Genomic DNA, 51,924 nt, shown 5'->3' with positions numbered 1-51,924 from the left:
TGCAGGTGCCTGCAGCAGGGTAGCCGTTGCCGCCCATCACGTTGCCGTACCAGATGTAGGTCCCCGGCCGGACTTTCTCCAGATAGGCGAAGCTGGCGCCTTTGGCATAGGCGAACTGCGGGCCGAATGTCGCGACATCCTGCAGCGCGATCGGCGCGTGCTCGAACGTCTCCAGGCTCGGCTCCTTGGGTTGCGGGGGCGGGTTTGTCTTGGTCTGCTGCGCGGTGCTGACCGCGGTCTTCCAGGCCGCGAGGTCGCTCTCGTAGCGCCGGTGCTCCTTGGCGAACGCCTTCTGCCGGTCCTTCTCCCATTCGGCGCGCGTTGCGTCGTCGGGCGCGCGCAGGAACATCCCGAACTGCCGGGTGGCCCCCGTCACCAGGATATAGCCGGCGGTCGGGTCGAGCTTCTCCTTCCCCGACAGCACGTTGCGTTCTTCGATGGCCGAAGCGGGACCGACGAACGCGGCTGCGTCCGCGGCGCGGACGGCAAGCGGCGCGACCAGCGCGGCGCTTGCCGCTGCGGTCATGACAATGGTGCGCATCTTCACAGGCCGAGTTCCTTCGTCTTGGGAGCGGGGCCGGACGCAACCAGCGCCTGAAGCGCCAGCGCATCGTTGCGCACGCCTTCCTTCTTGCGTCCGTTGCCTTCCTCGAAGTTGAACTCCGACCACAGTTCGTGGCTCAGGCCATAGCGCTGGTAATCCTTGAAATGCATGCAGTTGCGCAGGTTCTGGCGCCGCTGCTCGCGGCGCGCGGACGAACCGAAGATGGCATCCATCATCGCCCCGGCAATCGCCCCGCCGACGCCGGCGGCGAGCACGCTCGAGTTGGCCATGGCAGCGGCCGTCGCCGAGGACGAATCGTAGTAGATGCTGCTCCCGCTCGACAGGGCATCGCATTCCTTGATGTCGGCATAGGCCTGCGCGAAGGTCGTGTCGGCGCGGTGGAAGTAGAAATACTTGTCGTAGTCCAGCTCGTCCTGCGCGGTCGCGGTGAACGCGAGCGTCGGCATGGTCAGCCCCTCGGGCGAGGGGATCGCGAACGGCGCTGCCGCACCCTTGGTCGCGGCAGCGGCCCCGGCGCCTCCCCCAACCCCGGCGGCGCCGACGACGGCGGGCGCCGTCGATGCCGTGGCTGCGCCCGGCTCGGCCTGCGCCGATGCTACCGATGTAAAGGCGCAGGCCAGCCACAACAGGCCGCGCGCCGCTCTTGAACAATGCATGAAATGCCCCCCTTTGGATCGAGGGACAAGAGCATGGCCGCGCACAATGCGCAACCGCATTGGTTCAAGGATTTCTGCTCGCGGCGCGCCAACGACGGTGATTGTGCAATTGCATATGCAAATTGCACCTGCATCGTGGCGGGCAGCGGCGAGCGCCCCGATAACGCTTTCCTACAGCGGGGCGCAGGCGTATGAAGCCGCCCCGACGCTCTTTGGAAATCGTTGTCGGACAGGGTCTTGGCCGCTCGCGCCGGGCGCGCGGCGGTCCGCCGTCGGCTTCGACGCCGCCCTCGCGATTTTTTCGCCAGGACAGTGTAAACCCCGTAAACCCCCCGGCCACCAAACGGCCCCTATACGGCCCCTTTCGGGGCCAGCCGGCGGACGGGCGGGGGTCAGCCGAGCTTGGCCTTGAGCACCTGGTTGACCGCCTGCGGGTTGCCCTTGCCCTGCATCGCCTTCATCGTCTGGCCGACGAAGAAGCCGAACAGCGCTTCCTTGCCGGCCTTGTACTGCTCGACCTTGTCGACATTGGCGGCCAGCACCGCATCGACCGCCGCCTCGATCGCGCCGGTGTCGGTGGTCTGCTTGTTGCTGTCGATCTCGGCGGCGAGGTCGATGTCGCCGGTCAGGTGGCGCTCGAAGATTTCCTTGGCCTTGCTGCCGGAAATCGTGCCCGCCTCGGTCGCCACCACGATCGCGGTGTTCGCCTCGAGCGAATTCTTCGGGCTGTCGGCCGGGATCGCCTTGGCATTGAGGATCCCCGGGCGTTCGGACAGCAGCCAGTTGGCGACGCGCTTGGCGACGTCGGCCTCGGCCTTGCCGGCCTCGGTCGCGACCGAGGCCAGCAGCGCCTCGAACTGGCGCGCGGTCTCGACGTCGGCGGTCAGCGCGGCGGCGTTGTAGGCCGACAGGCCCAGCGCGGTCTCGTAGCGACGGCGCTTGGCGTCGGGCAGTTCGGGCAGGCTCGCGCGGCACTCGGCAAGGAACGCCTCGTCGAGCACCAGCGGCAGCAGGTCGGGATCGGGGAAGTAGCGGTAGTCGTGCGCGTCTTCCTTGCTGCGCATCGAACGCGTCTCGTTGCGGTCGGGATCGTAGAGACGGGTTTCCTGCACCACCGTGCCGCCGTCCTCGATCAGCGCGACCTGGCGCCGCGCTTCCTGCTCGACCACCGCCATCACGAAGCGGACCGAGTTGACGTTCTTGGTCTCGGTGCGGGTGCCGAACGGCTCGCCGGGGCGGCGCACCGAGACGTTGACGTCGGCGCGCATCGAGCCCTGGTCCATGTTGCCGTCGCACGATCCGACGTAGCGCAGGATCTGGCGCAGCTTGGCGAGGTAGGCGCCGGCTTCGGCGGGGCTGCGCATGTCGGGGCGGCTGACGATCTCCATCAGCGCCACGCCCGAGCGGTTGAGATCGACGTAGGACATCGTCGGGTGCTGGTCGTGCATCAGCTTGCCCGCGTCCTGTTCGACGTGGATGCGCTCGATGCCGATGGTCTTGGTCGAGGTCGGATCCTTGTCGTCGAGCTGGATTTCCAGCGCGCCTTCGCCGACCAGCGGGTGGTAGAGCTGACTGATCTGGTAGCCCTGCGGCAGGTCGGCGTAGAAGTAGTTCTTGCGGTCGAAGCGCGACCAGGTGTTGATCTGCGCCTCGATCGCCATGCCGGTGCGCACCGCCTGGCGGATGCACTCGCGGTTGGGGACGGGCAGCATGCCCGGCATCGCCGCGTCGACCAGGCTCACCTGCGCGTTGGGCTCGGCCCCGAACGCGGTGGCCGCGCCCGAGAAGAGCTTGGCGTTGGAAGTGACCTGCGCATGGACTTCGAGGCCGATCACGACCTCCCATTCGCCGGTGGCGCCCTGGATACGATACTCGCTCATTTCACCACCACTTTGCCGGGCGCGCCGAGAAGGCCGCGCGCTGTTCGAGCGCGAGGCCGGCATCGAGCACGCCCTGTTCGTCGAAGGCCCGGCCGATCACCTGCAGCCCGAGCGGCAGGCCGTTGCGGTCGAGCCCGGCGGGCACCGACATCGCGGGCAGCCCTGCAAGGCTCGCCGGGACCGAGAACACGTCGTTGAGGTACATCGCCAGCGGATCGTCGCTGTTTTCGCCGAGCGCGAAGGCAGCGGTCGGCGCGGTCGGCGCGAGGATCACGTCGACCTGTTCGAACGCCTGCGAGAAATCGCGCGCGATCAGCGTCCGCACCTTCTGCGCCTGGGTGTAGTAGGCATCGTAGAAGCCGGCCGAGAGCACGTAGGTGCCGATCAGGATGCGGCGCTTGACCTCGTCGCCGAAGCCGGCGGCGCGGGTGGCGGCGTACATGTCCTGAAGGCCGGCGCCCTGCGGCAGATCGCGCAGGCCATAGCGCACGCCATCGTAGCGGGCGAGGTTGGACGAGGCTTCGGCAGGCGCGATGATGTAGTACGTCGGCAACGCGTACTTGGTGTGCGGCAGCGAGATGTCGATGACCTCGGCGCCGGCATCCTTGAGCCAGGCGATGCCTTCGTCCCACACGCGGGCGACGTCGGCGTCCATGCCATCGAGGCGGTATTCGCGCGGGATGCCGACCTTCTTGCCGCGCAGATCGGACGACAGCGCCGCGCTCCACTCGGGCACGGGCAGGTCGAGGCTGGTCGAATCCTTGGGATCGAACCCGGCCATGGCTTCGAGCATGATCGCGCAGTCGGTCACGTCGCGGGCCATCGGCCCTGCCTGGTCGAGCGAGGAGGCGAAGGCGACCACGCCCCAGCGCGAGCAGCGGCCATAGGTGGGCTTGATTCCCGAAATGCCGGTGAAGGCGGCGGGCTGGCGGATCGAGCCGCCGGTGTCGGTGCCGGTGGCGGCAGGCGCGATGCGCGCGGCGACCGCGGCCGAGGACCCGCCCGACGAGCCGCCGGGCGCGAGCGGCGCGGTGTCGCCCGGGCGGCGCCAGGGCGAGATGACATTGCCGAAGGCGCTGGTCTCGTTCGACGAGCCCATCGCGAACTGGTCGAGGTTGAGCTTGCCGAGCATGCCCGCGCCCGCGTCCCACAGCTTGGCGCTGACGGTCGACTCGTATTCGGGGGTGAAGCCTTCGAGGATCTTCGAGGCGGCGGTGGTCTGCACGCCCTGCGTCGCGAAGAGATCCTTCATGCCGATCGGCACGCCCGCCATCTTGCCGAGCGGCTCGCCGGCGGCGCGCATCGCATCGACCCTGGCAGCAGCGGCGAGCGCGGCGTCCGGGGTGGTTACGATGAACGCGTTCAGCGCGTCGTTCGCTTCCGCAACAGCGGTGTTGAACGCGGTGGCGACTTCGGTGGCGGTGAAGGCGCCGGTGGCGACGCCGTCGCGGATGGCGGCAACGCCGAGATCGGTCAGGTCGGTCATGGTTATTCGATCACCTTGGGCACGCCGAAGAAGCCGTGTTCGGCGGCGGGGGCATTGGCGAGCACCTTGTCGCGGATGTCGCCGCCGGTCAGCGGGTCGGCGTTCACCACGTCGTCGCGCAGGCGCAGCGTGTTGGGAATGACCGCCGTCATCGGCTCGACGCCGGTCACGTCGACTTCGCCGAGCTGTTCCACCCAGGCGAGGATGCCGTTCAATTCGGGCACCATCGCCTCGATCTCGGCGTCGCTGACCCGGATGCGGGCCAGCGAGGCGATCTTCGCCACGGTCGCGGTGTCTACGGACATGAAGAGAGCTTTCGAAGCCTGAAAAACGAACGCCGCGCGCTAGCACAGGCGCGCGGCGATCTTCAAGGCGTGGCCGGTCCCGGGGCGGGGCCGGTTGAGGGCGGGCGGTTGAGGGCGGGCGGCTTCAGGGCGTAAGGGCCCGTCCGCCCGGCGAGAAGGTCAGGGTTGCGGAGCGCCCGGCGCCTGCGCGCCCATCTGCTGCTGCATCTGCTGGATCATCTGGCGCTGGCGCTCGATTTCCGCCGCGCTCTTGAAGTCGAGCAGTTCGACATCGAACACGAGGTCGCTGTTGGCCGGAATCACCACCTCGCCGGTGGCCTGGCTCTTCTGCTCGTTGGCGCCGTAGGCCATCGCCGCTGGGATCTCGAGGCGGTACTTGCCGCCGCGCTGCATCTGCTGGAGCCCCTGGGCAAAGCCGGGGATCACGCCTTCGACCGGCATGACCGCCTTTTCGCCGCGATCGAACTCCTTGCCGCTGGCGAGGCGCCCGACGTAGTTCACCAGCACGACGTCAGCCTTGGTCGGCGAAGCGCCGGTGCCGGCCTTGAGCGTGTCCACCACCAGGCCGTGATAACGCGCGGCAAAGGCCAGCGCGGCCCCGACCACGACGGCGAGAATGACGCCGAGCCAGATCCTGGTGAGCGAGCCCTTGGCCACGGGCTGCAGCGGAACGCGCGTGATTTCCGACATTGTTTCCCCTCTGGGTGTCCCCGAAACAGGTGCGGCGGACCGCTCCGATTCGCCGGCCCGCTCGGGCCGGACACGCGAAGGGCGCCGCTTTCGACGGCGCCCTCTTGGCCCAGCAAGGGCCGCTCGGCAAGAGGCGAGAAGGGAGAGGTCGGCCTCTCCCCGCGATCGCCCCGTTCCGCCTTACTTCGCGCCGTCGCGTTCGGCGCGCTTGCGCTCGAGCTTGCGGGCGCGGCGGACGGCGGCAGCCTTCTCGCGAGCGCGCTTTTCCGAGGGCTTCTCGTAGTGGCGGCGCAGCTTCATTTCGCGATAAACGCCTTCGCGCTGCAGCTTCTTCTTGAGCGCGCGGAGGGCCTGGTCGACGTTGTTATCGCGAACGAGAATTTGCATAAACCGCTATACCTCAATCAGTTTCGAGCGAGAGCCCGCCATGCGTCAAGCGCGGGGTTCACCCATGATTCCGGGAAACACAAAACGGGCCGAATCCGAACGGATGCGGCTCGAACCGGCGGCCCGATAGCGATTCCGCACGGCGAAGGCAAGCAATGTCGTGCATTTGCGGCCCCGAGCGGCTAAGGGCGGGCCAATGATATCGACTTCTTCCTGGCAGGCCAGCGGACTTGTCGCCTTGGGTGGCGGCGCCGGTGCTCTCCTGCGTCTCCATCTCGGCCGCATCGTCACCGCCATCGCCGGACCCGCGGCGCTCTTTCCCTGGGGCACGTTCCTGATCAACGTCGGCGGGTCGCTGGCGATGGGGCTGCTGGCCGGCTGGCTGGCGCGCGCGAACGGCGCAGAGGCCTGGCGGCTGCTGCTCGGCGTCGGCGTGCTCGGCGGCTTCACCACGTTCTCCTCGTTCGCGCTCGAGACCGCCCTGCTGATCGAGCGCGGGCAGGGCGGCCTTGCCGCGGCCTATGCCGCAGGGTCGGTGGCGGCGGGCCTTGCCGGGCTGTTCCTCGGCCTGGCGATCATGCGGGGAGCGGCGGCATGAACAAGCCTTACGAACCGAAGTCCCACAACCAGAACGACGAAGCCGAAGTCCGCCAGTTCACCATCCAGAAGGACGACGCCGGGGCCCGGCTCGACCGCTGGTTCAAGCGCCACCTGCCCCAGGTCGGCTTCGCCACCGTATCGCGCTGGGCGCGCACCGGGCAGATCCGGCTCGACGGCAAGCGTGCCGAGGTCGACACCCGGCTCGAGGCGGGGCAGGTGCTGCGCGTGCCGCCGGGCGGCACCACGCCTGCCAGCAAGGGGCCGCGCAAGCGCAAGCCCCTGACCGACGAGCAGATCGCGCTGGCCGAATCGATGGTGCTCGAAAAGGATCGCGCCGCAATCGTGCTCAACAAGCCGCCGGGCCTTGCCACGCAAGGCGGCAGCGGCACCTACGAGCACGTCGACGGCCTGCTCGACGCCTATGTCGGCGAAGACGAGCCGCGGCCGCGGCTGGTCCACCGGCTCGACAAGGACACCTCGGGCGTGCTGCTGATCGCGCGCACCCCGGGCAGCGCGGCGTTCTTCTCCAAGCGCTTTTCGGGACGCTCGGCGCGCAAGATCTACTGGGCGCTGGTGATGGGCGTGCCCGAGGTGAAGGACGGGCTGATCGAACTGCCGCTCGCCAAGCAGCCGGGCACCGGCGGCGAGAAGATGATGGTCGACGAAAGCGGCGAGGGCCAGCCGGCGCGCAGCCGCTATCGCGTGATCAGCCGGGCCGGGAACCGCGCCGCCTGGGTCGAGCTGCAGCCGCTGACCGGCCGCACCCACCAGCTGCGCGTGCACATGGCGGCGATCGGGCATCCGATCGTCGGCGATGGCAAGTACGGCGGGCAGGGCGCGTTCCTGACCGGCACGATCAGCCGCAAGATGCACCTCCATGCCCGGCGCCTGCGGATCGAGCATCCCGAAGGCGACCTGATCGACGTGACCGCGCCGTTGCCCGATCACTTCGCGGCGAGCATGGCGAGCCTGGGCTTCCACGAGGAAGAGGGCGACCTCGCGCTCGAACCGGTCAAGCTGGTCAGCGAAAAGGACGTCGCCAAGCGCGCGGCCAAGGCGCACGCCAAGGAATACCGCAAGGAACGCCGCGGCGAGCGGCGCAAGCGCGCCGACGGCGGCGGCGGGATCGCCCGCAAGCCGACCGGCAAGCGCGCGGGCGGCGTCGCGGCGGGCAAGAAGCCGGGACCGGGCAAGGCGCCTGCGCGCAAGCCGGCCACGGGCAAGCCGGCCACGGGCAAGCCGCCCGCGCCGCGCAAGCCGGCAGGTCCCGGGCGCTGATGCATCCCAACCCCGCGTTCCGCAACGACGAGCGCGCGCTGCACGAGGCGCTGCTGGAGGAGATCGGCTTCGGCATGATCTTCGCCGCGACGCCCGCCGGCCCCCGCGTGGCCCACGCCCCGCTGCTTTCGACCGGAGACGGGGCGGTGCAGTTCCACCTCGCGCGCGGCAACGCGCTGGCGCGGGTCCTTGCGGGCGAAACCGCGCTGGTCGTGGTCAATGGTCCTGACGGCTATGTCAGCCCGCGCTGGTACGCCGACCCGGCGCAGGTGCCGACATGGAACTATGTCGCGCTCGAGCTCGAAGGGCGCGTGCGGCAGATGGAGCGCGAGGGCCTGCGCGCGCTGCTGGAGGCGCTTTCGGCGCGCCACGAGTCGCGGCTGGCGCAGGGCGCGCCGTGGACCATGGACAAGATGCCTGAGGCGGCGCTGTCGCGGCTGATGGATGCGATCACCGGATTCGAGATGGAAGTGCTGGCCTGGCGACCGACCTTCAAGCTGTCGCAGAACAAGGCGCCCGACGAGCGCGAGCGGGTCGCCGCCGGGCTCGAGGCCGAAGGCTCGCCCGCGATCGCGCAGCTGATGCGGCGGCTGGTGCCATGAGCCTGCGCCTCGCCATCTTCGACTGCGACGGCACGCTGGTCGACAGCCAGGCCGACATCTGCGCGGCGATGGACACCGCCTTTGCCGCCCGCGGCCTCGCGCCGCCCGACCGGCAGGCGACGCGCCGCGTGGTCGGGCTGTCGCTGCACGAGGCAATGCGCCGGCTGCATCCGGAGGGCGCGCACGACGACCACGCCGCGCTGACGCAGGCCTACAAGGACGCCTTTCGCGCCCGCCGCGAAGCCGGCGCGGTGGCCGAGCCGCTCTACGAGGGGATCGTCGGCCTGATCGAGGAGCTTGCCCGCGACGGCTGGCTGCTCGGCGTCGCCACCGGCAAGAGCGACCGTGGGCTTGCCCATTGCCTCGCCACCCACGGCCTGACCGGCCACTTCCTGACGCTGCACACCGCCGACCGCCATCCGTCGAAGCCGCACCCGAGCATGATCGAGGCGTGCCTCGCCGACACCGGCGCCGAGCGGGCCGCGACCGCGATGATCGGCGACACCGCCTACGACATGGAAATGGCGGTCAATGCCGGCGTCCGCGCGTTCGGCGTCGACTGGGGCTATCACGAGCCTGCCGAGCTGATCGACGCCGGGGCCGAAGCGGTGGCGACGTCGATGGCCGAGCTGCGCGCGCTGTTGCGGGGCATGGAATGAGCACGCGCGATCCCGCCTTCGCGCGCTTCGCCGCGCTGCAGGCGGTCCGCCTGGCGGGCGCGCTGATCGCGCTGGCGGGCGTGCTGGTGTCCTCGGGCAATGTCGCCTGGCTGAAGGCCGTGCCGCCCGAAGCGGGCTTCCCGCTGCTGCTGGTGGGGATGGCCGCGTTCTTCTTCGTGCCGCCGCTGCTGGCGCGCCGCTGGAAAAGCAGGGACTGATGAAGCGTTTCTACAAGCAAGTCGCCGTCGCCCAGGAAGGCGAGGGCTACCGGGTCACGCTCGACGGGCGGGGCATCCGCACCGTGGCCGGCCAGCCGCAGATCGTGCCGAGCGCGGCGCTGGCCGAGGCGATGGCCGCCGAATGGGACGGGCAGGGCGAGGAGATCGAGCCTGCGCGCTTCGTGCTGCGCGACATGGCCGACTACGCGCTCGACGTCGTCGCGCCCGATCGCGCGCGGGCGATCGTCGAACTGCTGCCCTACGCCGAGACCGACACATTGTGCTACCGCACCGAGCCCGACGAGCCGCTCGCCGCGCGCCAGCGCGAGGTGTGGGAGCCGCTGCTGGCCGCGGCCGAGGCCCGGCACGGCGTGCGCTTTCAGCGCGTCGCGGGGATCATGCACAAGCCGCAGGCCCCCGACACGCTGGCGGCGCTGCGCACGGTGCTCGAAGGTCTCGACGCCTTCGCGCTGGCCGCCTTGCGCAACACGACCGGCCTTGCCGCCTCGCTGGTGCTGGGGATCGAGGCGATCCTGCCCGATGCCGATCTCGACACGCTGTGGAACGCGGCCAATCTCGAAGAGGACTGGCAGGCCGAACTGTGGGGCAAGGATGCCGAAGCCATGGCGCGGCGCGAGCAGCGGCGCGCGGCCTTCCTTGCCGCGGCGCGCTTCGCCGCCCTCGCCCGCGGTTGAGGCGGGAACCGTCCCGTCGTCCGGATCGCTTTTTCGGCAGCACAGCTGAAGGAGCAGCGCCATGCCGCGCGGAGACAAGGACGCCTATACCGACAAGCAGAAGCGACAGGCCGAACACATCGAGGAAGGCTACGAAGACCGGGGCGTGAGCAAGGACGAGGCCGAGCGCCGCGCCTGGGCCACGGTCAACAAGCAGGACGGTGGCGGCAAGAAGTCCGGCGCGGGCCGGGGGCGCACGAGCGACCACAGCCCGTCGAAGCGCGGCGGGGAAAAGGCCGGTTCCTCGCAAAGCCATGCCAAGCGATCGACTGCGGCGAAGAAGGGCTGGGAAACCCGCCGGCGCAAGGCCGCGCGTTAGTTGTCCTCGGCGTGCCGGTCGCGCCAGCGGGCGCGGATCGAATCCGAGCTTTCGCGGCTGCCGTCGTGGCTCCAGCCGGGTTCGCGCACGAGGTAGGACAGCTTGTGCCGGAACGGCGCGGCGAGAAAATCGCGCAGCATCGCCGCCCATTCGTGGAACGCGGCGTGGAGCAGGTGGAAGCTGCCGAGCTGGCGGACGATGCCGTAGCGGATGCGGCCGAGCCCCGGCGCTTCGCCTTCGCCGAGCTCGCGCTGGAAGGTGCCGAACAGGCGATCCCACACGATCAGCACGCCGGCATAGTTGCGGTCGAGGTAGAGCGGGTTGGTGGCGTGGTGCACGCGGTGGTGCGACGGCGTGTTGAACACCGCCTCGAACCAGCGCGGCATGCGCCCGACCGCTTCGGTGTGGATCCAGAACTGGTAGACGAGGTTCGCGCCGCCGACGGTGACGATCATCGCCGGGGGAAAGCCCACCAGCGCCGGCCAGATGCGGAAGGCGAACGACAGCGCAACGAACCCGGTCCAGGTCTGCCGCAGCGCGGTCGACAGGTTGTAGTGCTGGCTCGAATGGTGGTTGACGTGACTCGCCCAGAACCAGCGGACGCGGTGGCCGGTGCGATGCGCCCAGTAGTAGTTGAAGTCGTCGAGCAGGAAGCAGGCGATCCACGACCACCAGGCCCACGGCACGGTGGCGATGCGGTGGGCGTAGAGCCAGGTGGCCGCCGCATAGACGAGCCCGGCGGTCAGCGCCCCGGCGATCGTGCTGCCGAGGCCGAGCGCGAGGCTGGTCAGCGTATCGGCCGGCTCGTAGGCCTCGGGACGGCGGCGCTGCGCCCAGATCATCTCGAGCACGATGGCGAGGATGAAGACCGGGATCGCGAAGACGACGACCTCGATCGGGTGGTCGAGCGGCTTCATCGCGCGGCTCCGAGACGGCGCAGGCTGGCGGCCCAGGCCTGCGCCTGTGCCCCGAGGTCGAGCGTGACCGCGCCAAACCGCCGCTCGTGCGTGGCGATGGTGAGGAACTGGCGGTCGAGCCGGATGCCTTGGTAGTCGACGATCAGCCTCGCGGCGAAGTGGCTGCCGTGGCGGCGCAGCAGCAGGACGCGCCCGTCCGCACCGCGCACCAGCGCGCCGATCCGCGCGCGATCGAGCGCGACCTCGACCGGATCGATCCCGCAGATCGCCTCTTCGGCAAGCGCGCGGGCATGGTCCTCGTCACGAATGCGCACGTCGCCGCCGAGCTTCATCGCGCGCGCGACCCACCAGATGGCGAAGATCGCGACGAGCGACAGCAGGCCCTGCGCGGCAAGTCCCGCCAATGGATTGATGCCCCCCGACATCGTCCTTGCGGCTCCGAAGCTCAGCCGTGGGCGGCGAGCATGTCGACCTGCGCGCGGATCGGGCCGATGTCGTAGCCCGCCCCGGCCGCGCAGGCGGCGATCTGGTCGGGCGCCATGCCGCGCTTGGCCTGGGTCAGCGCCCACAGCAGCGTGGAGCGCGTGCCCGAGCGGCAATAGGCGAGCACGGGCGCATCGCCCGCGCTGGCGAGCGCGGCGTCGAGCGCTTCGACCTGCGGCAGCGAAAAGCCCGCGTGGCTGACCGGGATCGCGACATAGGCGATGCCCGCGGCCCTCGCTGCGGCTTCGATCTCGGCGCCCGGGGTCTGGTCGTCGGATTCGCCCTCGGGGCGGTTGTTGACGATCAGGCCGATGCCGAGCGCTTGGGCTTCGGCGACGTCCTCCACGGTAATCTGCGGGCTGGCGTAAGTCTTGTCGTCGATCTTGCGGAACATGCGCATCATCCCCTTGCGGCCGCGTCGGCTGCCCGGCGCTTTTCGCGACGGTTGCGACCGACGATGTTGAGCAACTCGACGAATACCGAGAAGCCCATCGCGGCGTAGATGTATCCCTTGGGAATGTGGAGTCCGAAGCCGTCGGCCAGCAGCACGAGACCGATCATCACCAGGAACGAGAGCGCCAGCATGACGAGGCTGGGGTTCTTCTCGATGAATTTGGCGAGCGGGTCGGCCGCGACCATCATCAGCGACACGGTGGTGACCACGGCCGCGATCATGATCGGGATTTCGTCGGTCATGCCGACCGCGGTGAGGATCGAATCGATCGAGAAGACGAGATCGAGCGCGATGATCTGCGCGATCGTCGCGCCGAAGTTGGCGACGACCGCCTGTCCGGCGCTGCCCCCGTGTCCCGCTTCGCCGTGTCCCGCTTCCCCATGACCCTTGTGGTCGAGCAGCTCGCCGCTCGGCTCGGGGTCGATGTTGTGGTGGATCTCCTTGGTCGCCTTCCACAAGAGGAACAGGCCGCCCGCGATCAGGATCAGGTCGCGGCCCGAGAAGGCGGTTTCGAACGTCGGCTCGCCGTGCGGGCCGGGCTTGCCGGCGATGCCGAGGTCGATCAGCGGGGCCTGGAGGGTGACGATCCAGCCGATCAGGGTGAGCAGCCCCAGGCGCAGGCCGAGCGCGAGCAGCAGGCCGATGCGCCGGGCCTTCTGCTGCTGTTCGCGCGGCAGCTTGTTCGACAGGATGGCGATGAACACCAGGTTGTCGATGCCGAGCACGATCTCGAGCAGGACGAGCGTGACGAAGGCCGCCCAGGCGGCAGGATCGGTAAGAAGCGCAAGGATGTCCATGGGGTGGCTTGTGCCGAATGCGGCGCGCGTCGGCAAGGCGAGAGCGTCCTTGCGGCAAATGTCAAAGTATTTCGCGCCAATTTCACCGAAAACGGTGGATTCCGTTCGCGCTCGACGTTTTTGTCGGCTATAGTCCAAGGTGCAATGGAGAGGGCCGGCTGAAATCCGGCGTGATTCCCTTGTCGCGCCGCCGGCATTCGAGTCCGGCCAGCGGTGCCGGGAAAGCAGGGCGAAGCGAAGGTTTACTGGTTTTTATGGGTTTTGACAGAGGGCGGCGGGGTCGCGGACGCGACAAGCGCGACGGTTTCGGCGACGAAGGTGGTTTCGATCCCTACGGTGGCGGCGGCTTCGGCGGCGGTGGTTACGACCGCGGCGGCTTCGGTGGCGGCGGCGGTCGTGGCGGCTTCGGCGGCGGTGACCGTGGCGGCTTCGGCGGCGGCGATCGCGGCGGCTTCGGCGGCGGCGGTGGTGGCGGCTTCGGCGGCCCGCGCGGCGGCGGTGGCGGCGGCTTCGGCGGCCCGCGCGGCGGCGGCATGCCCGCCCAGGTGGTCGGCACCGGCAAGGGCGTCGTCAAGTTCTTCAACGGCCAGAAGGGCTTCGGCTTCATCCAGCGCGAAGACGGCGGCGAAGACGTGTTCGTCCACATCAGCGCGGTCGAGCGTGCCGGCCTCGAAGGCCTGGCCGAGGGCCAGCAGCTCGAGTTCAACCTCGTCGACCGTGGCGGCAAGATTTCGGCGGCCGACCTCCAGGTCGTCGGCGACGTAATCCCGGTCGCGGCCAAGCCGGCTGCGCCGCAGCGCCAGCTGACCGGCGAGAAGGCGACCGGCACGGTCAAGTTCTTCAACGCGATGAAGGGCTTCGGCTTCATCACCCGCGATGACGGCCAGCCGGACGCCTTCGTGCACATCAGCGCGGTGGAGCGTTCGGGCCTGCGCGAGCTGAACGAGGGCGACAAGCTCGAGTTCGATCTCGAGGTCGATCGACGAGGCAAGCACTCGGCGGTCAACCTGGTGCCGCGTCAGGACTGACCCCGACCGCATTGCCCGTCGGCGCGTTTGACCGCGGGCCTGCAACATACTAGACGCGCGCAGATGGCGGCCTTCCGGGGCCGCCATTTGTCGTTTGCGATTCCCAACTTCAGACCGCACCCGCGGCCCTGCGCCGCATCGTACCCGCGATTGAACAGGAGATGTCGATGTCGATCACCCCGCTGATGCCCGTCTACCCCCGGTGCGGCGTGCGTCCGGTGCGAGGCGAGCATTGCCACCTGATCTCCGAGGACGGCACGCGCTACCTCGATTTCGCCAGCGGCATTGCGGTGAACCTGCTCGGCCACTCGAACGAGCACCTGATCGGGGCGATCCAGCGCCAGGCGGCGACGCTGATGCACGTCTCGAACCTCTATGGCAGCCCGCAGGGCGAGCGCCTCGCGCAGCGGCTGGTCGACCTCACCTTCGCCGATACGGTGTTCTTCACCAATTCGGGCGCCGAAGCGGTGGAGTGCGCGATCAAGACCGCGCGCGCCTATCACCAGCACGTCGGCAACACCGACAAGTACGAGCTGATCACGTTCCGGAACGCCTTCCACGGCCGCACCATGGCCACGATCAGCGCCTCGAATCAGGAGAAGATGCACCACGGCTTCCTGCCGCTGCTGCAGGGCTTCAAGTATGTCGACTTCGACGATCTCGAAGGCGCCCGCGCCGTGATCGGGCCGAACACCGCGGGCTTCCTGGTCGAGCCGATCCAGGGCGAAGGCGGCATCCGCGACGCCTCGGAAGCGTTCCTCAAGGGGCTGCGCGCGCTGTGCGACGAGCACGACCTCGTGCTAATCTTCGACGAAGTGCAGTGCGGCGTCGCCCGCACCGGCACGCTCTATGCCTACGAACAGTACGGCGTGACGCCCGACGTCATGGCTACCGCCAAGGGCATCGGCGGCGGCTTCCCGATGGGCGCCTGCCTCGCCACCGAAAAGGCCGCGCGCGGCATGGTGATCGGCACGCACGGCAGCACCTATGGCGGCAATCCGCTGGCGATGGCGGCGGGCGAAGCCGTGCTCGACGTAGTGGCGAACCCCGAATTCCTCGCGCAGGTCACCGCCACCGGTGAACGGCTGCGCGGCCGGCTCGAGCAGTTCATCGGCAACTATCCCGACCTGTTCGAACTGGTGCGCGGGCGCGGGCTGATGCTCGGCGTGAAGATGAAGGTCGAGCCGCGTCCGTTCGTCGCGCACATGCGCGACAACCACCAGCTGCTGGCGGTCGCGGCCGGCGACATGACCTTCCGCGTCCTGCCGCCGCTGGTCATCGGCGATGCCGAGATCGACGAGTTCATGGACAAGCTTTCGGCCGCGGCGGCGAGCTATAGCGTCGAAAGCCCTGCGACATGAGCAAGCGCGACTTCCTCAACCTCGCCGATGCGGGGGGGGACAGCATCGCGGCGATGCTCGCCGATGCGATCGACGCCAAGCGCGCGCGGTCGGGCCAGCCGAAGGGGCGGGTCGATCCCGGCGCGCCGCTCGCCGATCACGTGCTGGCGATGGTGTTCGAAAAGAACTCGACCCGCACCCGGGTGTCGTTCGACATCGCCATCCGCCAGCTCGGCGGCAGTGCCGTCATCCTCGACTCGAACACGACCCAGCTCGGCCGTGGCGAAACGATCGCCGACACCGCGCGGGTTCTGAGCCGCATGGCCGACGCGATCATGCTGCGCACCGACGACCATGCCAAGGTCGAGGAACTGGCCCATTACGCCAGCGTGCCGGTGATCAACGGCCTGACCGACCTGTCGCATCCCTGCCAGATCATGGCCGACCTGCTGACCGTGATCGAACACGGCAAGGCGCTGCCAGGGCTCGAGGTGGCATGGCTCGGCGACGGCAACAACGTGCTCAATTCGATCGTCGAGGCAGCGGGACTGATGAAGTTCCATGTGCGCATCGGCGTGCCCGAAGGCTACGAGCCCGACCGCGGCTTCATGGCGCGGGCCGAGCAGGGCGGGGCGCGGATCAGCCTCCATCGCAACCCGGTCGAGGCGATCGCGGGCGCGGATGTCGTCGTTACCGACACATGGATCTCGATGGGCCAGGCCCATGCCGAGGCGAAGCTCGCGGCAATGGCGCCGTTCCAGGTCGACGAACGCCTGATGGCCCACGCGCGGCCGGACGCGCTGTTCCTGCACTGCCTGCCGGCGCACCGGAACGAAGAAGTGACCGACGCGGTTATCGATGGACCCCGCTCGGTCGTCTGGGACGAGGCGGAGAACCGGATTCACGCACAGAAGTCGGTCCTGCGCTGGGTGTTTGGACAGATCTGACGATGGCGCAGCAGGAAACGGATGCCGACCGGACCGGGTTCGATCGCATCCTGCAATTCACCATTCCCGATCGTGACACGCGCGGCCGGATGGTGCGGCTCGGCCCCGTGCTCGACGAGATCCTCTCGGCGCACGCCTATCCCGGGCCGATCCGCAACCTGCTGGCCGAGGCGCTGGTGCTCACCGCCCTGCTCGGCTCGCTGCTCAAGGACGGCAAGGGCCAGCTGACGATGCAGGCGCAGACCGAGGACGGCGTGGTCGACCTGCTCGCGTGCGATTTCCGCAATGGCGAGCTGCGCGGCTATGTCCGCCACGATCGCGCCCGGCTCGACGAGCTGGGCCCTAATCCGACGCTGCATGCCCTGTTCGGCGACGGCTATCTTGCGATCACCTTCGACCTTGCCGCCACCGGCCAGCGCTACCAGGGCATCGTGCCGCTCGAAGGCGCGAGCCTGAGCGATGCGTGCGAGCGCTATTTCTGGCAGTCCGAACAGGTCCCCACCCTGATCCGGGTCGGGCTTTCGACCGTGCCCGGGCAGTGCGCCGCAGGTGGCCTGCTGCTGCAGCATCTGCCCGAAGGCGAGGAAGGGCGCGAGCGTCTGCACGTGCGGCTCGATCACCCGGAATGGGAGCACGTCTCGATCATGGGCGGCGCGGTCAGCCCGGCCGAGCTGGCCGATCCGACGCTCGATCTCGAGAGCGTGCTGTGGCGGCTGTTCCATGAAGAGCGCGAGGTGCGGATCGCGCCGGGCGCCGGCATCGTGCGCGGCTGCCGCTGCACGCTCGAGCACTACCGCGAGCTGATCGCGCGTTTCCCGGCGGACGAGCAGGCCGAGATGGCGGACGAGGCGGGCGAGATCGTCGTCGACTGCGCCTTCTGCTCGAAGGAGTTCCGCATCCGCCCGGCGTGATGCGCGCCTTGCCGGCGACCATTGCCTCGCCCGGCGCCGGCCGCTAGCCATCGGGCATGGTCGCAATGTCTTCCGGCGCCGAAGCGCCTCTCGCCGTGGTCCTGCTTTCGGGCGGGCTCGATTCGATGGTCTGCGCTGGCCTTGCCAGGGAGCAGGGCTTTCGCGTGCTCGCGCTGACCATCGACTACAACCAGCGCCACCGCATCGAGCTCGATGCCGCTCGCCGGATCGCCAGCCGGGTCGGGGTGGAGCGCCACGTCATCCTGCCGCTCGACTTGCGGCAGTTCGGTGGGTCGGCGCTGACGGCCGACATCGACGTGCCCAAGGAGGGCCTCGGAGCGGACATCCCGGTCACCTACGTGCCCGCGCGCAACCTCGTGTTCCTCTCGCTCGCGCTGGCATGGGCAGAAGCGGCCGGGTCCGCGGACCTGTTCATCGGGGTCAATGCGCTCGACTATTCGGGCTATCCCGACTGCCGGCCGGAGTTCGTTGCCGGGTTCGAAAGCCTCGCCCGCGTCGCCACCAGCTATGGCGCCAAGGGGGGCAAGGTCACCGTCCATGCGCCGCTGCAGCATCTGCGCAAGTCGGATATCGCCCGCGAAGCGGCCCGATTGAAGCTTGATGCAGGGGAGAGCTGGTCGTGCTACGATCCCCTCCCCGATGGCCGCGCCTGCGGTCAATGCGACAGCTGCCGCTTGCGTCGTGCCGGGTTCCAAGAAGCGGGCCTGGATGACGGGACGATATATGGGTGAGGTTGCAAGGGACCCGGGCGAACAGAGCGCCCGGGTCGAAGGGTACAGTTGGTACGCCCTGGGCGTGCTGGTTCTGGTGTGTTTGCTCAATTTCGTCGATCGGCAACTGCTGACGATCCTTGCCGCCGACATCAAGCGGGATCTCGCGATCGACGATGGCCAGTTCGGGTTCCTCTACGGGACCGCGTTCGGGGTCTTCTATGCGCTGTTCGGCATCCCGCTCGGCAAGTTGGCGGATCGTTATGCGCGCACGCGGCTGCTTTCGATCGGCCTTGCGCTCTGGTCGGGGATGACCGCCTTGTCCGGCCTCTCACGGTCGTTCGTGCAACTCGGCGCCGCGCGGATCGGCGTCGGCGTCGGTGAAGCCACCGCGGGCCCTTGCGCCTATTCGCTGCTTGCCGACTATTTCCCGCCCCGCCGTCGCGCGACCGCGATCGCGATCTATTCGGCAGGCATCTATCTCGGGGGAGGGGTGTCGCTCTATCTCGGCACGTCGATAGCCAGCGCGTGGAACCACGCCTTCCCGGTCGGGGCGCGTCCGCTCGGGCTCGCGGGATGGCAGGCGGCGTTCCTTGCCGTCGGGCTCCCCGGGCTGCTGCTCGCCGCATGGGTCCGCAGCCTGCGCGAGCCGTTGCGCGGCCGATACGAAGGGGCGGTCCATGCCGACATGCCCGGCAAGGACGCCTTGCGCGCCTTCGTCGCCGATCTCGGCACGATCGTCCCGCCGTTCACGCTCGTTGCTGCCGCGCGGCGGGGCGGGAGCGCGCTCGTCGCGAACCTGGTGGTGCTGGCGATCATTTCCGCCTGTGCCGCCGCGGCGACGGTCACGCTTGGCGATCCGTTGCAATGGATCGCGCTCGGCACCGGGATCTATGCGATCGCATCCTGGGCGAGTGCGCTGCGCGCCGCCGATCCAGCCGCTTATGCGGTCATCTGGAAATCGGCCCCGATCGTCGGGCTCAACATCGGGTATGGCCTGCTGAGCGCGGTGTCCTATGCCAGTGCGGCGTTCGGTCCGCTGTTCGCGATGCAGTATCACGCGATTTCGCCCACTGCGGTCGCGCTGGTGGTGGGCGGATCGGCGGCGGCGGGCGGCGCGCTCGGCGTCATCGCGGGCGGCGCGCTCGGCGACCGCGTCGGGGCGAACGGCGCGAACTCCCGGCGCATTCTCGTGGTGATCTTCGCATCGGCGCTTTCGCTGGTGCCGAACGTGATCTCCTTGCTGACCCCTTCGCCGACGGTTTTCCTGCTTTCGGTATTCCCGATGTGGTTCCTCACCAGTGCGGCGCTCGGGGGATCGTCGGGGGCGATGGTCAATCTGGTCCCGCCGGGTTTGCGCGCCACCGCGACGGCGGCGTTCTTCCTTGGCGCGACCATTCTCGGTCTCGCTCTCGGGCCCTACAGCGCCGGGCGCGTGTCAGCCGAATTCGGCAGCCTGCGGCTCGGCCTCGGCGCGATGCTGCTGTTGTTCATTCCAGCGTTCGTCGCCCTCGCCGTCGCCTGGCGCAGCTGCCGTCGGCTCGAGCGATAGGCCCGCGCGCGCTGCGCGTCAGGCGGGCTTGAACACGCCGCAGGCGATCCTGCTGCCGCTGTTGCCCGATGGGTCGGTCATGTAGTCGTCGGCGCTTTGGTGGATGACGATGGCCGTGCCGTCCTGGTCGAACAGGGCGGACCGGATGTCCGCGATCGAGCCGGGCAGCGTTGCAGTGGTCCGTCCGCTGCCATCGGCCCCGACATCGAGGTTGGGCAGGTCGCCCAGGTGTGGTCCGGCAGGATTGTGCATGCCGTGGGCACGCGCAGACGGGTTGAGATGCGGCCCTGCCGACGTGAAGGCGGGAGCCTCGCATCGGCCCGTGGCATGAAGATGGAGCCCGTGTTGCCCCGGCTTGAGCGCGCGGGCATCGACCGACAGCACGGCGCTCGCAGCCTGGTCGGTCACGGTGGCGGTGCCGATCGGTGCGCCCGTCGCGTCGAGGATCTCGGCCGTCGCGATTGTCGTTGCTGCAGGCGCGACCGTCGCGCAGCCGCTCGTTGCGAGTGCAAGGCCGCCTGCTGCTGCTGCCAGTACCAACCTGTTCATCACGCCCTCCCCAAACCCGGTTGCTACACCCAAACGAAGAAGGGGCCGGATTGCTCCGGCCCCTTCCAAAAACAACCTGTCGGTTCGCTTACATGCCCGAGCCCGGACCGTAAGTGATTTCGACGCGGCGGTTCTGCAGTTCGCGCACGCCATCCGCGGTCGGAACGCGCGGGTTGGCTTCACCGAACGCCTGGCTGGTGATCGCCGACGCCGGGACGCCGTGCGAGGTCAGGTACGACTGGACCGAAGCGTTACGACGCGCCGAGAGGCCGAGGTTGTACTTCGGCGAACCCGAGCGGTCGGTGTAACCGGCCAGCATGATCGGCACGTTGGCGCAGTTGCCATAGGCCGTGACGGCGTTGTCGAGGATCGTCGCAGCTTCCGGCGTGATGTCCGACTTATCCCAGTCGAAGAACACGATGTACGGACCCTTGTTGCACACCGGAGCCGGGGGCGGCGGGGGCGGCGGGGGCGGCGGCGGGGGCGGCGGCGGCGGCGGCGGAGCCGGCTCCGGCATCGGCTCGGCGCCACCGAAGTTGTAGCCCAGCGTCGCGAGCAGCGAGTGCGAGCGGAAGCGCGTCTCGATCGGAACGCCGGCGAGCGCGAAGTTGCCGGTGAGCTTCACGTTGTCGGCGTTGAAGAAGCGGTACTTAAGGCCCACGTCCCAGTGGCTGCTGATCGGAGCGCGAACGCCCGCGATGGCCTGCCAGGCGAACACGGTGTCCGAATCGTCGACGCCGCCGAACGACTTGATCACGTGATACTTGACGTTGGCTGCGCCGACGCCGCCACCGATGAAGCCCTGCAGGCCGTCGTCGTCGCCGAAGTCGAGCAGGCCGTTGACCATGTAGCTGAGCGCACGAGCATGACCGCGCAGGTCACCATCGTCGCGGGTCAGCGTGGTGCCGCCGATTTCCAGCGTGTCGTTCAGCGCATGGCGGTAGCTGACTTCGGTTTCGAGGCGGAAGCCGCCGAAATCGTAGCCGACGATGCCGCCGAAGTCATAGCCCGTCTTGGTGTCGAGGGTGGCCGCATTGGCAACGCCGCCGACATCAAGTTCCGAGTTCTCGACGATCATCGCGCCGCCATCGGCCTCGACGTACCACGAGTCATTCCGGGCCAGAGCCGGCGTCGCCATCGCTGTCGACGCCAAGGCAAAGCCAAGGACCAGTTTCCGCATAATCGTTTCCCCTTTTAGCGAAATCACGCCACGTCGTGGCAGATGTCTACCGGTTCTATTGTATTCATGCAAGCGGGCAGGCATCCAATCTGTTGCCCAAAAACAACTGGTACGGGTCGTTCTTGCAGCAAAGCGTCGTGAAACGCGCCCTCATGTGCCGTCCAAATGCCACCCGGAATGATTGGTTCCGCTAAGCTGCCGAAAAAATCCCCGCCGAAACCAGCAGGCTGACCACCGCCGAAATCGCGCTGCGGGCCTGCGCATCGACCACGCCGCCACCCGTCGGCGCCGCCGGCGCGACCGCGTATTGCCACGTGGAATCGAACCGGGCGCGGGCGTTGCGCTGCCGATCTTCGACCGCCATGCCGGCAACCGGGGCGATGAAACGCCAGCCGCCTTCGGTCCAGATTGCAAGCTGCCCGGCCCGTCCCGCGAAGTCTCCGCTCGGCGCGGTTGCGATGATCCAGGCCTTGCCGGGCGCCGGCGAAGCGGGCGGCGAGCCGAGGGTTCCCTCGACAACCGGCGACAGCAGAAAGTCGGCGAGCAGGATCGCCTCGTTCACCGTCGTTTCCTTCTGGCTCTGGCCTGCGAACAGCAGCGGCAGAGCAAGCCGCGGTGTGCTGGATGCGTAAGTAATCGTATCGGTCATGTGCAACTCCGCGCTGGTTTTGAAGTCATCCCGCGACGATGATCAGAGGCTTCGACATCGAATTCTTTCCGACCTGCCGGACCGCGATGCGATAGGGGGCCGTTCCGAACGGGGCGAGCCGGGCCGCTGCGATCGTCAGGCTGGACGTTGCCGTGACGAAGCGTGCGGCCAGGGCTGCCGGATCGCCGAGCGTGACCTCCCAGGCCTCGCTTTCTTCGTTGAGCGGAACTTCGACTTCGTCGCTCCACCGCCAGGCGCCGCGGGCGCGTCGCACCCAGCTCACCGCGAGCGAGCCGTCGGGCAGCATTGCCGCGCGGCCATGCACCGGACTCAACGGACGAAGCGCCGAACCTCTACCGCGAACGGGCGCGCGGACCGGGACCGGGTCGCCGATGCCGATCGCGACGACTTCGCCGGCATCCGTGGCTGAGCCTTCGGCGATGCGCACGACGCGGCTGTCGACGAGCACGAACGGTTCACCGGCCGCATTGTGCGATCCCACCGCCCATTCGGTGCCGCCGCGGCCGCGCAGCAAGGTCGAGAGCCGCCAGCGCGCGCCGCCCAGCGGAACCGCCTTGCCGAACTGAAGCAGTTCGTCCCCGACCAGCGCGAGGTTCGCCCCTGCGGCGAGCTGGGCCATGTCGGCATCGCGCAACGAGAAGTCGGGCGAGGCCAGTGCGACATCGAGCGTGTTGCGCAGATCGACGATCAGCGGAGATCCGGCGCCCGGGCCCGACAGCGTCTCGCCCAGCGTCGCGCGCCGCGCCGGAACGGCGCCGATCGCGGCGAGGCCCGTGGCGGCATCGTCCGGGCCGGCGAACAGCGCCGCGCCCTTCCAACCCGCTCCCGCACTCGATGCGGCCACCTGGAGCGGCGCTTCGCCCTCGGCCCCGGTCCCGTCCCAGGGCAGCTCGAATGCAGCGAGGACGGTCGCGGTCGCGCTCAGGTCGGCCGGCGCATTGTACCGGCCGGGATCGGTGCCGCCTGCCGCCGGGACGTCGGTTATCGCACCCGGCGCAATCGAGGCGAGGTTCAGCGAAACGCCGTCCTTTTGCCATTCCCAGTCCTCGACGCGCCACAGCCCCTTGGCAACCGGCACGCGGACGATCGGCGCCGCGAGCAGCGCGGGGTCGATTTCGGTAGTGCGGTAGCTGATCCGTTCGACCGCGTGCGAAAGGCGCAAGGTTGCCGCGTCGGCGATGGCGCGCGCGCGCTCCGCCGGCAGGGCTGCCGGCAGGTCGATCGTCCGCATCTCGCCCTGCTCGCTGCGCCCTTTGCCGCGCTGGAAGCCCGGTTGGTAATCGCGGGTGGTGTCGTAGTAGCGAACGGCGCAGTTCGCGATTGCGGGCATCGGCTCGCGGCGCTTTGCCCAGCCGCTGCTCCTGCTCCGCCCGCGGTCGTCCTCGTTCGCCGCGGGCTCGGCCAGCAAGGGGATGGTCGCGGTGGCCCGGTCGGCCCGCACCACCGACAGGACCTCGTCGCTGACCCAGGTCGCAAGCGGGATCGCGGCGGAAATGGCCGAGATCGTGTCGGCGGCGCTGCCCTGGTCGATGGTGAAGCCGTCGAAGCTGTCGCCGGTCACTGCGCAGCGGGCTTCGGGCGCGATCTCCGCGAGGATCGTCGCCAGATCGCAATGGTCGTCGGCGATCACTTCGAACGTCAGCGAGGGAATGCGATTGCCGAACGACGACAGCTGCAGGTCCTCGAACACTACGAACGCGATGCCGCGGTGCGCCGGACACCGCCCGGCGGCTTCGGCCTGCGCCATCAGCGGGTCGGGCGCCTGGTCGCCGTGGCCGGTGTGGACGCGGACCGTCCCCCCGGCCTTGAGGTCGCCGGCCGCGCCGCGCAGGAGGTTGCCGTCCGCCCAGATCCTGCCGATGCCCTTGATCGGGCGGCTGGAGACGGCGACGGCGAACGAGGCCGTGTACTCGTAGGTCTTGACCTTGGGCTGGCCCTTGCCGCTCGAACCGGTCTCCTCGTGCTCGACCAGTTCGGTCGACCAGATCACGCTTCCAGCCGTGCGGATCGTTCCGAAATGCAGCGGCAAGGCATCGCCGTAGCTCGAGGTCTGGATCTTGAGATCCTGCAGCCGGGGGCCCGACCTGGCGCCGCCGGCGAAGATCGCCTTGTCGATCTGGCGTCCGGCCAGCGCGCCGATCGCGCCTCCGATCGGGCCGCCGAGGACCGTGCCGACTGCGGTGAGGACCAGCGTTGCCATTTCGATTGTTCCTATCTTGCGTCGAGGCGCCATTCGCCTGCCACGGGCCATGGCAGGTCGCCGGCGAGGAGGGTCACGCGCCGCAGCCCGGCGTGCGCGTGGACGAAGCCCTGATCGGTGCGGACCAGCAGGTGCGGCTGGACCGGGTTGGGCAGCGCCAGCACCAGATCGCCGTTGCCGGGCACCTCGATGAAGCCGTGTTGCCGCGCGATCCTGGCGAGTGCGTCGGTATCGGCGTGGCGCAGGCGGTAGCCGGTAGGGGGCGCCGCCCGGTATCCGGCCTCCCGCATGGCCAGCGCGACCAGCCCGACGCAGTCGACGCCCGCGTCCCGGTCCCGACCGTGCAACCGATAGCGCACGCCGACAAGGTCGAGCGCCGCGCGCGCCAGCTGCGCGTTCATGCGCCGGGCAGGGCGTAGCGCGCCAACAGGTCGTTCCCGGGAAGGTAGGGCTCGCCCTGGAAGTTGACGGCATTGCCGTACCGCGCGGCACAGGTCGCGATCGTGTGGTCGCACCCCTGACGTGCCAGGATCGGCGTGCCAGCCAGGACCGCATCGTCGAGCCGGCGATCCAGCAGCAGCCAGCCCTCGCTTACCGTTTCGATCCTTCGCCACAGGCCACAGGCGGGGCCATCGAGAATGCGCAGCCGGCCGAAGGCCAGCGCGTCGATGTCCGAACCGATCGCCACGCGCACCGCCGCGCCGTCCGGCGAGACCTCGGTGATCGTCCCCTGCGAGGTATAGGCGGCCGCCGACAGCGAGCAGCCCCGTCCGCAGAACTCGGCGCGGCAGGTCGGCGATGTCCGCACCACCAGCTCGCGGTCGAGCAGGACCTTGAGCGATTGCAGTTCGGCCGAGAAGCCGTCGCCCTCGATCCCCACCGCGCCGATGGTGCCGCGATAGAGCTCCTGCTGCTCGAGCGTTTCCCAGTCGACCAGGCCGAGAACGATCGCCGCGCCGTCGAAGCGACCCGCGGCAAGGTCTTCCTCCCGGATCGCGTCGTGGCTCAATGCGCCGACGATTTCCGCACTGTCGGGCTCGAGCGAGCCGCTTTTGCGAATGGCCGAGGGAGTCATCCCCGGCGCCGTGCGGTGGAGCAGCGAGCCGAACCACAGGTTGCGGTCGTGGCTGGTGAAGCCCAGCGTTACCCCGTCCAGCCGTTCGATCCGCCACCACACCGCCACGGTTTCGAGCGGCTCGCGAAACCACACGCGCCCAGGATCGCTCATGTCAGGCATCCTCGCGCAGTTCGACGAGCGGCACGGTCGGCGCCTCGCCCGCGGCGAACGCAGCGCCGCTGATTTCGAGCTGGTCCTCGGCAAAGCGCACCGGCACGTCGAAGAGGAAGCCGGCTGTGATCACCGCATCGGTGGACGGCGCGCTGTCGAACACGATCGTGCCGCCGTCGGCCAGCGTCCAGTTGGACGCGGCAACGCCGTTCACGCCGACCAGAACGCTGCCGGCGCGCGGCCGGGTGATCCGCCGCGTCTGGCTCTCCTCGCCGCTCCCATAGGACTTGGCGAGATCGAAGCGCGCGGTCGCGCCATCCCCTCGGCCGATCACCTGGTCGAGCAGAGTCGGCACGCCGGTCATGCCGTTCGAGCTGTAGTCCGACGGATCGCGCAGCCGGAAGCCGCGCGCCTGGCCGCGACGGGCGCGGAAGAAGGCGATCAGCTCGCCCAGTTCGGCCTCCGAGCGGACGCCGGGTCCGACGTCGAAGCGCAGCCGCGCATTGGTCCACAGGCTGTTGCGGCGCTCGAACCCCGACGCGGTGATCGTCACGTTGGTGGAAAACTCGGGCGTGACCGTCGCCGCCCGGCCGAGCGCGATGGGAAAGAGCACGTCGTCGAAGGCCTGCATGGGCGCCTCCCTGTCTGTCTCGGGCAACCTGGTGAAACCGTCGCGCGCGACCTGCGGCAGCGCCCAGACGAACGTCTCGGCGACTCCCAGGGCGATCGCCGCGTCGGCCGCGGCGTCGATCCGCCGCCAGGGCTCGTCGTCGCCCGCATCCAGCACGAAGCCCGACAGGAAGTGCTGGCGCGCGCGCGGATAGCCGAGCTTCGCTTCCGCCGCGGCACGGGCCGTGCTGCGCAGCGCGTCCTTGCCCTCGACCAGCCAGTCGTAGTCCTCGAGCTGGAGTGTATCGAACGCAGGCGAGGCCCAGCCTGCGGGAAGGTTCGCGCGATGCGCCTCGGGCGTTGCGGGATCGAGCACGGTCGGCAGGAAGGCGAGCAGCAGCACTTCGGCGCCCGCGCTCCCCGCCGCCGTGCGCACCGCCGTCGCGAGCGACGCAGTGGCGGCGGCAAGCACCGCGCCTGCTGCATCGAGCAGCGCGCGTTGCGCCGCGGAAAGCGGTGCCGCGAGCGAGGGGATCGCGACCGGACTGCCGCCGAGCGCCGCCTTCGCCGCATCGTCGTAGAGGCAGATCTGCTTGTCGGCGGTGACCCACCACCAGGGCTCGCCAATCTGGTAGCGCACCGGCAATCCCGCCGCCTGCTGTAGCGCGACCAGCGCCAGCGCGACCTTGCGCAGCCACGCCAGCGCGCTCGCGCTGGCGGGCGAAAGCAGGGTCGATGGCGGGCTCCATCCGGTCAACGCCGGCGCGCCGGCCAGGGTCCGTTGCTGCCACGCCGGCGGACAATGCTGCGCGAGCAGTTCGAACGACTGCGAAAGGATGACGGTATAGCCCGCGCCGGCCGCTGCCGCCAGGAACGCGCGGTGCCAACTCTCCGCAGCCGGGTTCAGCGCGGCGGCGCCGGGGTCCGCCACGAACCCGCCTGCGCCGTCGGGCTTGAGCGAGAAGAAATGGCTCATGCCGATGTAATGGTTGATGCTGCCGCGGTAGCCGAGCCCGCGCGCCGAGCGGATCAGCCGCGCGGGGGTCTGGTTGTAGCTGTCGTCGTAGCCGGTCGCGATGCCCAGCCGATGCGGCGGGACCATGACGTCGCCGATCGTCAGCATCGGGCGGTGTCCCTCGCAACGGATCTCCGACAGCTCGACCCAGCCCGCCTGCGGCGTGGCGAAGGCGGTGCCATCGCCGCTCGCATAGCCGGGCGCGACCAGCGAGACGAACATCCGGTCGATGTCGTCCGGGTGCAGCGGGTCGGCTTCGCCCGGCAGCGTGAACCCACCGGCCAAGCGCGAGAACGGCAGCGTGATCCGCGCATCGGTCGGCGTGCCGCTGGCGTAGTTCCACAGCCGCACGTACCAGGTGCGCGGCGCGCCTGTCGCATCGCGCCCCTCGATCGTCAGCGTCGGGCCGTTGACGGCATCGAGCGCCAGCACCCCGTCCGAGCGCCAGCGGAAGGAAAGCGTGGTGCGGCCGTAGTCGCGGTCCGTATCGTAGGCGAGCAGGGGATGATCCCAGCGGTCCTCGCTTTCCCAGATCAGCCCGACGAGATCGCCGCGCTGCTGGAACACCGCGTCGACACGCAGCGAATCGGCGCCGGTCGTGGTCACCGCCGCCATCGCCGGGCGCGGGAAGTCGACCGTCCAGAAGCGCGGATCGAAGCGCTGGATGATGTCGGTCTGCTGGACCGTTCGCTGCTTTGCCAGCCAGAAAGCCATGGCGCGCCGCTCCCCTCAGTAGTCGCTGAGCGCGCGGCGCACCGCCTGCGCGACCTGCCGGCTCGATCGCTGCAGGCTGTCCGGGGCGGACGCGCCGGCGGGGGCGACGACGCGGATCGAGACGTTGACATTGCGCGCGCCGAGCGCGCCTGGCGCGCTCTCGATGCGCCCGGCCGACGTCGGCACGAACATTTCGGGGCCGCGCTCGCCCACCACGTAGGGGCGGCCGGGAGCCACCGGCCCGCCGGTCGCGCGGCCGGGCAGGCCGAACAGCGACCCGACCAGGCTCGCAAGACCGCCGGCCACCCCGCCCGCGGCGCCGCCGTCGCCGCCCGAGCCCGCGCCCAGCGAGGCGATCCCGGCGCGCAGCGACTGGCTGGCGATCGAATCGAGCACCCGGCCGGCCACCTTGCCAAGGTCCTCGAACCCCAGGCTGCCCTTGCGGATCGCACTCGCCAGGCTCCGTTCGAGCGTAGCGCCGCCCTTGGCGAAGCCCTCCACGAGAATGCCGTCGAAGCTGTCGCGCATCTTGGCGACGTCGCTGGCGAAGCCGTCGGTGCTCGCCCGCACGTCGACGACCAGTGTGTCGAGATTATCCATTTCGCTCGCGCTCCATCATCGCGTCGATCGTGCGCCGGTCGATCGCGCCGGTCGTCTCGCTTGCACCGCCGGCAGCCTCCAGCACGGCGCGCAGTTCCTCGGGCGTCGCGTGCCAGAAGCGTCCCGGCGACCAGTCGAGCAGGAGGCAGACCCGTCCCGCCAGCCGGCCTGCGCCGGCGGCGAACGGGCGCTGTCCGGCCTCGCTCACGCTGCGCCCTTCAGCACCTGCAGCAGCAACGCCCGCAGCACCGGCGCGCTGGCGGACAGGCCGGCCTCGACCAGCGCGTCGCAGAACGCCGCGCGATCGAGCGTGTCGTGCTCGCGCAGGCAGTGCCAGAACAGCGTCGCCAGTTCGGCCAGCTTGAGCTCGCCGCCGCTGGCGCGCTCGGCCAGCGCGAACAGCGAGCCGAGTTCCTCCTCGGCGGCGACCAGCGCGGTGAAGGTCGGGCGCAGCACATGCTCCACGCCCTGCAGCACCAGCGAGGCCTCGCCGCGCTGGGGATTGGCCGGCGCGCTCATGCCTGGGCCACCGCGCCCGAGCTCTCGAGCGTCATCGTGTAGTTGCGCTCGCCGTTGAAGTCGCCCGAGTAATCGAGCCGCTGGACGAGGAACTTGCCGCGCATCTTCTCGCCGCCGTCGAACGACAGTTCATAGTCGGCGATCGTGCCGGACAGCGCGTTGCCGCGGATCTGCGTCTCGGCCGCGCTGCCGAGGAAGATCCCGGCGGCGCTGACGCTGACCGAGCGCGTGCCCGCGCCCGACAGCAGTTCGCGCCAGCCGCCCGAATCCTTGCTGGTGATCACCACCGCCTCGCCGTTGATCGACATCTGCGTGGTGCGCAGCCCGGCGACCGTGTTGTAGGTCGGGCTCGCCGCGCCATCGCTGATCTTGAGCAGGAAGGCGCTTCCTTTCTGTGCTGCCATGTCGGTTCTCCTCGAAATTATGGTCAGGCGGCGAGAAGCCGCGCGCGGTACTCGAGCACCAGCGCGCGCAGCGCTTCGCCGCGCTGCTCGCTCCGGGCTTTCAGGAACATCAGGTTGACCGCGCGGAAGCCGTAGGCGCTCTGGTCCGCCGGAAGGGTCTCGACCCGGCGCTCGATCGCCGCGATCAGCGCGCTTTCCGAAAGCGGATCGTCGCCGCGGTAGGCAAGCTCGAGCGCCACGCGCACTTCGCGGCCCACCGTGGTCTTGGTGCTCCAGTCGTTGCTTGCGCTGGCGGTCAGCGCCAGCCACGGCAGCGCCACGCGCGAGGGCGCCTCTTCGGTGATCGCGTTGAGCGACCCGGCCAGCGTCGCATCGGCGGCCAGCCAGGCGAGCAGGGCGGCGCGAAAGGCGAGTTCCATCGGTCAGTCCTTTGCGAACAGGGGCCACAGCAGGCGCGCGTCGCGCCAGCGGTCGGCGGGGCGGCGCAGCGTGCGGGCGAGCGCGCGCGCTTCGGCAAGCGCCCGGGCGCGCGCCACGAGGCGCTGTTCGAGCGCGGCGAAGTCGAACGCCATCACGCCAGCCGCATCGTGCGCCAGGGCCGCCACAGCGCAGCGACGGCCGCGGGCGGCGCGCTGCTCTGCGGCGCGCGCTCGGCGTCGCGCAGGCGGTGTTCGTGCGCGGCGAGGCGCATGATGCCATGGCGCAGCGGATCGGGCAGGGCGTCCCACGTGGCGGCGAGCCCCGCAGTGAAGGTCACCGCCACCCGCGTTTCGTCGATCGGCGCTGCCAGGCGGAAGCGGCCCGTGCCATCGGCGGCGATGTCGTATTCGTAGCTCCCCGCGGGAAGCTCGGTCCGCTGCCCGGTCGCCGCGATCCTGGCGGCGCGGGTCATCGACTGGACCGGACGCGTCGAAAGCGTCTGCCAGTCGCCTGTCGCGACGAGCACTTCCTCGCAGCCGGCCTGAAGCGGCATCGAGCCGGTGAAGCCCTCGCACAAGTCGAGCGAGGCCATCAGCAGCGCGGTCAGTTCCGCGTCGTCTCGGCCGGTGGTGATGCCCAGCCACGCCTTCAGTTCGGCCAGCGCGGCTGGCGCCAGCGAGGGCGGTGCGACGATTGCCCGCTTCATGGCAGTCTCCGGAATTGGGATGGGAAAAGATCGCCCGCGGCGGCGGGAGGTCCGCCGCGGGCGAAGTCGGGGCGTCGCGAAGGGGACACGCGACGCCCGGCAGGAACGATCAGGTCGAGATCTTCAGGAGCTTGATCGCGTCGCTGTCGAGCACCTGGCCGCCGACGCGGCGCGTCGCGTAGAACTGCACGTAGGGCTTGTTGGTGTAGGGATCGCGCAGGATGCGGGTGGCGCTGCGCTCGGTGATCAGGTAGCCGGCCTTGAAGTTGCCGAACGCGATCGGGAAGGCGCCGGCGCCGATGTCGGGCATGTCCTCGGCCTCGACCACCGGGTAGCCGAGCAGGCGGTTGGGCTGGCCTTCGACGATGCCCGGCTGCCACAGGAACGAACCGTCGGCGGCCTTGAACTTGCGCACTGCGGCCAGCGTGGTCGAATTCATCATCCACACCGCGCCCTGGCGCAGGCCGGCGCGCAGCGAGAAGACCATGTCGATCAGCTTGCTGTCGGGGCTGGTGTCGAAGCCGGTGGCGTTGCCCGAGACGATGTGCTGCAGCGTGCCATAGGCGCGGGTGGCGTCGCCGGTCGTCGCAGACCCTGCCTGGAGGAAGCCCTTGGGCTGGTTGGTGCCGCTGCCGTTGATGAAGGCGGCGCCTTCGGCCCGGCCGAACTCGGTGGCGATTTCGCCGGCGAGCCAGTTCTCGACGTCGAACGCGGCGTCGTCGAGCATGGCCTGCGTGGCCGAGGGATTGGCGTAGAGCTCACCCATCGGCGGCACGATCTCGGCGAGCTTGGGGCTGGCCGTTTCGGGACGCGCCGCGGTCTCGCTCACCCAGCCCGAGGTGGTGCCGCCGATCGACAGCAGGCGACGGAAGCCGCTGGTGCTGGTCTGGACGATCGTCGCGACCGAACGCACCGCGCTGATCTTGACCAGGCGGTTCGAGATCAGCTCGTCGATCTGGCGCGGCACGGCAAAGCCGCCGTCGGCGGGAACCGCGGTCGACAGCGACTTCAGTTCGGTCTCGCGGCCGGTGCGGATGTAGCCGTCGATGAAGCCCCGCGCAGCAGCGTCGGTGGCGGCGAGCACGGGCCGCGCGGCCGAAGTGCGATAGACGCGCTCGAGCCGGCTCTTCACTTCCTCGACTTCGCCGCGCAGGCTGGCGAGCGCGGCATCGTGCGCTTCCTGCCGGGCGGCAAGGTCGAACGAGGCTTCGAGCGCGTCGGCCTTGGTCTCGATCGGGCAGGGCTGCGCGATCGCTTCGTGGTTTTCGATGTCCATGGGGCTGAACGTCCTTTCTGCTGGGGTTGGCCACCCCATGGGGCGGCCCTTCGGTAATGTCGGGGGGTCAGCCGGCGGGGGGCGGACTGACCATGTGCACCCGCGCCAGCGGCTGCATCGGCCTGGAAACCAGGCTCACTTCGAGAAGGTCGAGCGCGCGCAACTCGCGTCCGCCGCCGCGCAGCGCGCCGTCGCGCACGCGGTATCCGAACGACAGTCCGTCGACCGCGCCGCGCGCCAGCGCCCGCGCCGCCGGCGAATCCGTGGCGGTCACCTGCGCGATCACACGCAGGCCCCGCGCATCTTCCTCGGCGCTCTCGACCCAGCCGATCTGCTGGTCGGGGCGATGCTGCCAGTAGAGCGGCAGGCGCATCCCGGCGGCGGCGCGCGCGGCGAGCGTTGCGGCAAAGGCGCCGGGGACGATCGTGTCGCCCCCGCTGTCGCGCTTGCCGAACACCGCGGCATAGCCGGCGAAGCGGATCGGGGGGCGCGCGGTCACTGCAGCAGGCCGCCGAAGCCCAGCCGCACCGCGATGCCGAACAGCAGCAGCGCCAGGATGCCGCGCACCAGCCAGTCGACGATCGCCTTCCACGCGCTCGCCTTGGCGTCGCGCCAGGCCTGAAGCAGCTCGCGCAGTTCGGCGAGGTCCTCGTGCGCGGTCTCGTCGGCAAGGCCCATCCGCTCGAGCACGCGCGCCGCGCCGAGGTCGCTCGCCTCCTCGACGATCGCGCGCAGCGTGATCAGTTCGGACCCTTCGGTCTCGGCCTGCGCCAGCAGGCGCGCCAGCATGTCCTCGCGCTTCATCGTGCGCTCTCCGTTCCAAGGCCCAGGATGCGGCGCTTTTCCGCGCTCGACAGGAAGTCGGCCGCGCCGACCATCGACCACAGCGTCTCGCGGTCCTCGGCGAGCGCGGGCACGCGATCGAGGTCGACCGCCAGGCTCGCGCCGGCAAACCAGGGCGCAAGGCCCTCGCTCAGCGCGGCGAGCAGCTTGCCGGCGAGCGGCAGCAGCGTCAGCCGCCACAGCGCGCGGTTGGCCTCGCGGTAGTTGGCGTAGGTGCTGTCGCCGGGCAGGCCGATCAGCATCGGCGGCACCCCGAAGGCGAGCGCGATGTCGCGCGCGGCCGAAGCCTTGAGCGCGGCGAAGTCCATGTCCGCCGGGGTCATCGCCATCGGCTGCCACTTCAGCCCGCCTTCGAGCAGCATCGGCCGGCCGGCATTGGCGCCCCCGGCATAGGCGGCGGCGAGCTCGGCCTTGATCCGGTCGAACTGCTCGGCGGTCAGCGTCGCGCCCGGCTCGCCGGGATCGTAGACCATCGCGCCCGAGGGCCGCGCCGCGTTCTCGAGCAGCGCGATGTTCCAGCGCGAGGCGGCATTGTGCACCGCCACTGCATCTTCCGCCGCGCTCAGGCAGCCGGCGCCATAGTGGTCGTCGGTCGGGTGAAAGCCGCGGATGTGGATCACGTTCGCCCGGCCCAGGTCGTCGCTGGCGGGCAAGGTCATCGTCTGTTCGCCGACGCGGTAGGCGAAGGCGGCCGGCCAGCCTGCCGCATCGGGCACCACGCTCACCCGGTCGGGGCGCAGCGCATAGAGCTCGGCGACCTCGTCCTCGGCATCGCGCAGGATCTGCACGTAGGCGTTGCCGTTGAGCAGGACCTGGCTGGCGAGCGTCTCCAGCAGCGCCTGCCCGGCGCTGGTCGCGCCGACCAGCCGGGCGAGCGCGGGATCGGACGCGGCGATCGGCGCGCCGCCGATGCCCTCGGCCACCAGCCGCACCGCGCGATGCGCCACCGGGTTGCGCAGATAGGCCTCGCGGCTCGCTTCGGGGAAGGGCAGGCCCGCGCGGGCATCGCCGCCGCGCCAGTCGAAGGCCTCGGCCCAGGGCGAGACAAAGCTGCGGCCCAGCGGCGCGCGGGGGGTCACCGCCTCGCCCTTGAAGGCGGCGGCAAGGCTCTGGAAGAAGGACATGGATACCCTTTCGCGGAAAGGTCGTTCAGTCGAACCAGATCTTCGGTTCGCCCGTTCGGCCGAGCATCAGTTCGGTCAGCGCCCAGACACAGGCGTCGGCGCGGTCGGGCGAGCGCCCGGGGCCCTGGTAGTCGCCGCCGGGCAACAGCCCGCACAGCTCGTCCTCGAGCCGCGGGAAGAACCCGGCGTGGCGCACCCGCCCCGCCTCGTAGAGCGCGGCGACCGGCTCGGCCCGCGCGCTCTTGTTGCGGCTCGCGTGGACCAGCCGCAGCGGCAGCGCGTGGTTGGCGGCGCGCAGCACCGCCTCGACCATGCTGCCGCCCTGGTTGGCCTCGGCCACCACCCGGTCGGCGCTCCATGCGCGCGCAGCCTCGGCGACGGCGCGGGCCCAGCGCTCGGGCGTCGCGCGCTCCACCGATGCATCGGCCAGCACGCGCGCGATGCGATCCTCGCCGATCCCGCACACCACGATCCCGCAGGCATCGCCTTCGGCGCTGGCGGGCGGGTCGACGCCGATCACCACGCGGGCGAGCTGCGCCGGCGCGGTTTCGCGCCCGCGCTCGATCGTCGCCCGCGACCACAGCGTGCCGGGCAGGTTCTCGATCAGTTCGCCCTCGATCTCCTGCCGGCCGAGCAGCGTCCCGTCGTAGTTGCGGTGCATCGCCTCGACGAAGCGCGCCGGCAGGTTCGCCGCGTTCTCGTACGTGCTGCCCCCGGTAATCGCGGTGCGCCCGTCGGCCGCCTCGCGCACCAGCCGCAGCACCAGCGCGGCGGCGCGCGGCGTCGTCGTCGCCAGCACACGCGGGTCTTCGCCGAGCCGCAGGCCCATGGTCAGGTTGTCCCAGGCGCTTTCGGCCCGGGCCGAGGCATTGTCCCACTTGGCGATCTCGTCGCACCAGGCGTGGCTGTGCTGCGGGCCGCGCAGAGATTCGGGTTCGGCCGCCGAATAGAGCGTGGCCTGCGCGCCGTTGGGCCAGACCAGCCGCCGCAGCGAGGATTCGAATGCGGGCTGGCGGTGCGGCGCGGCAACGCGCAGCAGCCCGCTTTCGCCCTCGACCATCACCGCGCGCGCTTCGCCCAGGTTTGCCGCGACGAGCGCGATGCGCGCCTCGGGATCGCGTTCGGCGATCGCGTTGATCCATTCCGCGCCGGTCCTGGTCTTGCCGAAGCCGCGCCCCGCAAGCAGCAGCCAGACGCGCCAGTCGCCCGGCGGCGGCAGCTGCGCGGCGCGCGCGTGGAGGCTCCAGTGCCAGCGCCATTCGGCCGCCTGCGCCGCGCTCAGCCCGGCAAGCATCGCGCCGATCTCGTCGGGCGCCCAGCCGACCAGCCCGGCGAAGTCCGCCGGCGGGCAGGCGGCATCGGCTTGCCCGCTCACGCCGCGCCCTTGTGCGTCGCGGCCGCGGCGGCGCCTTCGGCCCGCGCCGCCGCCAGCTCTTCGCTGCGGCGGGCGCTGGCGACCTCGCGGATCGCCTCGATCTGTGCGTCGATCGAGGCGCGGATCCGCGCAAGGTCTTCGTTGTCGCGCTGCGCCCGCTCGCGCGCCACCGTCTCGCGGTGCTGCGAGAGCAGCCGCAGCGCATTGGCGTTGTCGAACTTGCGCTCCTCCTCCTTGCCCTCGCCGAAGCGCATCCGGCGCAGCAGCTCGAGTTCGAGGTGCTCGTAGCCCTCGAGCAGCGCGGTGCGCCAGGCGCGGGCGAATTCGGGCTCCTTGCGCCGCGCCTTGTAGGCCTGGCTGGTGTCGGTGCCGGCGGCGGCGGCGGCGGCGGTCACGTTCGAGCTTTCGGCGAGCGCCGTCAGGAAGGGCTCCTTCCAGCGCGCGCTGCCGCGCGCGGTTTCGGCTTTGCCTTTGGCTTCGGCTTCGGGCTCGGTTTCGGTCGTCGTCTGGACAGGCGGCGTCGACCGGCTCGCGCCGGACGCACGCGTCTTGTGGCTGGCCATGAACCATCCTCGTCTTGTGCAGGGTCCGCCCGGAGCGCGGGTCGGAAAAGGCCGTTCGGTGACTGCCCGGAGGCGACTCACACGATCGCGATGTTCTTGTTATGTACCAATCAAGCGTGACAATGTCAATGGAAAAGTACCAGATGGGTTAATCGAGCCGGCGTCTGGCGCTCCGGCTGCTCCTCCGTTAAGTCCGCCCGCGATCGCAGACCGACAGGACGGGCCGACTTTCCATGCTTCGCCGACTTTACGACTGGACCATCGCCAAGGCCGCGCATCCCCATGCCGAACTCTGGCTGGCGCTGGTCGCCTTTCTCGAGGCGAGCTTCTTTCCGGTGCCGCCGCATCCGCTGCTCGGGCTGATGTGCCTGGCCGAGCCGAAGAAGGCGGTGCGCTTCGCCGCGATCGCCACGCTCGCCTCGGTCATGGGCGGCCTGCTCGGCTATGCGATCGGCCACTTCCTCTACGACAGCGTCGGCGCGCAGCTGCTCGCGCTGCTGCACCTGACCGAGACCTTCCCCAAGGCCGCGTGCTACTTGCGCGAATACGGGGTCGAGATCATCGTCATCAAGGGCGCGACGCCGATCCCGTTCAAGCTGCTGACGATCACCGCCGGCTTCATCGCGATGCCGCTGGTGCCCTTCCTCCTCGCCAGCCTCGTCTCGCGCTCGATCAGCTTCATGATCGTGGGCGTGCTGTTCCGCCTGTTCGGAGCGCCGATCAAGCGCTTCATCGACAAGTACCTCGGCCTCGTCACCGTCGGCTTCGTCGTGCTGGTGATCGGCGGCTTCGTCGCCGCCTCGATGCTCGGCGGCGGCGGCAACAAGCAGGCCGAGGCGAGGTGCGAGCAGGCCGGTCCACGCGTCGTCTGAGCGCGAAACCTCACCAAAACCTTTGCCCAACAAGGGCGTTCGTCCGGTCTTGACGCCAATCCGGTTTGTGCAATCCTGCCCCGTGACATCCAGGTTCATCAGGGCCTGACCGCATGTCCCGGCCAGGCCCCTCGCTTGCGAAAGGAGCAGAGGGCATGGGAAGCAGCCGACTTGGTTCAGGCGATTTCGCGCGGCAGCTCGAAGGCTTCGGCCTCACCACCATCCAGATCCACTACTACCTGCCCGACCATCCCAGCCTGCTGCAGATGTTCGCCTTCCAGCAGGAGGATCTCGCCCCGCGCTTCCCCCGCCTCGAACGCTTCCTCGATCACTGGCGGCGCGAGATCGAGGCGACGCTGCATTCGATCCGCATCGCGCACAAGCACCTGATCGGCCCGCAGGAATGGCGCGCCGTCGACGGCGTGATCACGATCAACTAGCGCGTCTGCACGCCTACGCGTCACAGCCCGAACTGCACGCCGTAGGCGAGGCCGAGCGACACCTGCGTCCTGCGCCCGCGCTCGCGGATCAGCGCGGACCTCGCAGGCTCGCCGCCCAGCCGGTCGACCCCGGCGATCGCGGTCACCGCGCTGCGCAGGGTCAGCGGCCGGGTCAGTGTTCCGCCCAGCCCCCACGAGAGCAGCCCGCCGTCCGGTCGCGACACGGCAAGTCCGGTGCGCTGCGCCTCCGCCTCGTCGACCCCGAAATAGGTCCGGACAAAGTCCCGGCCCGCAAAGGTCGCGCGTGGCCCGACCGAAAAGAGCAGCCGCCCGCTGCGCCCTGTCCGCGCGATCTGCACATCGCCGATTGCGCCCTCATGACCCCCGAAGCCCTGTCGCAGCTCGGCGCGCGCGCGCCATTCCATGCGCGGGCCAAAGCGCTTCTCGACGAAGACCCCGGCCTCGCCCGCCGCGCCAATATCGCCCATTCCGCGCAGCGCCGTGCTGCCGCCGGCGATCAGGAACGGCGAGCCGCCATCGTCCTCGTTGCGGCCGAAGCGAAGCTTGACGAGCGGCCCTGCCTTCCAGCCGCCGCGGTTGATCGCGTTCCAGCCGAGGCCGTCGCGCACCGAGAGGAACAGCGTATCGCCCTTGTTGAGCCGCAGGTCGGGGAAGATCGACAGCGCCGTGTCCTTCGAACCCTGCCACGCCGGCGCGAACACCGGCGCCAGCCCCAGGCCGACCCGCCACCCGCTCGCCGGCGCGCGCGACGCTTGCGCACGCGATCCGTCGGGCGGCAGCTGCCCGCGCGCGGCCGGTGCGCTCTGCCCCGCCGGCTGGTCCTCGGCACGCGCCGGCAGCGCGAGCGACAGTGCGAGCAGCGCAAGCAGAAACGATGCGAAAGCGCTGGTACGCCGCATGGAACGATCCCCTCGTTGTGCCGGCGGTGGTTGCGACCCGGCTGTTCTTGCATGGCCCGCGAAGGGACTGCGTGCGAGCGCCTGCCACAGCCCGGCCGACGGCGCTTTGCCCGATCGTGTCAAAGCATGAACGGTCACCCGGTCTGTTCCGGGCCGGCCGGTTCTGGCTTGCCACGCCGGGCGAGGCGCGTAGACCTATCAGCCATGATAACGCTCTATCACTGCCGCGACGCCCGCTCCTTCCGTGCGCTCTGGGCGCTCGAGGAACTGGAGCTGGCCTACGAACTCCACGTCCTTCCGTTTCCGCCGCGCGCGCGGCACGAAGGGATGAAGGAGCTCAATCCGCTCGGCACGATCCCGGTGCTGTTCGACGAGGGCCACCGCCTCACCGAAAGCAGCGCGATCCCGCATTACCTCGCCACGAAATACGGCCCCACCCCGCTCGCGGTCGCGCCCGACGAGCCGGGCTATGCCGACTACCTCAACTTCCTCGTGATGGGCGAGGCGACGCTGACTTTCCCGCAGACGATCCACCTGCGCTACGCCGTGTTCCCGCCGCCCGAGGCGCGCCGGCCCGAAATCGCGCGCGACTACGCCGAATGGTTCGGCTCGCGCCTGCGCAATGCCGAAACGATGATGGACGGCGAATATGCCGCCGCCGGGCGCTTCACCATGGCCGACGTCTCGCTCGGCTACGCGATCAAGCTCGCGCTCTCGATCGGGCTCGCCGAATTCGTCACCCCGGCCATGCAGGCCTACTTCGACCGCCTCGCCGCCCGCCCCGCCTATGCCAGCGCGATGGCCGCACAGTTGCGGGAAGCGCGCTAGCGGCGCTTGTCTATACCACTTTAGGGGTTAGTATAGCGCGACCGAGCTATACTAACCCATAAAGAGCTAGACATGGACCCCGTCCGCAATCCCTTTGCTCCTGGCGCCGGATCGCAGCCTCCCGAACTCGCCGGTCGCGAGGACATCGTGTCGGCTGCCGACATCGCCTTGCAGCGCGTGCTCAAGGGTCGCCCCGCGCAGTCGCAGATGCTGCTCGGCCTGCGTGGCGTGGGCAAGACGGTGCTTCTCAACCGGATCGAGCAGCTTGCCGAACAGCACGGCTACCTGACTTCGTTCATCGAGGCGCCCGAGGATCGCAAGCTTGCCGATCTGCTTTACCCCAAGCTGCAGCAGGCTGTCCGCAAGCTCTCGTTCGTCGCCTCGGCCAAGGCGGCGAGCCACGCCGCGATGCGCGCATTGCGCAGCTTTGCCGGCACCTTCGCGGTCAAGGTCGGCGATTTCGAGCTTTCGGTCGATCCCGAGCCGGGCGTTGCCGACAGCGGCGATATCGAACTCGACGTGACCGAACTGTTCGTCCGCGTCGGCGAGGCGGCGCGGGCCGCCGGGCGCGGCTGGGCGTTGTTGATCGACGAAGTGCAGTATCTCGGCCAGCGCGAACTCGGGGCGCTGATCGTCGCGATCCACCGCGTCAACCAGCGCGGCTTGCCGATCCTGCTGTTCGGCGCGGGCCTTCCCGCCATCGCGGCGCTGTCGGGCGATGCCAAGTCCTATGCCGAGCGACTCTTCGTGTTTCCCCGCATCGACGCCCTGCCGCGCGAGGCGGCCGCCAACGCCATCCGCCAGCCGGTCGAGGAAGAAGGCGAGACGATCGAGCCCGCGGTGGTCGACCGTCTGGTCGACCTGACCCGCGGCTACCCCTATCTGCTCCAGGAGTTCGGCTATCAGGCGTGGAACGCCGCCGATCGCTCGCCGATTTCGCTCGACTGCATCGACGTGGCGCATCGCGAAGCGCTCAAGCGGCTGGACGAGGGCTTCTTCAAGGTCCGCATCGACCGGCTGACCCCCAAGGAAAAGGAATACGTCATCGCCATGGCGCGGCTGGGGGCAGGGCCCTACCGCTCGGCCGACGTAGCGGACATGCTTGGCGAAAAGCTGACCTCGCTGGGGCCGCGCCGTGCCCAGATCATCGCCAAGGGGATGATCTACAGCCCCGCGCACGGCGACATCGCCTTCACCGTGCCGATGTTCGACGAATACCTCAAGCGCCACTGGATCGTCGACTGAACGGCGCGGGTCAGCGCCCGGCGCGCTTCTCCGCCTCGGCCAGCGCCGCCCGTGCGATCGGCTCCATCACGGCATAACCGGCGGCGCTCGGGTGAACCCCGTCGGTGGCGAGGCCCGGCTTCATCGCGCCGCCTTCGCCGACCATCGCCGCGTAGTAATCGGCAAAGCCGAAGCCGCTCGCCCGCGCGAAGTCGCGCAGCCAGCGGTTGAGCGCGTCGATCTGCGCCGCCGGGCGGTATTCGGGCTTCCACGGCGCGCCGCTCGTCGGCAGCACGCTGCCGATCACCACGGCGATGCCGTTGGCGCGCGCGATGTCGGTCATCGCGGTGATCGTGTTGACGTATTCCTCGGCGCTGGTCGGCCCGGTGTTGCCCAGCAGGTCGTTGGTCCCGGCCATGATGTGGACCACGCGCGGGCGCAGGCGGACGACGTCTTGGGTGAAGCGCACCAGCATCTGCGGGCTGGTCTGCCCGGCGATGCCGCGGTTGACCACGCCGCCGGCGAACAGCGCGGGGCTATTGGGCAGCCACCATTCGGTGATCGAATCGCCGATGAACACCGCGCGCGGACGGCCCGAAACCTGCTTGTCCGCCGCCTGGTACTTGCACAGCGCGGCCCAGTCGTTGCCCGCATTGCGCGGGAGCGCGCAAGGGTTCTCGACCATGGCGCTGCTGCTGGCCGGCTGGGCCAGCGCCTCAGGCACGGCGAACAGCGCGGCAAGCGCGCCCGCCATTCCGGCCATTGCGCCCCGCATCAGATGATGCCGACGGCCTTGCCGGCGCGTTCGAACATGCCGATGATCGTCTGCACCTGTTCGGCGGTGTGCTCGGCGCAGAGCGAGCAGCGCAGCAGGGTCATGTTGGCGGGCGTCGCCGGGGGGCGCGCCAGGTTCACGTAGAGCCCCTCGCGCAGCAGCGCCTCCCACATCATCGCGCCGCGCTCCAGGTCGGGCATGATGACCGAGATGATCGCGCTCTGCGGCTCGTCGGTGCCGAGCTGGAAGCCCTTGTCCTTGAGCCCCTTGTGCAGCGTGCGGCTGTTTTCCCAAAGGTGCGCGCGCTTGTTGCCCGCATGCATCAGCTTGCGGATGCTGGTCGCGGCGGTGTGCACCACGCTCGGCGGCAGGCTGGCGGTGAACACATAGGGGCGGCAGACCAGCCGCATGATCTCGAACTTGGGGTGGTTCGAAACGCAGAAGCCGCCGACCGTGCCGACCGACTTCGAGAAGGTGCCGATGACGAAGTCCACGTCCTCGAGGCAGCCCTGCTCCTCGGCCACGCCGCGCCCGTTGGGGCCGATGAAGCCCATCGAATGCGCCTCGTCCACCAGCACCATCGCGCCGTTGTCCTTGGCGACCTTGATCATCTCCTTGAGCGGAGCGATGTCGCCGAGCATCGAATAGACGCCTTCCAGCACGACCAGCTTGCCCGCGCCTTCGGGAATGCGCTTCAGCCGCCTTTCCATGGCGACGATGTCGTTGTGCTTGAACGGCACCACTTCGGCATCGCCCATCTTGCAGCCGTCCCAGATGCTGGCGTGGCTGTCGATGTCGAGCACGATGTAGTCGCCCTTGCCGGCGATCGTGCTGATGATGCCAAGGTTCGCCTGGTATCCGGTGGAGAACACCATGGCATGGTCCATGCCATAGAACTCCTTCAGCGCATCCTCGCACAGCTTGTGCCCGGCATAGGTGCCGTTCAGCACGCGGCTGCCGGTGGTGCCCGATCCGAATTCGTCCAGCGCCTGCTTGCCCGCCGCGATCACGTCGGGGTCGAAGGTCATGCCCATGTAGTTGTAGGTGCCGAGCAGGATCGTCTCGCGCCCGTTGCAGATCGCCTGCGTCGGGGAAAGCACGCGCTCCATCACCAGGTTGAACGGATCGGTCACGCCGGTATCGAGCAGCGCGCGGCGCTGTTCGATCAGGCCGTCGAACTTGCTGAACAGGTCGGTCATGCGGGGTTTGTCCTTCAGCCCTGGAGCTTGGTCACCGCGTCGATCAGCTGGCCGTAGGTCTCGATCTCGGCCTGCTGGTTCATGCTGATGATGATGTCGAACTCGTCCTCGATCGCGGCGACGAAATCCATCACCGTGAGGCTGTCCCATTCGAGGTCGCCGGCGAAGGTCGTCGCATCGGTGATGGCCACGCCCTTCTTGTTGAAGGGGGCGATCACTTCGGCGATCTTTGCGGCGGTTGCGGCGCGATCCATCGGTCTTGTCTCCACTGGTCCGGACAGGGTGCGGACAGGCGTGTCTCCCGCGCCGCCTGCCAGACGAATAAGGCGGAAAAGCGGCCTTGCGCCCCGCTTGTCAAGCGCGTGCCGTCCTGCCATCCCCCGCGCCGCCGCCGATGCGCCGCAGACGAGGTCACAGATGCCCGGAACCCAGCCGGAAAACGCTTTCGATACAGCTCCCGATCCCGCCTACTCGAATCACGCCATCCACCTCGTCCGCACCGCCCAGCAGATGACCCTGACGCTCAGCCAGATGGCCGACACCAAGGCCTCGATGCTGATGGGCGCGACCTTCGTGGTGTTTACCATCGCCGTCGGCCAGGCGAAGGACGGCCACCTCGCCACCCCGCTCGCGGTGCTTGCGCTGTTCGCCTTCGTCTCGGCGCTCTGCGCGGTCTTCGCGGTGCTCCCGGCGGTCTCCGCGCCCGAGGCGAACCGGCTCCACGGCAAGCCCAACCTGCTGTTCTTCGGCACCTATTCCGCGCTCGACGAAGACGCCTGGACCCAGGCCGTGCTGACCGAGCTGCGCGCCGACGAGGCGGTGTTCCGCACGATGCTGCACGACATCTACCAGAACGGGCTGGTGCTCCAGCGCAAGAAGTACCGCTTCCTGGGCTTTGCCTACCGCATCTTCGTCGCCGGGCTGTGCCTTACCGTCGCGACGTTCCTGGTCGAGCGCTTCCTCGCCTGATCACAGCAGGCTGGTGACGGCCTGCAGGAACGGCGCGATCGACACCGGCTTGGCGAGATAGCCCTCGGCGCCCGCCTCGCGGATGCGCTCCTCGTCGCCCTTGCCCGCATAGGCGGTGACCGCAAGCACCGGGATCGCGCGCAGGCCCTCGTCGCGCTTGATCCGTTCGATCAGCTCGAGCCCGGAGACGTTGGGCAGCTGGATGTCCATCACCACCAGGTCGGGAAAGAACGCGCGCGTCCTGTCGAGCGCGGCGCGGCCGTCGGCGACCGGCTCGACCTCGAAGCCCTTGGCCCGGAGCAGGTCGCAGAACAGCTTGCGGTTGAGGTCGTTGTCCTCGACAACCAGAATTCTTTTTGCCACTGGATCGAGCCTGACCTGACCGAGACGAACCGAATGCGCGATGCGTTTGCCGCGCATCTCTATTCACCGCGAGAGGCCCTGACAATCATCCGCGAGCGTCCATCCCCGACCGATCCCTTTGCCCTTGCGCTGCAGGCGCTCGGCTGGGTGCTGTCCGACGACCAGCGCGCCGAACGCCTGCTGGCGCTGACCGGCATGACGCCCGAGACGCTGCGCGGCGGGCTGTCCGATCCGGCCGTGCTCGGCGCGGTGCTCGATTTCCTCTGCAATCACGAGGCCGACCTTGTCGCGGCGGCCTCCGCACTCGACATAGCGCCCGGGCAACTGGTCGCCGCACGGGAGAAACTGACATGAGCCGCCCGCTGGTCATCAGCGATTGCGACGAGGTGCTGCTGCACATGGTCGCCCCCTATCGCGACTTCCTCGATGAGCAGCACGACATCGATTTCGTGATGGACTCGGCCGATTTCGGCAAGGCGATGCGCCACCGCAGCGACGGGCGGCTGGTCGAGCCGGCGGAGATCTGGCGCCTGCTCAACCTGTTCTTCGATACCGAGATGCACCGCCAGCAGGCGATCGCCGGCGCGGTCGAGGGGATCAACGCCCTCGCCGAACACGCCGACGTGGTGATCCTCACCAACCTCAACGACCACCGGCGCGATTCGCGCGCCGAGCAGCTGCGCAAGGTCGGCATCGATGCGCGGGTGTTCACCAACCAGGGGCCCAAGGGCCCGGCGCTCAAGGCGATCCTCGAGGAATACCAGCCGTCGAAGGCGCTGTTCATCGACGACCTGCCGCAGCACCACGGCTCGGTGGCGGAAATGCTGCCCCACGTTACCCGCCTGCACTTGTGCGGCGAGCCGATGATCGCCCCGCACATCGATTGCGCGCACAAGGCGGGCCACGCCCACGCCCGCATCGACGACTGGGCCACCGCGCTGCCCTGGATCATGGACCGTCTTACCGGAGACAACGATGACTGATACCCCCGCGACCGACACCATCGTCGATCGCCTCGCCGCGCTCGGCCACGTGCTGCCCCAGGCCGCCGCGCCGGTCGCCGCCTATGTGCCGACGGTCGAGGCGAACGGGTTGCTCCACGTCTCGGGCCAGTTGCCCTTCGTCGACGGCAAGCTCGTCACCGGGCGGCTGGGCGAGGACGTTTCGCTCGAACAAGGGCAGGCCGCGGCGCAGGCCTGCGCGCTGATGCTGCTGGCGCAGGTCAAGGCCGCGCTCGGCTCGCTCGACCGGGTCGAACGCGTGGTCAAGCTGGGCGCCTTCATCAGCTCCACCGGCACCTTCACCGACCAGCCCAAGGTCGCCAACGGCGCGTCCGAACTGATGGTCGCGGCGTTCGGCGAGGCCGGCAAGCACGCCCGCAGCGCGGTGGGCGTGCCGGTGCTGCCTTTGGGCGCAGCGGTGGAAGTCGATGCTGTCTTTGCTGTTACCGCTCGCTGATCGCTGGTTCGCGCCCGCGCCGCCCGCTGACAAGGTCGGCTGGCTGCGCGGGTGGACCTATGCCCATCGCGGGCTGCACGGTGCGGGCGTTCCCGAGAACGGCCTTGCCGCCTTCGCCGCCGCCGCCGAGCGCGGTTTCGGCATCGAATGCGACGTCCAGCGCACCAGCGACGGGCTTGCCGTGGTGTTCCACGACTGGGAGCTCGACCGCCTGACCGGGGAGACCGGCCGCGTCGTCGATCGCAGCGCCGCGCAGCTCCAGACGATCGCGCTGGCAGGATCGAGCCAGGCGGACACCATTCCGGGCCTGCGCCAGATGCTCGACCTCGTCGCGGGCCGGGTGCCGGTGCTGATCGAGATCAAGTCGCGCCGCGAAATGCACGTGATCCCGCTGTGCCTGGCGGTGCGCCGCACGCTCGAAGGCTATCGCGGGCAAGTCGCGGTGATGAGCTTCGACCCACGCGTCTCGCGCTGGTTCAAGCGCCATTCGCCGCACGTCGTCCACGGCCTCGTGATGAGCGAGGAGGGCCGCTCGACGCTGTTCGCGCGGGTGCGCCGCCACCTCGCGCTGTGGCACGCCGAGCCCGATTTCCTCGCCTACGACGTGCGCGACCTGCCGAGCCGCTTCGCCGCCAGCCAGCGCAAGCGGGGCCTGCCGCTGCTGACCTGGACCGTCCGCAGCGCCGAACTCGCCGAGCGCGCGGCAAGCCATGCCGACGCCCCCATTGCCGAAGGTGGCGGCATCCCCGCCGCCGCGAGCTGACCTGCGGCGTGAGCGTCACCGCGCGCATCCACCAGAGCGTCGGCGAGATCGACGCCGCGGCGTGGGATGCGCTGTCGGACGGCAATCCCTTCACCAGCCACGCCTTCCTCACCCTGCTCGAGGAATCGGGCAGCGTCGGCGAAGGCACCGGCTGGTCGCCGCTGCCGGTGGTGATCGAGGACGAGGCCGGCCGCCCCGCCGCCGCGCTCCCCGCCTATCTCAAGAGCCACAGCCAGGGCGAATATGTCTTCGACCACAGCTGGGCCGATGCTTGGCACCGCGCAGGCGGCAGCTACTATCCCAAGCTGCAGATCAGCGTGCCTTTCACCCCTGCGACGGGTCCGCGCCTGCTGACCGGCCGGCGCCCCGATCTGGCCGTGCCGCTGCTGAAAGTCGCCGAACAGCTCTGCGTCCAGAACGAGTTGTCGAGCGCGCACGCGACCTTCATCGCGCCCGAACAATTGCCGCTGTTCGAAGAGGCCGGCTGGCTGCTGCGCTCCGACATCCAGTTCCACTGGGACAATCGCGGCTATGCAAGCTTCGACGATTTCCTCGCCGCGCTGTCGTCGGAAAAGCGCAAGAACCTGCGCAAGGAACGCGCCAAGGCGCAGGACGGCGTCGAGATCCGCGCGCTGACCGGCGCGGACATCAAGCCCGAACACTGGGACGCCTTCTGGGTGTTCTACCAGGACACCGGCGCGCGCAAATGGGGCCACCCTTACCTGACGCGGCAAGCCTTCGACCTGATCGGTGAGCGCATGGCCGACAAGGTGCTGCTCGTCCTCGCCTTCATCGACGACCAGCCGGTGGCGGGCGCCTTGAACTTCATCGGCACGGAGGCCCTCTACGGCCGCTACTGGGGCGCGGTGATCGACAAGCCGTTCCTGCACTTCGAGTTGTGCTACTACCAGGCGATCGACGCGGCGATCGCGCTGGGCTTGACCCGCGTCGAAGCCGGCGCCCAAGGCCAGCACAAGCTGGCGCGCGGCTATGCCCCGGTGCAGACCTGGTCCGCCCACTGGATCGCCGACAAGGGTTTTCGGAGGGCAGTGGCGGACTTCCTGGAGCGCGAACGGGCGGGCGTGGCGCAGGACCAGCTATGGCTGGGCGAGCGGACGCCGTTCAGGAAGGGGTAGGGGAAGTAAGCGGGACCCCGGGTCAGGCCCGGGGTGACGGCAATTCCTACCTCTCCTCGTCACCCCGGGCTTGACCCGGGGTCCCGCTTCTCTTGGTTTACAAGATGATCTCGTAGAGATCGTCCCAGTCCGGATTGGCGCGCTCGATCAGGTCGAACTTGTAGACCCGCTTCCAGCGTTTCAGGCGCTTCTCGTGCGCGATGCAGTCCTCGATTTCGTCGCCGCGCTCTGCCCAGACGAGGCGGTTGAGGCCATATCGGGCGCAGAAGTCGGAGCCTTTGCCGGTGCGGTGCTGGTACACACGGCGAGCGAGGTCCGCGGTAACCCCGACATAGAGCGTGCCGCGATAGCGGTCGGCCATGATGTAGACCCAGCCGCCTTTCGTGCCCTGCTGCATGGTGCGAGGACGAAGGAAGCGGGACCCCGGGTCAAGCCCGGGGTGACGGAATTGTTTCGGTGGTGGCTTTATCTCACACAACGTCACCCCGGGCCTGACCCGGGGTCCCGCTCTCCTCAATCAGGCAATCACCCCGAACAGGTCGTGCGCGTCGGCTTCCTCGACCAGCACCTCGGCGAAGTCGCCGGCCTTCAGCGTGGCGGGGACGTTGCGCAAGTACACCGCGCCGTCGATCTCGGGCGCGTCGGCCTGCGAACGCGCGGTGGCGCCGATGTCGCCGTCTTCGTCGGGTTCGCCGACTTCGTCGATGATCACGCGGATCGTGCGGCCGACCTTGGCGGCGAGGCGCGCGGCGCTGATCGCCTCGGTCTTTTCCATGATGCGGCGGAAGCGGTCTTCCTTGACCTCTTCGGGCACCGGATCGGGCAGGTCGTTGGCCGCCGCGCCTTCGACGGGTTCGAAGCGGAACGCGCCGACGCGATCCAGTTGCGCTTCGTCGAGCCAGTCGAGCAGGTACTGGAAGTCCGCCTCGGTTTCGCCGGGGAAGCCGACGACGAAGCTCGACCGGATGGCAAGGTCGGGGCACACTTCGCGCCAGGCCTTGATGCGTTCGAGCACCTTGGCCTCGTTCGCCGGGCGCTTCATGCGCTTGAGGACCGATGGGCTGGCGTGCTGGAACGGGATGTCGAGGTAGGGCGTGACCAGGCCTTGCGCCATCAGCGGGATCACCGCGTCGACGTGGGGGTAGGGATAGACATAGTGCAGCCGCACCCACGGCGTTTGCCCATCGGGGGTGCGCAGCTTGCCGAGTTCGCGGGCGAGGTCGGTCATGTGGGTGCGGACCGGCTCGCCCTTCCACAGGCGTTCTTCGTGGCGGACGTCGACGCCATAGGCCGAGGTGTCCTGGCTGATCACCAGCAGTTCGCGCGTGCCCGCCGCAACCAGCTTTTCGGCTTCGCGCAGCACGGCATCGATGCGCCGACTGGCGAGCTTTCCGCGCAGGCTCGGGATGATGCAGAAGGCGCAGGCGTGGTTGCACCCCTCCGAAATCTTCAGGTAGCTGTAGTGGCGCGGGGTGAGCTTGACGTCACCCGGTTCGGCCTGCGGAATGAGGTCGATGTAGGGCCCCATGCTGGGCGGGGCGGCTTCGTGCACCGCTTCGACCACGTCTTCGTACTGGTGCGCGCCGGTGACGGCGAGGACCTGCGGGAACTTTGCGCGGATGACCTCGGCTTCGTTGCCCATGCAGCCGGTGACGATCACGCGGCCGTTCTCGGCAATCGCCTCGCCGATCGCGGCCAGGCTTTCCTCCTTGGCCGAATCGAGGAAGCCGCAGGTGTTGACCAGCACGACGTCGGCGCCGGCATAGTCCGCGCTCATGGCATAGCCATCGGCGCGCAGGCGGGTGAGGATGCGTTCGGAATCGACCAGCGCCTTGGGGCAGCCGAGGCTGACCATGCCGACTTTCGGCTGGTCGGGAATCGCGACAGGAGTGTTGGAAGCCATTATGGCGGCGGCCCATAGCGCCATTTGGCCGCGCCGTCACCAACCGCTATAGCGCGCGCCCATGCTGCGCATCACCATCGCCAAGGGATCGGCCGAGGATCATATCCGCGTGACGCGGGCAGATGGCTCGCAGGTCGCCACCCGGTTCCCGCACAAGGGGCCGGTGCCGCACGATGCGGTGCACCTGTTCGTCGAGCGCGCGCTGGGCCTGACGCGCGGCTTCTGGGGCCTCGTCGCGCAAGGGCGGCACCCGGAGGAACTGGTCGAGCTGGCCAAGGCGGGAGGCCATGCCAGCGTGGGCCGGGCCACCGTGCCGGATGCTTCGATCGTCGAGCTGCTGCAGGCCGAGCGGATGGTCGAGGCGTACGAGGCGCTGTTGTGGAGCGGCGGCGGTAGCCTCGAGGACGTGCTGGCGATGGCGCAGGTCGGTTGCGAGACCAGCTTCGTGCCCGTGCCGCCGCTCGACGAGGCGACGCATCGCGCCATTGCGGGCGCGATCGACGACTTCGCGCGAGGGTGGATCGCCGGACCGAAAGGACAGGTCGCCGAACTGAGCTGGCCGTGATTTGCCAAGCCCATGCGCAGCGGTTAGGCAGCCGGGCGGGGGCTTGATCGGGCGGGCTTGAGGAAACGAACGAATGGGTCCTGTGAACTGGCTCTCGGTGCTCGTCGCGGCGCTTGTCGCGCTGCTGGTCTCGGCGCTGTGGTACGGACCGCTGTTCGGACGGGCGCGGCTCGCCGAAGTGGGCCCGGGCGGATTGGGCGTGCGTGCCGCCCCGGCGCGGACGGTGCTGCTGAGCTCGGTGCTGCTGCTCGTCACTTCGAGCATGATGGGCCACATGTTCGCGCGCGTCGGTCACGAGACATTGGCGGTGAAGCCCTGGCTCTACTTCATGATGTCGGGCGGGCTCGCCATCGCCTTCGTCGTGCCCTCGCTGTGGATCAGCTATACCCACCAGCGCATCTCGACCCGGCTCGCGCTGATCGATGCGGGCTACTGGATCGCCGCCTACCTCGCGATGGGGCTGACCTTCTTCGCGTTCAAAGCCTGACCGCCTACAATCGAACAGGCAGGTAGGCGTAAGGATCGCGCGGCACGTTGGCGCGACGGACCTCGAAGTGGAGCGTCGGCGCGGTCGCCTCGCCGCTCCTGCCAATGCGCGCGATGACCTGGCGCGCGGTCACCTGCTGGCCCTCGCTGACGGTGATCGCGCCCAAGTAGGCATAGGCGGTGGTCCAGCCATTGCCGTGGTCGATGACGATCAGCTGGCCGAAGCGCTCGGGCTCGGTGCCCGCGAAGACCACGCGCCCGGCGGCGGCGGCGTGGACGGTCATGCCAGAGAAGGCGGCGAGGTCCATTCCGCGGTTCGGGCCGTTGTCGGGGCGGCCCTTCACCGGCACGCCGAAGCGGCCGACGACCGCGCCCGAGGTCGGCCAGGCGAGGCGCGGGGCATCGGCTTCGCGGGCGTGGGCGGGGATCGGCTCGGGCAGCGGCCGGGCCGAGGGCATCGGGCGCGGCGGCGGGGGCGGGCGGCGCGGGGGTTTGGGGCTGGGTTGCGGTTTGGGCTTTGGCGCTGGCGCCGGCGTGGCGGTGGGCGTTGCCAAAGGCGTCGGCGGGATCGCCTGGCGGACCTGGCCCGGCGGATCGGGGCGGCGGAGCACCTGGCCCGGCGTGACCGTCCAGGGGTAGGGCAGCGCGTTGGCGGCGGCCAAGTCCTTCTGCGTCACCCCCATGCGCCGGGCGATCGCGGCGAAGCTGTCGCCCGCGCGCACCACGTATTGCCACGCGACGATCGGCGTCTCGCCCGGAGCCGCGTGAAGTGCAGGAGCCGCCGCCAGCGCCAGAACCAGGGCGGCGGCGCGCTTCATCAGCCTTGCGGCACCAGTCGGGCAAGGCCGCCGGTATAGGGGAGCAGGGCTTCGGGCACGTCGACCGAGCCGTCCTCCTGCTGGTAGTTCTCCAGCACCGCGACCAGCGTGCGGCCGACGGCAAGGCCCGAGCCGTTGAGCGTGTGGACGAACTCGGTGCCCTTCGCACCCTCAGGCCGATAGCGCGCGTTCATGCGGCGGGCCTGGAAATCGCCGCAGTTGGAGCACGACGAAATCTCGCGATAGGCGCCCTGGCCCGGCAGCCAGACCTCGAGGTCGTAGGTCTTGCGCGCGGTGAAGCCCATGTCGCCGGCGCAGAGCAGCATCTTGCGATAGGGCAGGCCGAGTGCCTGGAGCACGCCTTCGGCGCATTGCGTCATGCGTTCGTGCTCGGCCTCGGAGTCTTCCGGGCGGCAGATCGAGACCAGCTCGACCTTCTCGAACTGGTGCTGGCGGATGAAGCCGCGCGTATCGCGCCCCGCCGAGCCCGCTTCGGAGCGGAAGCAGGGGGTGAGCGCGGTCATGCGCAAGGGCAGCGCGGTATGGTCAAGGATCTGGCCCTGCACCGCGTTGGTGAGGCTGACTTCGGCGGTGGGGATCAGCCAGCGACCAGCCATTTCTGGAGAGTCGAGGATTTCTTCAATATCATTGAAAAAGCTGGGTTGTTGTTCACGAAAAGCAGCAACTAGTTCTTCGTTCGCAAGGAGTTTCGCAAAGGCCTTTGCAACGCTGTCGCGGTAAGCCGCAGGTGTCGTGCGAAACAGATCCTCTTTAAACTTGGGCAGTTGCCCGGTCCCGAACACGGCTTCGTCCTTAACCAGCAGCGGCGGATTGCATTCGGTGTAGCCGTTCTCTGCCGTCTGCTTGTCGAGCATGAACTGCGCCAGCGCGCGGTGGAGGCGGGCCATCTGGCCCTTGAGGAAGGTGAAGCGCGCGCCCGAAATCAGCGCGCCGGTTTCGAAATCGAGGCCGAGCGCGGGGCCGATGTCGGCGTGTTCGCGCGGGGTGAAGGCGAAATCACGCGGGGTGCCCCAGCGGCTGAGTTCGACGTTGCCGGCCTCGTCCTCGCCCTCGGGCACGTCGGCGGCGGGGAGGTTGGGATGCGCAGCGAGCGCGGCGTTCTGTTCGGCGGTGAGGCGGCGTTCCTCTTCCTCGAGGCCGGGCAACTCGGCCTTGAGCGCGGCGACTTCGGCCTTGAGCGCTTCGGCGGTGTCCTTGTCGCCCTTGCCCATGGCGGCGCCGATCGCCTTGCTCGCCTCGTTGCGGCGGGCCTGCGATTCCTGCATCCGCGTGGCGATGGCGCGCCGCTGCGCATCAAGCGCAAGGATGGCGGCCGACTGCGGGGCGACCCCGCGGCGGGCGAGGGCGGCGTCGAAGGTGGCCGCGTCTTCGCGGATCAGGCGGATGTCGTGCATGGCGTGCCGCGCTATGCCGCCGGCCCGCGCGCGATGCAAGGATTGCCAGCGCGTGAGGAAGCATCCGGCGGCGAACCCGGACCTAATGCCTTGGGAAACCATACGGACCTGCGCGACCGGCGCGGGCGTCATTGCCTGGCGCTGCGCGAAGGAGGGCGGTGAACGCTGTGGCGAGTGGCCGGCGGGGCGTTGGATCCCGCACGGCTCGGCCTTGTTCGGACGGGGGCTCGTATCCCTTGCGACGGCTCGCGTGCCG

At 69.4% G+C, this 51,924-nt stretch carries 65 protein-coding genes (1 of these 65 only partly in view); 25 read left to right on the top strand and 40 right to left on the bottom strand.

The window, feature by feature from the left end; translation table 11 throughout:
* The 7 genes from K3A85_RS17650 to rpsU form a co-directional block, all read right to left on the bottom strand.
* A protein-coding gene (locus tag K3A85_RS17650; RefSeq protein WP_225207830.1) for a hypothetical protein crosses the window boundary here: on the bottom strand, window positions 1-541 show its 5' portion. It extends 401 nt beyond the left edge of the window; 541 of the gene's 942 nt are visible here — the first part of the coding sequence; it begins with the start codon at window positions 539-541; its stop codon lies off the left edge, out of view.
* Window positions 542-543: 2 nt separating this feature from the next.
* On the bottom strand, window positions 544-1,221 hold the full coding sequence (locus K3A85_RS17645; RefSeq protein ID WP_225207829.1) for a hypothetical protein: 678 nt from the start codon (window positions 1,219-1,221) through the stop codon (window positions 544-546).
* 392 nt (window positions 1,222-1,613) lie between these two features.
* Window positions 1,614-3,101 carry an Asp-tRNA(Asn)/Glu-tRNA(Gln) amidotransferase subunit GatB gene (gene gatB / locus K3A85_RS17640; RefSeq protein ID WP_225207828.1) on the bottom strand — a complete coding sequence of 496 codons (1,488 nt, stop codon included), beginning with the start codon at window positions 3,099-3,101 and terminating at the stop codon, window positions 1,614-1,616.
* 1 nt (window position 3,102) lies between these two features.
* Window positions 3,103-4,587, bottom strand: a complete 1,485-nt coding sequence (gatA, locus tag K3A85_RS17635; protein ID WP_225207827.1) for an Asp-tRNA(Asn)/Glu-tRNA(Gln) amidotransferase subunit GatA — start codon at window positions 4,585-4,587, stop codon at window positions 3,103-3,105.
* A gap of 2 nt (window positions 4,588-4,589) precedes the next feature.
* On the bottom strand, window positions 4,590-4,892 hold the full coding sequence (gatC, locus tag K3A85_RS17630; RefSeq protein WP_225207826.1) for an Asp-tRNA(Asn)/Glu-tRNA(Gln) amidotransferase subunit GatC: 303 nt from the start codon (window positions 4,890-4,892) through the stop codon (window positions 4,590-4,592).
* Between the two features lie 159 nt (window positions 4,893-5,051).
* Entirely contained in the window at window positions 5,052-5,582 is a 531-nt protein-coding gene (locus K3A85_RS17625; RefSeq protein ID WP_225207825.1) for an FKBP-type peptidyl-prolyl cis-trans isomerase, read from the bottom strand.
* Window positions 5,583-5,762: 180 nt separating this feature from the next.
* Entirely contained in the window at window positions 5,763-5,969 is a 207-nt protein-coding gene (gene rpsU, locus K3A85_RS17620; protein WP_008070684.1) for a 30S ribosomal protein S21, read from the bottom strand.
* Between the two features lie 196 nt (window positions 5,970-6,165).
* Between rpsU and crcB the strand changes: the two genes are divergently transcribed.
* From crcB to K3A85_RS17585, 7 genes are all read left to right on the top strand, one after another.
* On the top strand, window positions 6,166-6,567 hold the full coding sequence (gene crcB, locus K3A85_RS17615) for a fluoride efflux transporter CrcB (protein ID WP_225207824.1): 402 nt from the start codon (window positions 6,166-6,168) through the stop codon (window positions 6,565-6,567).
* Window positions 6,564-7,847, top strand: a complete 1,284-nt coding sequence (locus K3A85_RS17610; RefSeq protein WP_225207822.1) for an RluA family pseudouridine synthase — start codon at window positions 6,564-6,566, stop codon at window positions 7,845-7,847. Before crcB ends, K3A85_RS17610 begins: the two co-directional genes overlap by 4 nt.
* Window positions 7,847-8,449 carry an FMN-binding negative transcriptional regulator gene (locus tag K3A85_RS17605; protein ID WP_225207821.1) on the top strand — a complete coding sequence of 201 codons (603 nt, stop codon included), beginning with the start codon at window positions 7,847-7,849 and terminating at the stop codon, window positions 8,447-8,449. The genes K3A85_RS17610 and K3A85_RS17605 overlap by 1 nt, the downstream gene beginning before the upstream one ends.
* Complete coding sequence (locus K3A85_RS17600; protein WP_225207819.1) at window positions 8,446-9,108, top strand: HAD-IA family hydrolase; 663 nt, start codon at window positions 8,446-8,448, stop codon at window positions 9,106-9,108. Before K3A85_RS17605 ends, K3A85_RS17600 begins: the two co-directional genes overlap by 4 nt.
* Window positions 9,105-9,326: a hypothetical protein gene (locus K3A85_RS17595; RefSeq protein WP_225207817.1), complete on the top strand. Its 222-nt coding sequence runs from the start codon at window positions 9,105-9,107 to the stop codon at window positions 9,324-9,326. Before K3A85_RS17600 ends, K3A85_RS17595 begins: the two co-directional genes overlap by 4 nt.
* Window positions 9,326-10,021 (top strand): ATP12 family chaperone protein, encoded by a 696-nt coding sequence (locus K3A85_RS17590; protein WP_225207816.1) that lies wholly within the window; start codon window positions 9,326-9,328, stop codon window positions 10,019-10,021. The genes K3A85_RS17595 and K3A85_RS17590 overlap by 1 nt, the downstream gene beginning before the upstream one ends.
* A 61-nt stretch (window positions 10,022-10,082) precedes the next feature.
* Complete coding sequence (locus K3A85_RS17585) at window positions 10,083-10,379, top strand: plasmid stabilization protein (protein WP_225207815.1); 297 nt, start codon at window positions 10,083-10,085, stop codon at window positions 10,377-10,379.
* Here K3A85_RS17585 and K3A85_RS17580 read toward each other — a convergent pair.
* From K3A85_RS17580 to K3A85_RS17565, 4 genes are read right to left on the bottom strand one after another with little or no spacing between them, the layout of a single operon-like run.
* Window positions 10,376-11,296 (bottom strand): sterol desaturase family protein, encoded by a 921-nt coding sequence (locus tag K3A85_RS17580; protein ID WP_225207814.1) that lies wholly within the window; start codon window positions 11,294-11,296, stop codon window positions 10,376-10,378. The two genes, K3A85_RS17585 and K3A85_RS17580, sit on opposite strands and share 4 nt — an antisense overlap.
* The gene (locus K3A85_RS17575) at window positions 11,293-11,721 is read right to left on the bottom strand and encodes a hypothetical protein (RefSeq protein ID WP_225207813.1); all 429 of its coding nucleotides are present in this window, start codon (window positions 11,719-11,721) and stop codon (window positions 11,293-11,295) included. Before K3A85_RS17575 ends, K3A85_RS17580 begins: the two co-directional genes overlap by 4 nt.
* Before the next feature lie 20 nt (window positions 11,722-11,741).
* Complete coding sequence (locus K3A85_RS17570; RefSeq protein WP_225207812.1) at window positions 11,742-12,173, bottom strand: TIGR01244 family sulfur transferase; 432 nt, start codon at window positions 12,171-12,173, stop codon at window positions 11,742-11,744.
* 5 nt (window positions 12,174-12,178) lie between these two features.
* The gene (locus K3A85_RS17565) at window positions 12,179-13,030 is read right to left on the bottom strand and encodes a TerC family protein (protein WP_225207811.1); all 852 of its coding nucleotides are present in this window, start codon (window positions 13,028-13,030) and stop codon (window positions 12,179-12,181) included.
* Window positions 13,031-13,284: 254 nt separating this feature from the next.
* Here K3A85_RS17565 and K3A85_RS18165 point away from each other — a divergent pair, with 254 nt between their 5' ends.
* The 6 genes from K3A85_RS18165 (at window position 13,285) to K3A85_RS17530 (ending at window position 19,539) form a co-directional block, all read left to right on the top strand.
* On the top strand, window positions 13,285-14,058 hold the full coding sequence (locus tag K3A85_RS18165) for a cold-shock protein (RefSeq protein ID WP_318248102.1): 774 nt from the start codon (window positions 13,285-13,287) through the stop codon (window positions 14,056-14,058).
* 167 nt (window positions 14,059-14,225) lie between these two features.
* On the top strand, window positions 14,226-15,419 hold the full coding sequence (locus K3A85_RS17550) for an aspartate aminotransferase family protein (protein WP_225207810.1): 1,194 nt from the start codon (window positions 14,226-14,228) through the stop codon (window positions 15,417-15,419).
* The gene (gene argF / locus K3A85_RS17545; protein WP_225207809.1) at window positions 15,416-16,345 is read left to right on the top strand and encodes an ornithine carbamoyltransferase; all 930 of its coding nucleotides are present in this window, start codon (window positions 15,416-15,418) and stop codon (window positions 16,343-16,345) included. Before K3A85_RS17550 ends, argF begins: the two co-directional genes overlap by 4 nt.
* A 2-nt stretch (window positions 16,346-16,347) precedes the next feature.
* Entirely contained in the window at window positions 16,348-17,256 is a 909-nt protein-coding gene (gene hslO, locus K3A85_RS17540; RefSeq protein ID WP_225207808.1) for an Hsp33 family molecular chaperone HslO, read from the top strand.
* A gap of 65 nt (window positions 17,257-17,321) precedes the next feature.
* Window positions 17,322-18,008, top strand: coding sequence for a 7-cyano-7-deazaguanine synthase QueC (gene queC, locus K3A85_RS17535; RefSeq protein ID WP_225207834.1), 687 nt, complete (start codon window positions 17,322-17,324; stop codon window positions 18,006-18,008).
* Window positions 18,001-19,539 (top strand): MFS transporter, encoded by a 1,539-nt coding sequence (locus K3A85_RS17530; RefSeq protein ID WP_225207807.1) that lies wholly within the window; start codon window positions 18,001-18,003, stop codon window positions 19,537-19,539. Before queC ends, K3A85_RS17530 begins: the two co-directional genes overlap by 8 nt.
* An 18-nt stretch (window positions 19,540-19,557) precedes the next feature.
* Here K3A85_RS17530 and K3A85_RS17525 read toward each other — a convergent pair whose 3' ends face one another.
* From K3A85_RS17525 to K3A85_RS17430, 20 genes are all read right to left on the bottom strand, one after another.
* The gene (locus K3A85_RS17525; RefSeq protein ID WP_225207806.1) at window positions 19,558-20,088 is read right to left on the bottom strand and encodes a superoxide dismutase family protein; all 531 of its coding nucleotides are present in this window, start codon (window positions 20,086-20,088) and stop codon (window positions 19,558-19,560) included.
* Between the two features lie 88 nt (window positions 20,089-20,176).
* Complete coding sequence (locus K3A85_RS17520) at window positions 20,177-21,268, bottom strand: OmpA family protein (RefSeq protein ID WP_225207805.1); 1,092 nt, start codon at window positions 21,266-21,268, stop codon at window positions 20,177-20,179.
* A gap of 190 nt (window positions 21,269-21,458) precedes the next feature.
* On the bottom strand, window positions 21,459-21,917 hold the full coding sequence (locus K3A85_RS17515; RefSeq protein WP_225207804.1) for a DUF2793 domain-containing protein: 459 nt from the start codon (window positions 21,915-21,917) through the stop codon (window positions 21,459-21,461).
* 25 nt (window positions 21,918-21,942) lie between these two features.
* Window positions 21,943-24,138: a GTA baseplate fiber-binding domain-containing protein gene (locus tag K3A85_RS17510; RefSeq protein WP_225207803.1), complete on the bottom strand. Its 2,196-nt coding sequence runs from the start codon at window positions 24,136-24,138 to the stop codon at window positions 21,943-21,945.
* A gap of 11 nt (window positions 24,139-24,149) precedes the next feature.
* Complete coding sequence (locus tag K3A85_RS17505) at window positions 24,150-24,539, bottom strand: peptidoglycan endopeptidase (RefSeq protein ID WP_225207801.1); 390 nt, start codon at window positions 24,537-24,539, stop codon at window positions 24,150-24,152.
* Window positions 24,536-25,366, bottom strand: coding sequence for a DUF2163 domain-containing protein (locus tag K3A85_RS17500; protein WP_225207800.1), 831 nt, complete (start codon window positions 25,364-25,366; stop codon window positions 24,536-24,538). The genes K3A85_RS17505 and K3A85_RS17500 overlap by 4 nt, the downstream gene beginning before the upstream one ends.
* Window position 25,367: 1 nt before the next feature.
* Entirely contained in the window at window positions 25,368-27,704 is a 2,337-nt protein-coding gene (locus K3A85_RS17495; RefSeq protein WP_225207799.1) for a DUF2460 domain-containing protein, read from the bottom strand.
* Between the two features lie 15 nt (window positions 27,705-27,719).
* The gene (locus K3A85_RS17490; protein WP_225207798.1) at window positions 27,720-28,304 is read right to left on the bottom strand and encodes a tail tape measure protein; all 585 of its coding nucleotides are present in this window, start codon (window positions 28,302-28,304) and stop codon (window positions 27,720-27,722) included.
* A complete protein-coding gene (locus K3A85_RS17485; protein WP_225207797.1) occupies window positions 28,297-28,512 on the bottom strand; it encodes a phage tail assembly chaperone in 216 nt (71 codons plus the stop codon). The genes K3A85_RS17490 and K3A85_RS17485 overlap by 8 nt, the downstream gene beginning before the upstream one ends.
* The gene (locus tag K3A85_RS17480) at window positions 28,509-28,823 is read right to left on the bottom strand and encodes a gene transfer agent family protein (protein WP_225207796.1); all 315 of its coding nucleotides are present in this window, start codon (window positions 28,821-28,823) and stop codon (window positions 28,509-28,511) included. Before K3A85_RS17480 ends, K3A85_RS17485 begins: the two co-directional genes overlap by 4 nt.
* The gene (locus K3A85_RS17475; RefSeq protein ID WP_225207795.1) at window positions 28,820-29,227 is read right to left on the bottom strand and encodes a phage major tail protein, TP901-1 family; all 408 of its coding nucleotides are present in this window, start codon (window positions 29,225-29,227) and stop codon (window positions 28,820-28,822) included. The genes K3A85_RS17480 and K3A85_RS17475 overlap by 4 nt, the downstream gene beginning before the upstream one ends.
* Window positions 29,228-29,250: 23 nt before the next feature.
* The gene (gene gp17 / locus K3A85_RS17470; protein WP_225207794.1) at window positions 29,251-29,646 is read right to left on the bottom strand and encodes a tail completion protein gp17; all 396 of its coding nucleotides are present in this window, start codon (window positions 29,644-29,646) and stop codon (window positions 29,251-29,253) included.
* A gap of 3 nt (window positions 29,647-29,649) precedes the next feature.
* Entirely contained in the window at window positions 29,650-29,799 is a 150-nt protein-coding gene (locus tag K3A85_RS17465) for a hypothetical protein (RefSeq protein WP_225207793.1), read from the bottom strand.
* Window positions 29,799-30,353, bottom strand: a complete 555-nt coding sequence (locus tag K3A85_RS17460) for a head-tail connector protein (RefSeq protein WP_225207792.1) — start codon at window positions 30,351-30,353, stop codon at window positions 29,799-29,801. Before K3A85_RS17460 ends, K3A85_RS17465 begins: the two co-directional genes overlap by 1 nt.
* 109 nt (window positions 30,354-30,462) lie before the next feature.
* Window positions 30,463-31,629, bottom strand: a complete 1,167-nt coding sequence (locus K3A85_RS17455; protein WP_225207791.1) for a phage major capsid protein — start codon at window positions 31,627-31,629, stop codon at window positions 30,463-30,465.
* 67 nt (window positions 31,630-31,696) lie between these two features.
* Window positions 31,697-32,128 (bottom strand): HK97 family phage prohead protease, encoded by a 432-nt coding sequence (locus tag K3A85_RS17450; RefSeq protein ID WP_225207790.1) that lies wholly within the window; start codon window positions 32,126-32,128, stop codon window positions 31,697-31,699.
* A complete protein-coding gene (locus tag K3A85_RS17445; RefSeq protein WP_225207789.1) occupies window positions 32,125-32,433 on the bottom strand; it encodes a DUF6127 family protein in 309 nt (102 codons plus the stop codon). The genes K3A85_RS17450 and K3A85_RS17445 overlap by 4 nt, the downstream gene beginning before the upstream one ends.
* Window positions 32,430-33,596, bottom strand: a complete 1,167-nt coding sequence (locus K3A85_RS17440; RefSeq protein ID WP_225207788.1) for a phage portal protein — start codon at window positions 33,594-33,596, stop codon at window positions 32,430-32,432. Before K3A85_RS17440 ends, K3A85_RS17445 begins: the two co-directional genes overlap by 4 nt.
* 25 nt (window positions 33,597-33,621) lie before the next feature.
* Window positions 33,622-34,890, bottom strand: a complete 1,269-nt coding sequence (locus K3A85_RS17435) for a DNA-packaging protein (protein WP_225207833.1) — start codon at window positions 34,888-34,890, stop codon at window positions 33,622-33,624.
* 77 nt (window positions 34,891-34,967) lie between these two features.
* Window positions 34,968-35,534, bottom strand: coding sequence for a hypothetical protein (locus K3A85_RS17430; RefSeq protein ID WP_225207787.1), 567 nt, complete (start codon window positions 35,532-35,534; stop codon window positions 34,968-34,970).
* A gap of 233 nt (window positions 35,535-35,767) precedes the next feature.
* On the opposite strand from K3A85_RS17430, the gene K3A85_RS17425 reads away from it, so the two are divergent.
* Window positions 35,768-36,406, top strand: coding sequence for a YqaA family protein (locus K3A85_RS17425; RefSeq protein ID WP_225207786.1), 639 nt, complete (start codon window positions 35,768-35,770; stop codon window positions 36,404-36,406).
* Between the two features lie 155 nt (window positions 36,407-36,561).
* On the top strand, window positions 36,562-36,846 hold the full coding sequence (locus K3A85_RS17420; RefSeq protein ID WP_225207785.1) for an usg protein: 285 nt from the start codon (window positions 36,562-36,564) through the stop codon (window positions 36,844-36,846).
* A 20-nt stretch (window positions 36,847-36,866) separates the two neighbouring features.
* On the opposite strand, the gene K3A85_RS17415 is transcribed toward K3A85_RS17420, so the two are convergent.
* A complete protein-coding gene (locus K3A85_RS17415) occupies window positions 36,867-37,766 on the bottom strand; it encodes a MipA/OmpV family protein (protein ID WP_225207784.1) in 900 nt (299 codons plus the stop codon).
* Between the two features lie 204 nt (window positions 37,767-37,970).
* Here K3A85_RS17415 and K3A85_RS17410 point away from each other — a divergent pair, with 204 nt between their 5' ends.
* The gene (locus K3A85_RS17410; RefSeq protein ID WP_225207783.1) at window positions 37,971-38,594 is read left to right on the top strand and encodes a glutathione S-transferase family protein; all 624 of its coding nucleotides are present in this window, start codon (window positions 37,971-37,973) and stop codon (window positions 38,592-38,594) included.
* A gap of 72 nt (window positions 38,595-38,666) precedes the next feature.
* The gene (locus K3A85_RS17405; RefSeq protein ID WP_225207782.1) at window positions 38,667-39,839 is read left to right on the top strand and encodes an ATP-binding protein; all 1,173 of its coding nucleotides are present in this window, start codon (window positions 38,667-38,669) and stop codon (window positions 39,837-39,839) included.
* 10 nt (window positions 39,840-39,849) lie between these two features.
* On the opposite strand, the gene K3A85_RS17400 is transcribed toward K3A85_RS17405, so the two are convergent.
* Genes K3A85_RS17400 through K3A85_RS17390 form a run of 3 tightly spaced genes read right to left on the bottom strand, consistent with a single transcriptional unit; the run spans window position 39,850 to window position 42,046 of the window.
* Complete coding sequence (locus K3A85_RS17400) at window positions 39,850-40,581, bottom strand: SGNH/GDSL hydrolase family protein (protein WP_225207781.1); 732 nt, start codon at window positions 40,579-40,581, stop codon at window positions 39,850-39,852.
* Between the two features lie 11 nt (window positions 40,582-40,592).
* Window positions 40,593-41,792 carry a serine palmitoyltransferase gene (gene spt / locus K3A85_RS17395; protein ID WP_225207780.1) on the bottom strand — a complete coding sequence of 400 codons (1,200 nt, stop codon included), beginning with the start codon at window positions 41,790-41,792 and terminating at the stop codon, window positions 40,593-40,595.
* A gap of 14 nt (window positions 41,793-41,806) precedes the next feature.
* Window positions 41,807-42,046, bottom strand: a complete 240-nt coding sequence (locus tag K3A85_RS17390) for an acyl carrier protein (protein ID WP_225207779.1) — start codon at window positions 42,044-42,046, stop codon at window positions 41,807-41,809.
* A gap of 163 nt (window positions 42,047-42,209) precedes the next feature.
* Between K3A85_RS17390 and K3A85_RS17385 the strand changes: the two genes are divergently transcribed.
* Entirely contained in the window at window positions 42,210-42,761 is a 552-nt protein-coding gene (locus K3A85_RS17385) for a Pycsar system effector family protein (RefSeq protein WP_225207778.1), read from the top strand.
* On the opposite strand, the gene K3A85_RS17380 is transcribed toward K3A85_RS17385, so the two are convergent.
* Window positions 42,762-43,124 (bottom strand): response regulator, encoded by a 363-nt coding sequence (locus K3A85_RS17380; protein ID WP_225207777.1) that lies wholly within the window; start codon window positions 43,122-43,124, stop codon window positions 42,762-42,764. It abuts the gene before it with no gap.
* Window positions 43,125-43,157: 33 nt separating this feature from the next.
* Between K3A85_RS17380 and K3A85_RS17375 the strand changes: the two genes are divergently transcribed.
* From K3A85_RS17375 to K3A85_RS17355, 5 genes are read left to right on the top strand one after another with little or no spacing between them, the layout of a single operon-like run.
* Window positions 43,158-43,478, top strand: a complete 321-nt coding sequence (locus K3A85_RS17375) for a DUF3572 domain-containing protein (protein ID WP_225207776.1) — start codon at window positions 43,158-43,160, stop codon at window positions 43,476-43,478.
* Window positions 43,475-44,107, top strand: a complete 633-nt coding sequence (locus K3A85_RS17370) for an HAD family hydrolase (RefSeq protein ID WP_225207775.1) — start codon at window positions 43,475-43,477, stop codon at window positions 44,105-44,107. Before K3A85_RS17375 ends, K3A85_RS17370 begins: the two co-directional genes overlap by 4 nt.
* Window positions 44,100-44,582 (top strand): RidA family protein, encoded by a 483-nt coding sequence (locus K3A85_RS17365; RefSeq protein ID WP_225207774.1) that lies wholly within the window; start codon window positions 44,100-44,102, stop codon window positions 44,580-44,582. The genes K3A85_RS17370 and K3A85_RS17365 overlap by 8 nt, the downstream gene beginning before the upstream one ends.
* Window positions 44,554-45,345: a glycerophosphodiester phosphodiesterase family protein gene (locus tag K3A85_RS17360; RefSeq protein ID WP_225207773.1), complete on the top strand. Its 792-nt coding sequence runs from the start codon at window positions 44,554-44,556 to the stop codon at window positions 45,343-45,345. Before K3A85_RS17365 ends, K3A85_RS17360 begins: the two co-directional genes overlap by 29 nt.
* A gap of 8 nt (window positions 45,346-45,353) precedes the next feature.
* Window positions 45,354-46,481 carry a GNAT family N-acetyltransferase gene (locus tag K3A85_RS17355; RefSeq protein WP_225207772.1) on the top strand — a complete coding sequence of 376 codons (1,128 nt, stop codon included), beginning with the start codon at window positions 45,354-45,356 and terminating at the stop codon, window positions 46,479-46,481.
* A 97-nt stretch (window positions 46,482-46,578) separates the two neighbouring features.
* On the opposite strand, the gene K3A85_RS17350 is transcribed toward K3A85_RS17355, so the two are convergent.
* Window positions 46,579-46,878: a GIY-YIG nuclease family protein gene (locus tag K3A85_RS17350; protein WP_225207771.1), complete on the bottom strand. Its 300-nt coding sequence runs from the start codon at window positions 46,876-46,878 to the stop codon at window positions 46,579-46,581.
* A 120-nt stretch (window positions 46,879-46,998) separates the two neighbouring features.
* Window positions 46,999-48,384 (bottom strand): 30S ribosomal protein S12 methylthiotransferase RimO, encoded by a 1,386-nt coding sequence (rimO, locus tag K3A85_RS17345; protein ID WP_225207770.1) that lies wholly within the window; start codon window positions 48,382-48,384, stop codon window positions 46,999-47,001.
* Between the two features lie 61 nt (window positions 48,385-48,445).
* On the opposite strand from rimO, the gene K3A85_RS17340 reads away from it, so the two are divergent.
* The gene (locus K3A85_RS17340) at window positions 48,446-48,949 is read left to right on the top strand and encodes a hypothetical protein (protein WP_225207769.1); all 504 of its coding nucleotides are present in this window, start codon (window positions 48,446-48,448) and stop codon (window positions 48,947-48,949) included.
* 73 nt (window positions 48,950-49,022) lie between these two features.
* Entirely contained in the window at window positions 49,023-49,436 is a 414-nt protein-coding gene (locus K3A85_RS17335) for a DUF1761 domain-containing protein (protein WP_225207768.1), read from the top strand.
* 4 nt (window positions 49,437-49,440) lie between these two features.
* Here K3A85_RS17335 and K3A85_RS17330 read toward each other — a convergent pair whose 3' ends face one another.
* Together K3A85_RS17330 and serS are read right to left on the bottom strand one after the other, a co-directional pair.
* Window positions 49,441-50,253 (bottom strand): M23 family metallopeptidase, encoded by an 813-nt coding sequence (locus K3A85_RS17330; RefSeq protein ID WP_225207767.1) that lies wholly within the window; start codon window positions 50,251-50,253, stop codon window positions 49,441-49,443.
* Window positions 50,253-51,668 carry a serine--tRNA ligase gene (serS, locus tag K3A85_RS17325; protein WP_225207766.1) on the bottom strand — a complete coding sequence of 472 codons (1,416 nt, stop codon included), beginning with the start codon at window positions 51,666-51,668 and terminating at the stop codon, window positions 50,253-50,255. The genes K3A85_RS17330 and serS overlap by 1 nt, the downstream gene beginning before the upstream one ends.
* Window positions 51,669-51,924 lie beyond the last annotated feature (256 nt).

It is taken from the genome of Novosphingobium huizhouense (assembly GCF_020179475.1).
Classification (GTDB): domain Bacteria; phylum Pseudomonadota; class Alphaproteobacteria; order Sphingomonadales; family Sphingomonadaceae; genus Novosphingobium; species Novosphingobium huizhouense.
This window is presented reverse-complemented; position numbering and strand designations above follow the sequence as displayed.

Excerpts from the sequence above, each read along its gene's own strand:
- K3A85_RS17645 (WP_225207829.1), bottom strand. The coding sequence starts at position 1,221 with ATGCATTGTTCAAGAGCGGCGCGCGGCCTGTTGTGGCTGGCCTGCGCC.
- gatB (WP_225207828.1), bottom strand. The coding sequence starts at position 3,101 with ATGAGCGAGTATCGTATCCAGGGCGCCACCGGCGAATGGGAGGTCGTG.
- gatA (WP_225207827.1), bottom strand. The coding sequence starts at position 4,587 with ATGACCGACCTGACCGATCTCGGCGTTGCCGCCATCCGCGACGGCGTC.
- gatC (WP_225207826.1), bottom strand. The coding sequence starts at position 4,892 with ATGTCCGTAGACACCGCGACCGTGGCGAAGATCGCCTCGCTGGCCCGC.
- K3A85_RS17625 (WP_225207825.1), bottom strand. The coding sequence starts at position 5,582 with ATGTCGGAAATCACGCGCGTTCCGCTGCAGCCCGTGGCCAAGGGCTCG.
- rpsU (WP_008070684.1), bottom strand. The coding sequence starts at position 5,969 with ATGCAAATTCTCGTTCGCGATAACAACGTCGACCAGGCCCTCCGCGCG.
- crcB (WP_225207824.1), top strand. The coding sequence starts at position 6,166 with ATGATATCGACTTCTTCCTGGCAGGCCAGCGGACTTGTCGCCTTGGGT.
- K3A85_RS17610 (WP_225207822.1), top strand. The coding sequence starts at position 6,564 with ATGAACAAGCCTTACGAACCGAAGTCCCACAACCAGAACGACGAAGCC.
- K3A85_RS17605 (WP_225207821.1), top strand. The coding sequence starts at position 7,847 with ATGCATCCCAACCCCGCGTTCCGCAACGACGAGCGCGCGCTGCACGAG.
- K3A85_RS17600 (WP_225207819.1), top strand. The coding sequence starts at position 8,446 with ATGAGCCTGCGCCTCGCCATCTTCGACTGCGACGGCACGCTGGTCGAC.
- K3A85_RS17595 (WP_225207817.1), top strand. The coding sequence starts at position 9,105 with ATGAGCACGCGCGATCCCGCCTTCGCGCGCTTCGCCGCGCTGCAGGCG.
- K3A85_RS17590 (WP_225207816.1), top strand. The coding sequence starts at position 9,326 with ATGAAGCGTTTCTACAAGCAAGTCGCCGTCGCCCAGGAAGGCGAGGGC.
- K3A85_RS17585 (WP_225207815.1), top strand. The coding sequence starts at position 10,083 with ATGCCGCGCGGAGACAAGGACGCCTATACCGACAAGCAGAAGCGACAG.
- K3A85_RS17580 (WP_225207814.1), bottom strand. The coding sequence starts at position 11,296 with ATGAAGCCGCTCGACCACCCGATCGAGGTCGTCGTCTTCGCGATCCCG.
- K3A85_RS17575 (WP_225207813.1), bottom strand. The coding sequence starts at position 11,721 with ATGTCGGGGGGCATCAATCCATTGGCGGGACTTGCCGCGCAGGGCCTG.
- K3A85_RS17570 (WP_225207812.1), bottom strand. The coding sequence starts at position 12,173 with ATGTTCCGCAAGATCGACGACAAGACTTACGCCAGCCCGCAGATTACC.
- K3A85_RS17565 (WP_225207811.1), bottom strand. The coding sequence starts at position 13,030 with ATGGACATCCTTGCGCTTCTTACCGATCCTGCCGCCTGGGCGGCCTTC.
- K3A85_RS18165 (WP_318248102.1), top strand. The coding sequence starts at position 13,285 with ATGGGTTTTGACAGAGGGCGGCGGGGTCGCGGACGCGACAAGCGCGAC.
- K3A85_RS17550 (WP_225207810.1), top strand. The coding sequence starts at position 14,226 with ATGTCGATCACCCCGCTGATGCCCGTCTACCCCCGGTGCGGCGTGCGT.
- argF (WP_225207809.1), top strand. The coding sequence starts at position 15,416 with ATGAGCAAGCGCGACTTCCTCAACCTCGCCGATGCGGGGGGGGACAGC.
- hslO (WP_225207808.1), top strand. The coding sequence starts at position 16,348 with ATGGCGCAGCAGGAAACGGATGCCGACCGGACCGGGTTCGATCGCATC.
- queC (WP_225207834.1), top strand. The coding sequence starts at position 17,322 with ATGTCTTCCGGCGCCGAAGCGCCTCTCGCCGTGGTCCTGCTTTCGGGC.
- K3A85_RS17530 (WP_225207807.1), top strand. The coding sequence starts at position 18,001 with ATGGGTGAGGTTGCAAGGGACCCGGGCGAACAGAGCGCCCGGGTCGAA.
- K3A85_RS17525 (WP_225207806.1), bottom strand. The coding sequence starts at position 20,088 with ATGAACAGGTTGGTACTGGCAGCAGCAGCAGGCGGCCTTGCACTCGCA.
- K3A85_RS17520 (WP_225207805.1), bottom strand. The coding sequence starts at position 21,268 with ATGCGGAAACTGGTCCTTGGCTTTGCCTTGGCGTCGACAGCGATGGCG.
- K3A85_RS17515 (WP_225207804.1), bottom strand. The coding sequence starts at position 21,917 with ATGACCGATACGATTACTTACGCATCCAGCACACCGCGGCTTGCTCTG.
- K3A85_RS17510 (WP_225207803.1), bottom strand. The coding sequence starts at position 24,138 with ATGGCAACGCTGGTCCTCACCGCAGTCGGCACGGTCCTCGGCGGCCCG.
- K3A85_RS17505 (WP_225207801.1), bottom strand. The coding sequence starts at position 24,539 with ATGAACGCGCAGCTGGCGCGCGCGGCGCTCGACCTTGTCGGCGTGCGC.
- K3A85_RS17500 (WP_225207800.1), bottom strand. The coding sequence starts at position 25,366 with ATGAGCGATCCTGGGCGCGTGTGGTTTCGCGAGCCGCTCGAAACCGTG.
- K3A85_RS17495 (WP_225207799.1), bottom strand. The coding sequence starts at position 27,704 with ATGGCTTTCTGGCTGGCAAAGCAGCGAACGGTCCAGCAGACCGACATC.
- K3A85_RS17490 (WP_225207798.1), bottom strand. The coding sequence starts at position 28,304 with ATGGATAATCTCGACACACTGGTCGTCGACGTGCGGGCGAGCACCGAC.
- K3A85_RS17480 (WP_225207796.1), bottom strand. The coding sequence starts at position 28,823 with ATGAGCGCGCCGGCCAATCCCCAGCGCGGCGAGGCCTCGCTGGTGCTG.
- K3A85_RS17475 (WP_225207795.1), bottom strand. The coding sequence starts at position 29,227 with ATGGCAGCACAGAAAGGAAGCGCCTTCCTGCTCAAGATCAGCGATGGC.
- gp17 (WP_225207794.1), bottom strand. The coding sequence starts at position 29,646 with ATGGAACTCGCCTTTCGCGCCGCCCTGCTCGCCTGGCTGGCCGCCGAT.
- K3A85_RS17465 (WP_225207793.1), bottom strand. The coding sequence starts at position 29,799 with ATGGCGTTCGACTTCGCCGCGCTCGAACAGCGCCTCGTGGCGCGCGCC.
- K3A85_RS17460 (WP_225207792.1), bottom strand. The coding sequence starts at position 30,353 with ATGAAGCGGGCAATCGTCGCACCGCCCTCGCTGGCGCCAGCCGCGCTG.
- K3A85_RS17455 (WP_225207791.1), bottom strand. The coding sequence starts at position 31,629 with ATGGACATCGAAAACCACGAAGCGATCGCGCAGCCCTGCCCGATCGAG.
- K3A85_RS17445 (WP_225207789.1), bottom strand. The coding sequence starts at position 32,433 with ATGAAGCGCGAGGACATGCTGGCGCGCCTGCTGGCGCAGGCCGAGACC.
- K3A85_RS17440 (WP_225207788.1), bottom strand. The coding sequence starts at position 33,596 with ATGTCCTTCTTCCAGAGCCTTGCCGCCGCCTTCAAGGGCGAGGCGGTG.
- K3A85_RS17435 (WP_225207833.1), bottom strand. The coding sequence starts at position 34,890 with ATGCTTGCCGGGCTGAGCGCGGCGCAGGCGGCCGAATGGCGCTGGCAC.
- K3A85_RS17430 (WP_225207787.1), bottom strand. The coding sequence starts at position 35,534 with ATGGCCAGCCACAAGACGCGTGCGTCCGGCGCGAGCCGGTCGACGCCG.
- K3A85_RS17425 (WP_225207786.1), top strand. The coding sequence starts at position 35,768 with ATGCTTCGCCGACTTTACGACTGGACCATCGCCAAGGCCGCGCATCCC.
- K3A85_RS17420 (WP_225207785.1), top strand. The coding sequence starts at position 36,562 with ATGGGAAGCAGCCGACTTGGTTCAGGCGATTTCGCGCGGCAGCTCGAA.
- K3A85_RS17415 (WP_225207784.1), bottom strand. The coding sequence starts at position 37,766 with ATGCGGCGTACCAGCGCTTTCGCATCGTTTCTGCTTGCGCTGCTCGCA.
- K3A85_RS17410 (WP_225207783.1), top strand. The coding sequence starts at position 37,971 with ATGATAACGCTCTATCACTGCCGCGACGCCCGCTCCTTCCGTGCGCTC.
- K3A85_RS17405 (WP_225207782.1), top strand. The coding sequence starts at position 38,667 with ATGGACCCCGTCCGCAATCCCTTTGCTCCTGGCGCCGGATCGCAGCCT.
- K3A85_RS17400 (WP_225207781.1), bottom strand. The coding sequence starts at position 40,581 with ATGGCCGGAATGGCGGGCGCGCTTGCCGCGCTGTTCGCCGTGCCTGAG.
- spt (WP_225207780.1), bottom strand. The coding sequence starts at position 41,792 with ATGACCGACCTGTTCAGCAAGTTCGACGGCCTGATCGAACAGCGCCGC.
- K3A85_RS17390 (WP_225207779.1), bottom strand. The coding sequence starts at position 42,046 with ATGGATCGCGCCGCAACCGCCGCAAAGATCGCCGAAGTGATCGCCCCC.
- K3A85_RS17385 (WP_225207778.1), top strand. The coding sequence starts at position 42,210 with ATGCCCGGAACCCAGCCGGAAAACGCTTTCGATACAGCTCCCGATCCC.
- K3A85_RS17375 (WP_225207776.1), top strand. The coding sequence starts at position 43,158 with ATGCGCGATGCGTTTGCCGCGCATCTCTATTCACCGCGAGAGGCCCTG.
- K3A85_RS17370 (WP_225207775.1), top strand. The coding sequence starts at position 43,475 with ATGAGCCGCCCGCTGGTCATCAGCGATTGCGACGAGGTGCTGCTGCAC.
- K3A85_RS17365 (WP_225207774.1), top strand. The coding sequence starts at position 44,100 with ATGACTGATACCCCCGCGACCGACACCATCGTCGATCGCCTCGCCGCG.
- K3A85_RS17360 (WP_225207773.1), top strand. The coding sequence starts at position 44,554 with ATGCTGTCTTTGCTGTTACCGCTCGCTGATCGCTGGTTCGCGCCCGCG.
- K3A85_RS17350 (WP_225207771.1), bottom strand. The coding sequence starts at position 46,878 with ATGCAGCAGGGCACGAAAGGCGGCTGGGTCTACATCATGGCCGACCGC.
- rimO (WP_225207770.1), bottom strand. The coding sequence starts at position 48,384 with ATGGCTTCCAACACTCCTGTCGCGATTCCCGACCAGCCGAAAGTCGGC.
- K3A85_RS17340 (WP_225207769.1), top strand. The coding sequence starts at position 48,446 with ATGCTGCGCATCACCATCGCCAAGGGATCGGCCGAGGATCATATCCGC.
- K3A85_RS17335 (WP_225207768.1), top strand. The coding sequence starts at position 49,023 with ATGGGTCCTGTGAACTGGCTCTCGGTGCTCGTCGCGGCGCTTGTCGCG.
- K3A85_RS17330 (WP_225207767.1), bottom strand. The coding sequence starts at position 50,253 with ATGAAGCGCGCCGCCGCCCTGGTTCTGGCGCTGGCGGCGGCTCCTGCA.
- serS (WP_225207766.1), bottom strand. The coding sequence starts at position 51,668 with ATGCACGACATCCGCCTGATCCGCGAAGACGCGGCCACCTTCGACGCC.